General features: G+C 66.1%; 58 protein-coding genes (1 of these 58 cut by a window edge). 43 read left to right on the forward strand and 15 right to left on the reverse strand.

Translation table 11 applies throughout. The features are described from left to right. The 3 genes from FNL14_RS17605 to moaA all read right to left on the reverse strand — a co-directional run. Positions 1 to 951 (reverse strand): DUF222 domain-containing protein (locus FNL14_RS17605; protein WP_255470898.1); only part of this gene is annotated, 951 nt, incomplete at its 3' end. Positions 952 to 1,017: 66 nt separating this feature from the next. Further along, entirely contained in the window at positions 1,018 to 1,284 is a 267-nt protein-coding gene (locus FNL14_RS17610) for a MoaD/ThiS family protein (RefSeq protein WP_142062582.1), read from the reverse strand. 5 nt (positions 1,285 to 1,289) lie between these two features. Beyond that, positions 1,290 to 2,411 (reverse strand): GTP 3',8-cyclase MoaA, encoded by a 1,122-nt coding sequence (moaA, locus tag FNL14_RS17615; RefSeq protein ID WP_181762691.1) that lies wholly within the window; start codon positions 2,409 to 2,411, stop codon positions 1,290 to 1,292. Between the two features lie 181 nt (positions 2,412 to 2,592). On the opposite strand from moaA, the gene FNL14_RS17620 reads away from it, so the two are divergent. The 7 genes from FNL14_RS17620 to FNL14_RS17650 all read left to right on the forward strand — a co-directional run bounded on the left by FNL14_RS17620 (position 2,593) and on the right by FNL14_RS17650 (position 8,327). Continuing rightward, a complete protein-coding gene (locus FNL14_RS17620) occupies positions 2,593 to 4,158 on the forward strand; it encodes a molybdopterin-dependent oxidoreductase (protein ID WP_370455879.1) in 1,566 nt (521 codons plus the stop codon). Positions 4,159 to 4,178: 20 nt separating this feature from the next. After that, positions 4,179 to 5,492: a gephyrin-like molybdotransferase Glp gene (gene glp / locus FNL14_RS17625; RefSeq protein WP_255470899.1), complete on the forward strand. Its 1,314-nt coding sequence runs from the start codon at positions 4,179 to 4,181 to the stop codon at positions 5,490 to 5,492. Beyond that, entirely contained in the window at positions 5,480 to 5,974 is a 495-nt protein-coding gene (moaC, locus tag FNL14_RS17630) for a cyclic pyranopterin monophosphate synthase MoaC (protein WP_142062589.1), read from the forward strand. The genes glp and moaC overlap by 13 nt, the downstream gene beginning before the upstream one ends. Continuing rightward, a complete protein-coding gene (locus tag FNL14_RS17635) occupies positions 5,971 to 6,501 on the forward strand; it encodes a MogA/MoaB family molybdenum cofactor biosynthesis protein (RefSeq protein ID WP_142062592.1) in 531 nt (176 codons plus the stop codon). The genes moaC and FNL14_RS17635 overlap by 4 nt, the downstream gene beginning before the upstream one ends. Further along, positions 6,491 to 6,973 (forward strand): molybdenum cofactor biosynthesis protein MoaE, encoded by a 483-nt coding sequence (locus tag FNL14_RS17640; protein WP_142062595.1) that lies wholly within the window; start codon positions 6,491 to 6,493, stop codon positions 6,971 to 6,973. The genes FNL14_RS17635 and FNL14_RS17640 overlap by 11 nt, the downstream gene beginning before the upstream one ends. A gap of 101 nt (positions 6,974 to 7,074) precedes the next feature. Then, positions 7,075 to 7,845 carry a 4-hydroxy-tetrahydrodipicolinate reductase gene (dapB, locus tag FNL14_RS17645; protein ID WP_142062598.1) on the forward strand — a complete coding sequence of 257 codons (771 nt, stop codon included), beginning with the start codon at positions 7,075 to 7,077 and terminating at the stop codon, positions 7,843 to 7,845. A 14-nt stretch (positions 7,846 to 7,859) separates the two neighbouring features. Next, the gene (locus tag FNL14_RS17650) at positions 7,860 to 8,327 is read left to right on the forward strand and encodes a hypothetical protein (RefSeq protein WP_370455877.1); all 468 of its coding nucleotides are present in this window, start codon (positions 7,860 to 7,862) and stop codon (positions 8,325 to 8,327) included. Here the strand turns inward: FNL14_RS17650 and FNL14_RS17655 are convergent. Further along, a complete protein-coding gene (locus tag FNL14_RS17655) occupies positions 8,324 to 9,559 on the reverse strand; it encodes a heparan-alpha-glucosaminide N-acetyltransferase domain-containing protein (protein WP_142062603.1) in 1,236 nt (411 codons plus the stop codon). The two genes, FNL14_RS17650 and FNL14_RS17655, sit on opposite strands and share 4 nt — an antisense overlap. A gap of 83 nt (positions 9,560 to 9,642) precedes the next feature. On the opposite strand from FNL14_RS17655, the gene FNL14_RS17660 reads away from it, so the two are divergent. The 8 genes from FNL14_RS17660 to FNL14_RS17695 all read left to right on the forward strand — a co-directional run bounded on the left by FNL14_RS17660 (position 9,643) and on the right by FNL14_RS17695 (position 18,341). Then, entirely contained in the window at positions 9,643 to 10,017 is a 375-nt protein-coding gene (locus tag FNL14_RS17660) for a hypothetical protein (RefSeq protein ID WP_255470900.1), read from the forward strand. A 24-nt stretch (positions 10,018 to 10,041) separates the two neighbouring features. Further along, positions 10,042 to 10,791 carry a carbon-nitrogen hydrolase family protein gene (locus FNL14_RS17665; RefSeq protein ID WP_142062607.1) on the forward strand — a complete coding sequence of 250 codons (750 nt, stop codon included), beginning with the start codon at positions 10,042 to 10,044 and terminating at the stop codon, positions 10,789 to 10,791. Positions 10,792 to 10,894: 103 nt separating this feature from the next. Next, a complete protein-coding gene (gene dapA, locus FNL14_RS17670; RefSeq protein ID WP_142062608.1) occupies positions 10,895 to 11,803 on the forward strand; it encodes a 4-hydroxy-tetrahydrodipicolinate synthase in 909 nt (302 codons plus the stop codon). A gap of 43 nt (positions 11,804 to 11,846) precedes the next feature. Further along, complete coding sequence (locus FNL14_RS17675; RefSeq protein ID WP_091418101.1) at positions 11,847 to 13,538, forward strand: ribonuclease J; 1,692 nt, start codon at positions 11,847 to 11,849, stop codon at positions 13,536 to 13,538. Between the two features lie 154 nt (positions 13,539 to 13,692). Beyond that, a complete protein-coding gene (locus FNL14_RS17680) occupies positions 13,693 to 16,578 on the forward strand; it encodes a DNA translocase FtsK (protein ID WP_142062612.1) in 2,886 nt (961 codons plus the stop codon). A 23-nt stretch (positions 16,579 to 16,601) separates the two neighbouring features. Further along, the gene (gene pgsA / locus FNL14_RS17685) at positions 16,602 to 17,246 is read left to right on the forward strand and encodes a CDP-diacylglycerol--glycerol-3-phosphate 3-phosphatidyltransferase (RefSeq protein WP_142062615.1); all 645 of its coding nucleotides are present in this window, start codon (positions 16,602 to 16,604) and stop codon (positions 17,244 to 17,246) included. Continuing rightward, positions 17,243 to 17,737: a CinA family protein gene (locus FNL14_RS17690; protein ID WP_142062618.1), complete on the forward strand. Its 495-nt coding sequence runs from the start codon at positions 17,243 to 17,245 to the stop codon at positions 17,735 to 17,737. Before pgsA ends, FNL14_RS17690 begins: the two co-directional genes overlap by 4 nt. A gap of 151 nt (positions 17,738 to 17,888) precedes the next feature. Next, positions 17,889 to 18,341 carry a helix-turn-helix domain-containing protein gene (locus FNL14_RS17695; RefSeq protein WP_050055661.1) on the forward strand — a complete coding sequence of 151 codons (453 nt, stop codon included), beginning with the start codon at positions 17,889 to 17,891 and terminating at the stop codon, positions 18,339 to 18,341. Between the two features lie 132 nt (positions 18,342 to 18,473). On the opposite strand, the gene FNL14_RS17700 is transcribed toward FNL14_RS17695, so the two are convergent. Beyond that, on the reverse strand, positions 18,474 to 18,980 hold the full coding sequence (locus tag FNL14_RS17700) for a MarR family winged helix-turn-helix transcriptional regulator (protein WP_142062621.1): 507 nt from the start codon (positions 18,978 to 18,980) through the stop codon (positions 18,474 to 18,476). A 41-nt stretch (positions 18,981 to 19,021) separates the two neighbouring features. Between FNL14_RS17700 and FNL14_RS17705 the strand changes: the two genes are divergently transcribed. The 6 genes from FNL14_RS17705 (at position 19,022) to dapF (ending at position 24,625) form a co-directional block, all read left to right on the forward strand. Beyond that, positions 19,022 to 19,246 (forward strand): DUF3046 domain-containing protein, encoded by a 225-nt coding sequence (locus FNL14_RS17705; RefSeq protein WP_142062625.1) that lies wholly within the window; start codon positions 19,022 to 19,024, stop codon positions 19,244 to 19,246. A gap of 192 nt (positions 19,247 to 19,438) precedes the next feature. Beyond that, entirely contained in the window at positions 19,439 to 20,494 is a 1,056-nt protein-coding gene (recA, locus tag FNL14_RS17710) for a recombinase RecA (protein WP_091418086.1), read from the forward strand. A gap of 150 nt (positions 20,495 to 20,644) precedes the next feature. After that, positions 20,645 to 21,109, forward strand: coding sequence for a regulatory protein RecX (locus FNL14_RS17715; RefSeq protein WP_255470905.1), 465 nt, complete (start codon positions 20,645 to 20,647; stop codon positions 21,107 to 21,109). Positions 21,110 to 21,133: 24 nt separating this feature from the next. After that, entirely contained in the window at positions 21,134 to 22,717 is a 1,584-nt protein-coding gene (miaB, locus tag FNL14_RS17720) for a tRNA (N6-isopentenyl adenosine(37)-C2)-methylthiotransferase MiaB (RefSeq protein WP_220126197.1), read from the forward strand. A gap of 2 nt (positions 22,718 to 22,719) precedes the next feature. Further along, complete coding sequence (gene miaA, locus FNL14_RS17725) at positions 22,720 to 23,616, forward strand: tRNA (adenosine(37)-N6)-dimethylallyltransferase MiaA (RefSeq protein WP_142062632.1); 897 nt, start codon at positions 22,720 to 22,722, stop codon at positions 23,614 to 23,616. A gap of 64 nt (positions 23,617 to 23,680) precedes the next feature. After that, the gene (dapF, locus tag FNL14_RS17730; protein ID WP_142062635.1) at positions 23,681 to 24,625 is read left to right on the forward strand and encodes a diaminopimelate epimerase; all 945 of its coding nucleotides are present in this window, start codon (positions 23,681 to 23,683) and stop codon (positions 24,623 to 24,625) included. On the opposite strand, the gene FNL14_RS17735 is transcribed toward dapF, so the two are convergent. Then, positions 24,597 to 25,220 carry a class I SAM-dependent methyltransferase gene (locus FNL14_RS17735; protein WP_142062638.1) on the reverse strand — a complete coding sequence of 208 codons (624 nt, stop codon included), beginning with the start codon at positions 25,218 to 25,220 and terminating at the stop codon, positions 24,597 to 24,599. The genes dapF and FNL14_RS17735 overlap by 29 nt on opposite strands. Before the next feature lie 425 nt (positions 25,221 to 25,645). Here FNL14_RS17735 and hflX point away from each other — a divergent pair, with 425 nt between their 5' ends. Next, on the forward strand, positions 25,646 to 27,226 hold the full coding sequence (hflX, locus tag FNL14_RS17740; protein WP_142062641.1) for a GTPase HflX: 1,581 nt from the start codon (positions 25,646 to 25,648) through the stop codon (positions 27,224 to 27,226). After that, positions 27,219 to 29,276 (forward strand): ATP-dependent DNA helicase, encoded by a 2,058-nt coding sequence (locus FNL14_RS17745; RefSeq protein WP_142062645.1) that lies wholly within the window; start codon positions 27,219 to 27,221, stop codon positions 29,274 to 29,276. The genes hflX and FNL14_RS17745 overlap by 8 nt, the downstream gene beginning before the upstream one ends. Positions 29,277 to 29,356: 80 nt before the next feature. Here the strand turns inward: FNL14_RS17745 and lexA are convergent, their stop codons facing one another. After that, on the reverse strand, positions 29,357 to 30,091 hold the full coding sequence (lexA, locus tag FNL14_RS17750) for a transcriptional repressor LexA (protein WP_091418067.1): 735 nt from the start codon (positions 30,089 to 30,091) through the stop codon (positions 29,357 to 29,359). A 380-nt stretch (positions 30,092 to 30,471) separates the two neighbouring features. Between lexA and FNL14_RS17755 the strand changes: the two genes are divergently transcribed. The 8 genes from FNL14_RS17755 (at position 30,472) to FNL14_RS17785 (ending at position 36,720) form a co-directional block, all read left to right on the forward strand. Next, positions 30,472 to 30,828 carry a LysM peptidoglycan-binding domain-containing protein gene (locus tag FNL14_RS17755; RefSeq protein WP_142062732.1) on the forward strand — a complete coding sequence of 119 codons (357 nt, stop codon included), beginning with the start codon at positions 30,472 to 30,474 and terminating at the stop codon, positions 30,826 to 30,828. Between the two features lie 69 nt (positions 30,829 to 30,897). Further along, complete coding sequence (locus FNL14_RS17760; protein WP_142062648.1) at positions 30,898 to 32,016, forward strand: histidinol-phosphate transaminase; 1,119 nt, start codon at positions 30,898 to 30,900, stop codon at positions 32,014 to 32,016. A 60-nt stretch (positions 32,017 to 32,076) separates the two neighbouring features. Beyond that, the gene (hisB, locus tag FNL14_RS17765) at positions 32,077 to 32,697 is read left to right on the forward strand and encodes an imidazoleglycerol-phosphate dehydratase HisB (protein ID WP_050055651.1); all 621 of its coding nucleotides are present in this window, start codon (positions 32,077 to 32,079) and stop codon (positions 32,695 to 32,697) included. Then, positions 32,694 to 33,506: an imidazole glycerol phosphate synthase subunit HisH gene (hisH, locus tag FNL14_RS17770; RefSeq protein ID WP_255470901.1), complete on the forward strand. Its 813-nt coding sequence runs from the start codon at positions 32,694 to 32,696 to the stop codon at positions 33,504 to 33,506. Before hisB ends, hisH begins: the two co-directional genes overlap by 4 nt. Beyond that, a complete protein-coding gene (locus FNL14_RS23375) occupies positions 33,506 to 33,664 on the forward strand; it encodes a hypothetical protein (RefSeq protein ID WP_181762693.1) in 159 nt (52 codons plus the stop codon). The genes hisH and FNL14_RS23375 overlap by 1 nt, the downstream gene beginning before the upstream one ends. A 40-nt stretch (positions 33,665 to 33,704) precedes the next feature. Then, the gene (gene priA / locus FNL14_RS17775) at positions 33,705 to 34,451 is read left to right on the forward strand and encodes a bifunctional 1-(5-phosphoribosyl)-5-((5-phosphoribosylamino)methylideneamino)imidazole-4-carboxamide isomerase/phosphoribosylanthranilate isomerase PriA (protein ID WP_142062651.1); all 747 of its coding nucleotides are present in this window, start codon (positions 33,705 to 33,707) and stop codon (positions 34,449 to 34,451) included. Between the two features lie 28 nt (positions 34,452 to 34,479). Next, the gene (locus tag FNL14_RS17780) at positions 34,480 to 35,367 is read left to right on the forward strand and encodes an SseB family protein (protein WP_142062654.1); all 888 of its coding nucleotides are present in this window, start codon (positions 34,480 to 34,482) and stop codon (positions 35,365 to 35,367) included. A 54-nt stretch (positions 35,368 to 35,421) separates the two neighbouring features. Continuing rightward, positions 35,422 to 36,720: an MFS transporter gene (locus FNL14_RS17785; RefSeq protein WP_142062657.1), complete on the forward strand. Its 1,299-nt coding sequence runs from the start codon at positions 35,422 to 35,424 to the stop codon at positions 36,718 to 36,720. Positions 36,721 to 36,804: 84 nt separating this feature from the next. On the opposite strand, the gene FNL14_RS17790 is transcribed toward FNL14_RS17785, so the two are convergent. Continuing rightward, positions 36,805 to 37,203, reverse strand: a complete 399-nt coding sequence (locus FNL14_RS17790; protein WP_091418049.1) for a DUF1844 domain-containing protein — start codon at positions 37,201 to 37,203, stop codon at positions 36,805 to 36,807. 385 nt (positions 37,204 to 37,588) lie between these two features. Between FNL14_RS17790 and infC the strand changes: the two genes are divergently transcribed. The 4 genes from infC to FNL14_RS17810 all read left to right on the forward strand — a co-directional run bounded on the left by infC (position 37,589) and on the right by FNL14_RS17810 (position 40,412). Next, positions 37,589 to 38,623 (forward strand): translation initiation factor IF-3, encoded by a 1,035-nt coding sequence (gene infC / locus FNL14_RS17795; protein WP_370455878.1) that lies wholly within the window; start codon positions 37,589 to 37,591, stop codon positions 38,621 to 38,623. A 116-nt stretch (positions 38,624 to 38,739) separates the two neighbouring features. Continuing rightward, a complete protein-coding gene (rpmI, locus tag FNL14_RS17800) occupies positions 38,740 to 38,934 on the forward strand; it encodes a 50S ribosomal protein L35 (protein ID WP_009358635.1) in 195 nt (64 codons plus the stop codon). A gap of 116 nt (positions 38,935 to 39,050) precedes the next feature. Continuing rightward, on the forward strand, positions 39,051 to 39,437 hold the full coding sequence (rplT, locus tag FNL14_RS17805) for a 50S ribosomal protein L20 (protein ID WP_050055645.1): 387 nt from the start codon (positions 39,051 to 39,053) through the stop codon (positions 39,435 to 39,437). 63 nt (positions 39,438 to 39,500) lie between these two features. Continuing rightward, on the forward strand, positions 39,501 to 40,412 hold the full coding sequence (locus tag FNL14_RS17810) for an RNA methyltransferase (RefSeq protein ID WP_142062660.1): 912 nt from the start codon (positions 39,501 to 39,503) through the stop codon (positions 40,410 to 40,412). 82 nt (positions 40,413 to 40,494) lie between these two features. Here FNL14_RS17810 and FNL14_RS17815 read toward each other — a convergent pair whose 3' ends face one another. Next, on the reverse strand, positions 40,495 to 40,770 hold the full coding sequence (locus tag FNL14_RS17815; RefSeq protein ID WP_066274925.1) for a GlsB/YeaQ/YmgE family stress response membrane protein: 276 nt from the start codon (positions 40,768 to 40,770) through the stop codon (positions 40,495 to 40,497). A gap of 199 nt (positions 40,771 to 40,969) precedes the next feature. On the opposite strand from FNL14_RS17815, the gene FNL14_RS17820 reads away from it, so the two are divergent. Next, complete coding sequence (locus FNL14_RS17820) at positions 40,970 to 41,929, forward strand: cation diffusion facilitator family transporter (RefSeq protein WP_142062663.1); 960 nt, start codon at positions 40,970 to 40,972, stop codon at positions 41,927 to 41,929. A 50-nt stretch (positions 41,930 to 41,979) separates the two neighbouring features. On the opposite strand, the gene FNL14_RS17825 is transcribed toward FNL14_RS17820, so the two are convergent. Then, entirely contained in the window at positions 41,980 to 43,191 is a 1,212-nt protein-coding gene (locus FNL14_RS17825; protein WP_142062666.1) for an MFS transporter, read from the reverse strand. 162 nt (positions 43,192 to 43,353) lie between these two features. Here FNL14_RS17825 and FNL14_RS17830 point away from each other — a divergent pair, with 162 nt between their 5' ends. Continuing rightward, positions 43,354 to 43,800, forward strand: coding sequence for a (deoxy)nucleoside triphosphate pyrophosphohydrolase (locus FNL14_RS17830; protein WP_091418037.1), 447 nt, complete (start codon positions 43,354 to 43,356; stop codon positions 43,798 to 43,800). 15 nt (positions 43,801 to 43,815) lie between these two features. On the opposite strand, the gene FNL14_RS17835 is transcribed toward FNL14_RS17830, so the two are convergent. The 3 genes from FNL14_RS17835 to FNL14_RS17845 form a co-directional block, all read right to left on the reverse strand. After that, positions 43,816 to 44,919, reverse strand: a complete 1,104-nt coding sequence (locus FNL14_RS17835; RefSeq protein WP_142062669.1) for an Rv2578c family radical SAM protein — start codon at positions 44,917 to 44,919, stop codon at positions 43,816 to 43,818. A 62-nt stretch (positions 44,920 to 44,981) separates the two neighbouring features. Next, positions 44,982 to 45,713, reverse strand: coding sequence for an SIMPL domain-containing protein (locus FNL14_RS17840; protein WP_255470902.1), 732 nt, complete (start codon positions 45,711 to 45,713; stop codon positions 44,982 to 44,984). A 3-nt stretch (positions 45,714 to 45,716) separates the two neighbouring features. Continuing rightward, the gene (locus tag FNL14_RS17845; protein ID WP_255470903.1) at positions 45,717 to 46,223 is read right to left on the reverse strand and encodes a hypothetical protein; all 507 of its coding nucleotides are present in this window, start codon (positions 46,221 to 46,223) and stop codon (positions 45,717 to 45,719) included. Positions 46,224 to 46,410: 187 nt separating this feature from the next. Between FNL14_RS17845 and pheS the strand changes: the two genes are divergently transcribed. Both pheS and pheT read left to right on the forward strand, forming a co-directional pair. Further along, complete coding sequence (pheS, locus tag FNL14_RS17850) at positions 46,411 to 47,472, forward strand: phenylalanine--tRNA ligase subunit alpha (protein WP_142062672.1); 1,062 nt, start codon at positions 46,411 to 46,413, stop codon at positions 47,470 to 47,472. Between the two features lie 2 nt (positions 47,473 to 47,474). After that, positions 47,475 to 50,018, forward strand: a complete 2,544-nt coding sequence (pheT, locus tag FNL14_RS17855) for a phenylalanine--tRNA ligase subunit beta (protein WP_142062675.1) — start codon at positions 47,475 to 47,477, stop codon at positions 50,016 to 50,018. Between the two features lie 90 nt (positions 50,019 to 50,108). On the opposite strand, the gene FNL14_RS17860 is transcribed toward pheT, so the two are convergent. Then, a complete protein-coding gene (locus tag FNL14_RS17860; RefSeq protein WP_142062678.1) occupies positions 50,109 to 51,074 on the reverse strand; it encodes a quinone oxidoreductase in 966 nt (321 codons plus the stop codon). 76 nt (positions 51,075 to 51,150) lie between these two features. Next, positions 51,151 to 52,242, reverse strand: coding sequence for an acyl-CoA desaturase (locus FNL14_RS17865; protein WP_142062680.1), 1,092 nt, complete (start codon positions 52,240 to 52,242; stop codon positions 51,151 to 51,153). 169 nt (positions 52,243 to 52,411) lie between these two features. On the opposite strand from FNL14_RS17865, the gene argC reads away from it, so the two are divergent. The 4 genes from argC to FNL14_RS17885 all read left to right on the forward strand — a co-directional run. Further along, positions 52,412 to 53,443: an N-acetyl-gamma-glutamyl-phosphate reductase gene (gene argC, locus FNL14_RS17870; protein ID WP_142062683.1), complete on the forward strand. Its 1,032-nt coding sequence runs from the start codon at positions 52,412 to 52,414 to the stop codon at positions 53,441 to 53,443. Continuing rightward, positions 53,440 to 54,606, forward strand: a complete 1,167-nt coding sequence (gene argJ, locus FNL14_RS17875; RefSeq protein WP_142062686.1) for a bifunctional glutamate N-acetyltransferase/amino-acid acetyltransferase ArgJ — start codon at positions 53,440 to 53,442, stop codon at positions 54,604 to 54,606. Before argC ends, argJ begins: the two co-directional genes overlap by 4 nt. 40 nt (positions 54,607 to 54,646) lie before the next feature. Beyond that, positions 54,647 to 55,606, forward strand: coding sequence for an acetylglutamate kinase (argB, locus tag FNL14_RS17880; RefSeq protein ID WP_050055635.1), 960 nt, complete (start codon positions 54,647 to 54,649; stop codon positions 55,604 to 55,606). Positions 55,607 to 55,713: 107 nt separating this feature from the next. After that, positions 55,714 to 56,185, forward strand: partial view of an acetylornithine transaminase gene (locus tag FNL14_RS17885; RefSeq protein ID WP_142062745.1) — the start only. It continues 743 nt past the right edge of the window; 472 of the gene's 1,215 nt are visible here — the first part of the coding sequence; its start codon is at positions 55,714 to 55,716; its stop codon lies beyond the right edge, outside the window.

Here is a 56,185-nt window from a genome sequence, read left to right on the forward strand (position 1 = left end):
GAGGTTGGCGGCGATGTCGGGGCGGAGTTGGGTGATGGTGCGGGGTTCGTTGGGGCCTTGGAGTCCGCGGGCGATGGCGGTGGTGCGGTTCCAGATGGCTGAGCCCTGGTCCGCGGGGACGTAGAGGGAAACCCGGGCCATGCCGTCGCGGTCCGGGGTGTATTCCATCCTCCGGTCCGCGGCGCACTTGGCGTGGCGCTTCTCCAGGGATTCGGGGTGGTGGCGTTCGCGCCAGTTACGGACCCTGGTCCGGAACCGCGACGGGACGAGTTCGCCCGCGGCGGCTCCACGGGCCGGGTGAGGGTTCAAGACATGCTCGACGAGGGCGGCCGCGCCGGTGGGGCTGAGGCTGTCGGTTTCGTCGGCGATGATTTTGGCGTGCTGCCAGGAGATGGCCCCGGCGCAGAGGGCGTCCATCGCCGGCGGCAGGGCGGTGAGTTGCCGGGATTGGGTGATGAGTGCCCCGGCGGCGGGGGAGCTGATGGTCAGGACCCCTGCGATTTCCTCGACCGCGGACATCTCGGCGTAGGTCCGTTCGTGCGCGGGCGTTTCCGGCGGGGTCATCGCATGCTGGATTTCAATGGCTTCGGCGGCGTCCCGGGCCTTCACGCCGGCGATCTGGGCTTCCAGCTGCTTTGTCACTGCCAAGCGCTCGAGTCGGATCTCATAGCGACGCTGCAGTACATCCACGCCAGCTCCGCCACTGGCAGCGGCCCCGGGACCGGCGTCGGCTTCCAGCCGCTGATCTTCCAGGAACAGGGCATCAAGCAGGGCAGTTGAGGCGTGAATGTCTTCCATCGTTGCCGCCGTACCCGCGCCGTTTCCCATAGAAGAATCATCCATCGAGGCACTGACATTCGGGGCGGCGTCAGCGGATGGGTGAACCGGCGCAGTCGGCGCGGCGCGAAGCAGCGCGTCCCTGTTGACCCCCGTGCCCTCGTGGTTTCCCATACCGACAGCATCCATCGTGGCACTGACATTCCCTGCCCGGGAGAAGCCTCCGCGGGGAAAGTACTCCTAGCCGCCGGCGAACGGAGGCAGCACGTCCACGACGTCGTCGGCCTTTAGGACAACACTGTGGTTCCGCACAGCCACTTCATTCAGCAGGAAGCTGCTCCGCGACAGGATGCGGGGCAGCGGCGGGGTTCCGGCAGGAGGCTCAGGCCGCTGGACGGAAAGCACGGCGTCCAGCAGGTCGGCAACAGTGGCACCTGGCGCCAGCTCGAAGCGCTCTTCCTCAACGCCTGCCGCAGCGCGTGCGGCAGCGAAGTATCGTACGTTCAAATGTCTCAGCCCCCGATGGCGCTCATGCTGCGGTCCGGCTGGACGAAGTCCGGAGCGTCAAGTCCCACGTGGTCCATTCCGTGTGCTTTTGGCTTGAGCCACATGGCGTCCTGCCAGCGCTGGGCGAGCGCGTCGTCGCTTGCGCCCGAGCGCAGCAGGCCCAGAAGGTCGAATTCCTCACGCGAGAACAGGCAGCTCATGATCTTGCCTTCGGCCGTGATCCTCGTCCTCCGGCAGTCCGAACAGAACGGTTCAGTCACAGAGGCAATGATGCCCACGGTCCCCAGCAGTGGGCCTGAATCAGACCCAGCCGCCCGGCGTCGTACTTCAAAGCGTTCCGCAGGGGCACCATCGCGGGCGCGCGGATCCGGGCTCAGGACAAAATCGCCGGACAGCAGGGAGCGGATCTCAGCAGCCGTGATCATGTTCCGCCGCGTCCAGCCATGGTCTGCGTCAAGCGGCATCTGCTCGATGAACCGCAACTCGTAGCCGCGGTCCAGGGCCCATGCCAGCAGTGATGGCGCCTCGGCGTCGTTGATGCCGCGCATGAGGACTGCGTTGACCTTGACCGGGCCCAGGCCTGCAGCCCAGGCCGCGTCCACGCCGGCGAGCACCTGGTCCAGGAATGGCCGCCGGGTCAGCTTGGTGAAAGTCTCCTCATGCAGCGAGTCCAGGGACACATTGATCCGGGTCAGGCCGGCCGCCTTCAATGCGGCCGCCTTCTTTGCCAGGCCCACGCCGTTGGTGGTCATGGAGATGGGCAGATCGGGATGATTGCCGCGGAGCGAGGCGATGATGTCCACGAGGTCGTGCCGCACCAGCGGTTCACCACCGGTCAGCCGCAGTTCACGCACGCCCAGCTGCTCAACGCCGATCCGCACAATCCGCACGATCTCCTCCGCAGACATCACTGCCTGCTTCGCGAGCCACTCAAGGCCCTCAGCGGGCATGCAGTAGGTGCAGCGAAGGTTGCATTTGTCCGTCAGGGAAAGCCTCATGTCGGTGGCACGGCGTCCGTAACGGTCGGCCAGCCCGGCCGGAGCATCGGCGGGGCGCGCGCCGGGTACGGAGGGCAGCGCTGCCCCCGCATCTTCCCGTGGCTGGGGCATGCCTAGCTGGACACTCATGAATTCAGGCTACGCCACAATGGGCTCCGCATCACACCGTGACCGGTCCGGCCGGCAGCAGCAGAATCCGCGGCCCACGACCGGCGCCGCGGGCAGCCAGCGAACCTAAGCTGTAGGTGTGAACAGCTCCCAGCCACAGCATGCAGCGAACGACGGCGTGACACGGCTTCCCGAGCGCCCGGTGCCCTCGGTGCCCCCCGGGCCGGTCCCGCGGCACCGCGTGTGGCCCGCCGCCGCCGCGGGCGCCGTTGCGGTGGGCAGCGCGGTGGTGCTTGGAGAACTTCTGGCCGGTATTTTCAGCCCGGCGCTGTCGCCCATGACAGCGGTTGGCGGCGCAGTCATCGATGCCGTTCCACCCGGTATGAAGGACTGGGCTGTAGCGCTGTTCGGGACGGCCGACAAACTTGCACTCCTGGCTGGCATGGCCCTGGTCATTGCCGCGCTGGCCGCGATGGCGGGAATAGTCGAAGACCGGCGCCGCTTTGCCGGCATCGCCATCGTTGGCCTCTTTGGGCTGGTGGGGCTGGCAGCCGTCCTCACCCGGGCCCAAGCCAGCTTCAATGCGATGGCCTTGCCGGTAATCACCGCAGTCATTGCCGGTGCGCTGCTCAGGTTCCTGATTCGGCGGCTGCAGGAGTGGACGGGCAGTGAGCGCACCTCCGATACGGAAGCCGTGCCTGCCCGCCGTCGTTTCCTCCAGGCCCTGGCAGGCGGGGCTGCCTTCACGGTGATCGGCGGGGCGCTGGCATCGCTCTGGCGCGGCGCCGCAGCGGCCGCCAGCGAAGCAAGGAGCCGCGTGGCGCTGCCGGTACCCGCCTCAGCAGCGCCGCCCATCCCGTCCGGAGCCGAGACCGGCCTGGATGGAATGCAGCCCCTGGTCACGCCCAACCCTGACTTCTACCGCATCGACACCGCACTCACCGTTCCTGCCCTCGATCCGGATACCTGGGTCCTCAAAGTCACCGGAATGGTGGACAGGGAAGTTGAGCTGTCCTTCGCCGATCTCGTGGCGAAACCCCTGATCGAGCGCCACGTAACTATCGCGTGCGTGTCCAATGAAGTGGGCGGAGACCTGATCGGCAATGCGCGCTGGCTGGGCTGGCCCGTCCGCGAATTGCTGGCACTCGCCGGGCCACAACCCGGCGCGGACATGGTGCTCTCAAGGAGCACGGACGGCTGGACCGCCGGCACCCCGCTCGAGGTCCTCACCGACAACCGGGATGCGCTGCTTGCCGTCGGCATGAACGGCGAGCCCTTGCCCCTGGAGCACGGATTTCCCGTCCGGCTGGTGGTGCCTGGTCTCTATGGCTACGTGTCCGCCACCAAATGGGTTACCGAGCTGAAGGTCACCAGGTTCGCGGACGACGCCGGCTACTGGACTCCCCGCGGCTGGTCTGAGCGCGGACCCATCAAAACGTCGTCCAGGATCGATGTCCCGCGCGATGGCCGTGGGGTGAAGGCCGGAACTGTGATGTTCGGTGGCGTGGCCTGGGCGCAGCACTCCGGCATTGGGAAGGTGGAGCTCCGCGTGAACCGGGGCGCGTGGCAGCAGGCGGAGCTGGGCGAAGGCATCTCGGTGGACACCTGGTACCAATGGAAGGTGGGCCTGGAGCTGGCAGCAGGCCAGTACGAAGTCCAGGTCCGCGCAACTGATCTCACGGGCCGGGCCCAGGACGAACAACGCAGGCCTCCAGCCCCGGACGGAGCCACGGGGTTCCACACCATTAGAGTGGACGTGCAACCCTGATGGCTACCGAAGGCGGAACCATGACCAGCCCGCAACCGCATGGAACGTCGCTGTCCGGGACGTCCCAACACCCAACCTCCCACCCGGCGCGGCACCAGGAAAAGCACCACCGCCACCAGGCGCGATCCGTGGCTGAGCACGCGGCCGCCGTCACCGAACTCCTGCAGCCGCTGCGGTCACCGGGCCGCACCGAAGTGCTTCCGCTGGGCGAGGCACTGGGCCGGGGCCTGGTCAATGACGTCACCGCCCCCATCAGCCTGCCCCCCTTCGCCAATTCGCAGATGGACGGGTACGCCATCCGTTCCGCTGACCTGCCCGACGACGGCGGCGAGCTGCGCGTGATGCCTCCCGTTCCCGCCGGCGCCAGTCCGGACGCCCTCCAGCGCGGCACAGCCGCCCCGATCATGACCGGAGCCATGCTGCCTGAGGGGGCCGACGCCGTCGTCCCCATTGAGCGGGCCGTTCCGGACCGTTTCCTGCCGCCCACTGGACAGTCCACGGCGCAAGCAACGGTGAAGCTGCCTGCGGCAGGCCCCGGCACCTACGTGCGGGAAGCCGGCAGCGATGTGCAGGCCGGCCAGACCGCCCTGGCGGCGGGCACCTTCCTGGGCCCTGCCCAGCTGGGGCTGCTGGCCGCGTTGGGCATCCCGGAAGTCACCGTCTACCAGGCCGTGACGGTCCTGCTGGTCACCACCGGTGATGAAGTGGTGGAACCCGGCCAGGACCTTCCCGCCGGCAAGATCTATGACTCCAATGGCACGCTCCTGGAAACTGCGATGCGGCAAGCGGGCCTCGAGGTCCGCCGGGCGGGCATCGTCACGGACAACCCGGGAAAGCTGCGCGAGCTGCTTCGCACCGAGGGAGCGGCGGTGGACCTGATCGTCACCACCGGCGGGGTCAGCAAGGGTGCCTACGAGGTGGTCCGGCAGGCCATGGAAGACCAGCCGGTGGAGTTCCTGCACGTGGCCATGCAGCCGGGTGGCCCGCAGGGAATCGGCACCTTCGACGGGCGCCCCTTCCTGGGGTTCCCCGGCAACCCGGTCAGCTGCCTGGTCTCGTTTGAAATGGTCCTGCGCCCTGTGCTGGGCCGCCTGCTCGGCGCCCCCGCACCCCGCCTGCCGCTTCGCGCCCGCCTCGGACAGCCGCTCACGTCTCCCGAAAACAAGCACCAGGTCCGCCGGGGTACGTTGCAGCCTGACGGCACGGTTGAGCTGCAGGGCGGGGAAAGTTCCCATCTGATGCATGCGCTCGCCGGTTCGAATGTGCTGGTTCACGTCCCACAGGGAGTGGCCGAACTCGGGGCAGGAGCGGAGGTGGAAGTATGGATGCTGTGAATGCAGAAGAATCCCCGGCCGCGCTGACGCACCTGCGCCAGGACGGCAGCGCCCAGATGGTGGACGTCTCCGCCAAAGCCGAAACCACCCGCGAGGCCACCGCCACCGCCACGGTCCGCACCACCGCAGAAGTTATGGGCCTGCTCGGTTCCGGTGGACTGCCCAAGGGCGACGCCCTCGCCGTAGCGCGCGTGGCCGGAATCATGGCAGCCAAAAAGACCCCCGAACTGATTCCGCTCTGCCATCCGCTTCCGCTGTCCAAAGTCACGGTGGACTTTGACCTTGCCCCGGAATCCGTGTCGATCCTCGCCACGGTCAAGACCAGGGGAGTCACAGGCGTGGAGATGGAGGCCCTCACCGCAGTGTCCGTCGCTGCGCTGAGCGTCTACGACATGATCAAGGCAGTGGACAAGCATGCGGTCCTGGACGACATCAAGGTCCTGGCCAAGAGCGGCGGCAAAAGCGGGGACTGGACGCTGTGAGCACCTCGAGCACGCTTAGCGCCCCCGAGCCGCACCGCCACGGCGACGTACTGGGCCGGAAGGCTGGCGTCGTGATCGCCTCCACCCGGGCCGCCGCAGGCATTTACGACGACGAAACCGGACCCGTCATCAGTGATTGGCTGACCGAACACGGCTTCGACGTCTTCCCGGCCATGGTGGTGCCCGACGGCGAGCCCGTGGGCGCCGCGATCCGCGCACTCCTCACCCAGCGGCCCGCCGTCGTGATCACCAGCGGCGGAACTGGCCTCAGCCCGGACGACCGCACGCCGGACGTCACCCTGCCGCTCTTGGACCGCGAGATTCCCGGCATCATGGAAGCGATCCGCCGGGCCGGGGCAGCCAAGACTCCACTGGCCGCGCTGAGCCGTGGCTACGCGGGCGCCGCGGGCCATACTTTCATCATCAACCTGCCCGGATCACCCAAGGGGGTCATGGACGGACTGACCGTCCTGGACCCGGTCATCGGGCACCTCTGCGACCAGCTGGAAGGCGGACATGGGCACTGAAACATCATTCGAGGTGGTCAACGCGGTCCTGAGTGCGGAGCCCATCTCCGTTGACCAGGCCATCGCGGCGGTTGAAAGCGACACCGCGGGCGCGGTGGTCAGCTTCAGTGGGGTAGTGCGCAACCACGACGGCGGCAAGCCGGTCGAGCGCCTCAGCTACAGTGCGCACCCCACGGCACACCAGGCGATGGCCGACGTCGTTGCCCGGCTGGTTGCTGAACAATCGGCAGCCGGCAGCTCCGACGGGGAAGGCGGCCGGTCCGCGCAGTCCGTCCGGATCTGGGCGGCGCACCGGATCGGCATGCTGGAAATCGGTGACCCCGCCCTGGTATGTGCCGTGTCCGCCGCCCACCGGGGGCAGGCATTTGCCGTCTGCTCCGAGCTGGTGGACCGCATCAAGGAGCAGGTTCCCATCTGGAAGGAACAGTTCTTTACCGACGGAACCGTCGAATGGGTTGGCGCAGGCAACTGACCCTGTTCCGTCCAGGTCCGTCCAGTCCGGAACGGCTCATGCGAGGTAACGCACACTCCCCGGTTCCCGCGCGGCTGGAGCCCACCGGTAGGCTTAACGGCATGACCGAACAACTCTCCGCGCCCTTGCCCGTTGCCGTGCTGGGCGCGAACGGGCGCATGGGCGCCGAAGCCGTAAAAGCCATCGAAGCCGCGCCGGATATGAAACTGGTCGCAGCCCTGGGCCGCGGAGATTCACTGGACCAGATCACGGCAGCAGGTGCCCGCTTTATGGTTGACCTGACGGTGCCGGAGAGCACCGAGGCCAACGTCCGCTTCGCCGTCGAACAGGGCATCCACGCTGTCGTGGGCACCACCGGCTGGGACGCAGCAAAGCTGTCAGCGCTTGAGGACCTGCTGGCCGGCCACCCGGAGACCGGCGTGCTGATCGCCCCCAACTTTGCCCTTGGCTCAGTCCTCGCCTCGGCTTTCGCTGCGAAGGCATCCAAGTACTTTGAGTCGGTGGAGATCATCGAACTGCACCACCCTGACAAAGTGGATGCGCCCTCCGGTACCGCCGTCCGCACCGCGGAGCTCATCGCCGCAGAACGCGCCGCTGCCAACGTTGCCCCGAGCCCCGATGCCACCACCAGCGAACTCGACGGTGCCCGCGGCTGCGAGGTGGACGGTGTCCGTGTCCACAGTGTGCGGCTCCGCGGCCTCGTGGCCCACCAGGAGGTCCTGCTCGGCAGCGCCGGCGAGCAACTGACCCTGCGTCACGATTCTTTTGACCGCGCTTCCTTTATGCCCGGCGTGCTCCTTGGCCTGCGTAAGGTGGCCTCGCACCCCGGACTTACGGTGGGCCTGGACGGCTACCTGGACCTGGGGCTGTAGCCGTGGCCGGGCTCATGGCTGGCTTCCGGAAGAACCGCACCAAGATCTGGGTGGGTGCCGTCACGCTGCTCCTGGTCTTTTACCTGGTGGTGTCCTTCCAGCGTTCGGTCCTGCTGCTGACGGACAGCAATCCTGCAGCCGTAGCCATCGGCGCAGCCTACCTGGTGCTGCCCGTGATCGGCGCCTGGGCGCTGATCCGCGAGCTGATGTTCGGCGCCCGCACCGAACAGATGGCCAAAGTCCTCGAGGCGGAAGGCGGGCTTCCCGTGGACGAACTGCCCCGGACCCCTGCCGGCCGGATCGTCCGGTCCGCAGCCGACGCCGAATTCGAGAAATACCGGATCGAGGCCGAGGCGGCGCCCGAGGACTGGCGCTCCTGGTTCCGGCTGAGCTGCGCGTACGACGCCGCCGGCGACCGGAAGCGCGCCCGCGCCTCCATGCGTGATGCCGCAAAACTCTTCCGGGGCAACGTTCCGGCTTAGCGGACGGCTTTTACCCCGCCGCGGCCCAACTGGTTCGCCGCGTGCCCCAGCCATTCGAGCGGGCCCCGCCATTTGAGCAGCACAAACACCATGCCAATGATCACCGCGGAGGCGGCGTGGGCGAAATACAGGGCGTCTTCGTTCCAGCCCTCAGGCATCGGCTTGAGGTAGAACGCCGAAACCACCCACACGTGGACGGAATACAGGGTCAGGGTCATGGCGCCCGCGCCCCGGAGGGGCAGCAGCAGGTCCAGGGCCACCCACTCGGCCAGCCTGCCCAACAGCAGGAACGCCCCGATGACTGCTGCGGCCACCGCGGACGTGTGCAGCAGGTCCAGGCTGGTTGCCGAGTGGGGTGCCGCGGATGCCAGCCACCACCACGAACCCTCCTGCGGGATGCCGGTCAGGTTGACCTGCAGAACGCTGCCCAGCGGATAGCCAGGGGAGTTCAATACCTTCTCCAGCGCCGCACGGCCGCCCCAGTCTTCCATCGCCGCAGTGCCTACTGATTTGGCCAGGACAGCAATGAGGGTTCCGCCCACCAGCAGCACCCAGGGCACCAGCGCTTTGTGCAGCATCAGGCGGCCGACGACGAGCCCCACCAGGAGGTAGGAGAGCCACTGGAAGACGGGGTAATATCCTGTCAGGAAGACGTCTGCCAGAAGCCTTCCCGGTGTAGAGAGGTCCTCCCAGGACGGGTTGTGGCCCAGCTTGAGCGGCGGGTTCGCGGCGAGCAGCCACGGACGCAGCAGGTACGCCAGCACGGGGGACACCAGGATCCAGCCGGCCGCCCAGGCGCAAAGCGCCTTCAGCTGCAGGCCCAGGAACGGCAGTATGCACAGGAACAGGACTGCGTAATGGACCAGGATGATGGCCAGGTTTACTTCCAGGCCACCGAGGGAGAGTCCGACGGCGGCAATCACCAGGGCGCGCAGGGCCACGCCGCGCCGGGCGCCGGACAGCTCGGGACCCTGCAGCGGCTTGTGCTTTCCCGTGGATAAGGCAAGGCCCACTCCAGCCAGGACCGCGAACAGGGCGGCCGCCCGGCCCGAAAAGGTCAGGCCGATCCAGGTGGGCGTAAGGTTGGCGTTCGACTCGAAGGTGGGAAGCAGGTGGGTGGCCATCATTCCCAGCAGTGCAAGCCCGCGGGCGGCGTCTATACCGTGCAGCCGTGCCGGGGTGGACCGTCCGGGAGACGTCCTGGTGGACGCGGCGGCATTACGGGAGGTCATGTCCAGATCGTCTCACATCCGCCTGTGGCGGGCCTGTCAAAGAGCTCTTGAATTCGAATATATGTTCGAATACTATGAATCGCATGCAAACGCCATCATCCGGAGCCCCGTCCTCCGGAGTCCCCTTATTCGGTGCTCCAGCACCCGGAGCCCAGGCTTCGGGATCACGCCATGACGGGCCGCTGAAGGCCATGAGCCCCGGCGTGGTCGATTACCTCTTCCGCCAGCTGGTGACCGGAAAGACGTCCGAGGATATCCAGTGGGAGCAGGAGGGCCTCAGCCTTTCCGCACAGCCGGAGGGCGCCGAACTGGCCCGCCGATTGGCCGAGACGGACATCGACGCCCTGACGCCCGTGGAACTGTTCCACTACATGCGGGCCGCCCAACGCCTGGCCACATGGGCGGAAGGGCTCCGCCAAGCAGCCGTGGGCAGGTATTGCCAGCCCGGGCCTGTGTAACCCCGGCATGCCTAGGATGGAGGCGTGACTGACACCCTTCCTGTCTCCGTCATTCAGTACCGTCCGCTGGATGGAGGCATCCCGGTCAACGCTGAGGAGCACGTGCGCCTTATCGAGGACGCTGATGACCATGGCTCCCGGCTGGTGGTTTTCCCGGAGCTTTCCCTGACCGGCTATCGGCTGGATCTCCTCGACAGCCCTGACTCGTGGGTAACACCGGGTGACCACAGGCTCGCGGATGTCCGCGAGATCTGCCGCAGGACGGGGATTACCGCCATCATAGGGGCCGCCCTTCGGGAGGCCGACGGCACCCCGCGGCTGGCATCGCTGGCCGTCCACCCTGATGGGAGTACCGAGACGGCCTTCAAGACCCACCTCCACGGGGATGAGCATGAACTCTTCACGCCCGGAGAGGGGGCCACGCATGTAGAGGTGGACGGGTGGAAGACTGCGCTGGCGATCTGCCTGGATGCCTCGGTGCCCTCGCATTCCGGTGATTCCGCGGCTGCCGGCGCCGACCTCTATTGTGTATCCGCCCTCTACACCAAAAACGAGGAGCACCGTCTTGCCCTCCACCTTGGTGCCCGCGCCATGGACAACCGGATGTTCACGGCGCTGGCGAACCTCGGCGGCACCAGCCCTTTAGGCGATTCATGTGGCCTCAGCGGCTTTTGGGGGCCGGACGGGCTTCCCCTGAAGCAGGCCTCGGGCACCGGTACCGAGATCATTTCATCCGTCCTGCAGCGCAGCCGCCTGAAAAAGTTCCGGCAGTGAACGGCCAAAGCACGGACCCCGGGCACACCGGAAGCCCATATTTGACGTGCATCACGCCCGCCCTATTGTCCTAACCAGCGGTGGACAGGGTAACGTTTTTTCCATGGCTGACACTTCCGCGCACATCCCTGCCCTCGGTACCCTCCTGACCGCAATGGTTACGCCGTTCGCCAAGGACGGTTCAGTTGATTACCAGCAGGCAGCGGAACTGGCCACCAAGCTCGTGGACGACGGCTGCGACGGCCTTGTGGTCACCGGAACCACAGGTGAAACCTCCACCCTCACCGACGAAGAGAACCTCGGCATGTTCCGAGCCGTCAAGGAAGCCGTGGGCGGCCGTGCCGCGATCATCGCCGGTACCGGCACCAACGACACCGCGCACTCGGTGCACCTTTCCCAGCAGGCCGCGGCCCTTGGCGTCGACGGCATCCTGCTGGTGACCCCTTACTACAACAAGCCCAGCCAGTCGGGCCTCCGCGCGCACTTCGAGACCATCGCCTCGGCCGCCGACGTGCCCGTGATGCTCTATGACATTCCCGGCCGGTCCTCCATCGCCATCGAACCCGACACCATGATCCGGCTGGCGCAGCACCCCAACATCGTCGCGGTGAAGGATGCCAAGGCGGACTTTGTCGCGGCCACCCGCGTCATGAGCGAGACGGACCTGCTCTTCTACTCCGGCGATGACGGACTGACCCTGCCCTGGATGGCGCTGGGCGCCGTCGGCCTGGTGGGCGTGACCACCCACGTGGCCACCCGCCGCTTCCGCGAACTCATTGACGCCGTGAATGCGAACGACCTCGGCACCGCCCGGAAGATCAACTTCGAACTCCAGCCGGTAGTGCGCGCAACCATGACCCGTGTCCAGGGTGCCGTGGCGGCCAAACAGATTCTTAAATGGCAGGGAGTCCTGCCCAACTCGATTGTCCGTTTGCCCCTCGTGGAGCCGGACGAAGCCGAGATCGAAACCATCCGCGGGGATTTGGCGGAAGCGGGGCTGGTCTTTTCCTGAAAGCTAAGACCGGCACGCCCTTCCGCCTGGAAAGTAGTGCAATATGACCCAAATCGCCCTGACCGGCCTTGTCACCCCGCCCCGCCTGCCCAACGGCACGTTGCGGATCGTCCCGCTCGGCGGGCTGGGGGAGATCGGCCGGAACATGGCCGTGTTCGAAATCGACGGCAAACTGCTGATCGTTGACTGCGGCGTCCTCTTCCCGGAGGAAACCCAGCCCGGTGTTGACCTGATCCTTCCTGACTTCTCGTACATCGAGAACCGGCTGGATGACATCGTCGCCGTCGTCCTGACCCACGGCCACGAGGACCACATCGGCGCTGTCCCGTACCTGCTGCGGCTCCGCAACGACATCCCGCTGGTGGGCTCGCAGCTGACCCTTGCCCTGATCGAGGCGAAGCTGCAGGAACACCGCATCCGGCCCTACACCCTCACCGTGGAAGAGGGCCAGGTGGAGAAGTTCGGCCCCTTCGAATGCGAGTTCGTAGCCGTCAACCACTCCATCCCTGACGCTTTGGCCGTCTTCATCCGCACCGCAGGCGGTACGGTGCTGCACACGGGCGACTTCAAGATGGACCAGCTTCCGCTCGATGGACGCATCACCGACCTCCGGCACTTTGCCAAGCTCGGCGAAGAGGGCGTTGACCTCTTTATGTCGGACTCCACCAACGCGGACGTCCCGGGTTTCACCACCGCGGAAAAGGAAATCGGCCCCACCCTGGAGCGCCTCTTCGGCCAGGCCACCAAGCGCATCATCGTGGCGTCCTTCTCCTCGCACGTCCACCGGGTCCAGCAGGTCCTGGACGCGGCCGGGAAGCACAACCGCAAGGTCGCGTTTGTTGGCCGTTCCATGGTCCGGAACATGGCGATCGCCGAGAAGCTCGGCTACCTGGATGTTCCGCCGGGCCTGATCGTGGACATCAAGAACATCGACAACCTGCCGGACAACCGCGTGGTGCTCATGTCCACCGGCTCCCAGGGTGAACCGATGGCGGCGCTGTCCCGGATGGCCAACGGCGACCACCGCGTGGTGGTGGGCGACGGCGACACCGTCATCCTGGCCTCCAGCCTCATCCCCGGCAACGAAAACGCCGTCTTCCGCATCATCAACGGCCTGCTGAAACTGGGCGCTGATGTCATCCACAAGGGCAACGCCAAGGTCCACGTCTCCGGCCATGCCGCCGCCGGCGAACTCCTGTACTGCTACAACATCCTTGAGCCGCTGAACGCCATGCCCGTGCACGGCGAAACCCGGCACCTGATTGCCAACGGCAAGATCGCCATCGAGTCCGGTGTTCCGGAAGCCAGCGTGATCCTGGCAGACAACGGCACCGTGATTGACCTGAAGGACCACCGCGCCGATGTGGTGGGACAGGTGGAAGTGGGCTTCGTCTATGTGGACGGATCCAGCGTGGGCGAAATTACCGACGCCGACCTCAAGGACCGCCGCATCCTCGGCGATGAGGGCTTCATCTCGATCATCACCGTCGTCAACCGGACCACCGGCAAGGTAGTCTCCGGACCGGAAATCCACGCCCGCGGCGTGGCCGAGGACGATTCGGTGTTCGATGACATCATCCCCAAGATCAACGCAGCGCTGGAAGAAGCCGTCCTGAACCACGCGGACCACACCAGCCACCAGCTCCAGCAGGTGGTCCGCCGGGTGGTGGGCACGTGGGTCAACCGCAAGCTGCGCCGCCGCCCCATGATCATCCCCGTGGTCCTCGAGGCTTAAGAGCGTCCCGCACCGGCTCCGGCCCGTACTCCGCCACACCGGGAGTGCGGGCCGCAGGTGTTTAACCCATCCTGGGCCACTCCCGTTGAGCAGGGGGGATTCATGGGGCTCCAAATCCCCGGGAAAACGGTGCGGTTCCGGTAGCGTGGCTACCATGGCCACTCGTACTACTTCCGCGCCCAATGGATCCAGCAAGGCCAGTTCCGGCAGCAAATCCGGCGGCCGCGGTTCCGGCTCCACGGCAGCGAAATCTCCGGCCAGGTCCGGACGGGCCGGGAGTTCCGGTACGGCCAGGACACGCCAGCTTCCCGCCGTCGAACAGCACCAGCCCTGGCTGCTCCGCGTCGTGGGCGGAGCATGGCTGGGCATCGGCCATCTCGTGGGCGGGGGAGTGCGGCGCATCGGCCATGACGTCAGCGACCTCCCGGCCGACGAACGCCGCGACGGCGCAGCCCTCTTCAACCTTGCCCTGGGCATCTTCATCGCCACCTTCGCCTGGTGGGGCCTCACCGGCTGGTTCCCGGACGCGGTCTACAGTGTGGTGAACGGGACGTTCGGCTGGATGTCGCTGCTGCTTCCGTTGATGCTCTTTGTCTGCGCATTCCGGCTCTTCCGCCAGCCCTCAGACGGGCGGGGCAACAACCGGGTGGGGATCGGCTTCCTCATCATGACGTTTGCCGGCTGCGGCCTGGCGCACGTCCTAGGCGGACAGCCCACTGTCGCCCAGGGCTTTGACGGTCTGCGCCAGGCCGGCGGGATGCTGGGTTTCCTGGGCGCCTCTCCGCTGGCCGCGATCCATCCCGCCGTGCCGCTGGTGCTCTACGGGCTGCTGGCATTTGTGTCGCTGCTCATCATCACCGCCACCCCGTTCGGTGCCATCCCGCGGCGGCTGCGCGGCGCGTACGAGCACCTGATGGGCATCGACCTCCAGGAGCAGGACGGGAACGGCCACGACCGCAGCTACCTTGAGCGGACGCCGCCTGCGGCGCCCAAAAAGAAGAAGCGCCGCTTCTTCGGCAAGGATGACGAGTCCGACGCCGGCCTGGAGGGTTACGTCGGGGACGAGGCCTTTGAGCATGCCGTCATTGACGACGACGAGCCCGAGCCGCCGCGGCCCGCCCCCGGTGTGCGCCGTCCCACCCAGGCGGAGATCGCCGTCGAAAAGATCAAGGCCGCACAGGGCCTCGGCAGCGCCGCGGCAGCCGGCCAGGACAACGCCACCGAAGCCATCCCCATGGTCACCCCCGGCATGGCAGCCGCCGGCAGCAAGCCGGCCGCCGCACCCACCGTGCCCTCCAACCCGGTGGCTCCCGCGCCGCCGCCCGTCCCCATCCCGCAGCGCACCGAGCAGTTGTCCCTCGCCGGCGACGTAACGTACACGCTCCCGGCGTCGGACTACCTGACGCCCGGTTCCATCCCGAAGGAGCGCACGGAAGCCAATGACGCCGTCGTCGCCGCCCTGACGGACACCCTGCAGCAGTTCAACGTCGATGCCACCGTCACGGGCTTCAGCCGCGGGCCCACGGTCACCCGCTACGAGATCGAACTGGCCCCGGGAACCAAGGTGGAGCGGGTCACCGCGCTGTCCAAGAACATTTCCTACGCCGTGGCGTCCAGCGACGTCCGGATCCTCAGCCCCATACCGGGCAAGTCCGCGATCGGCATCGAGATCCCCAACACGGACCGCGAGACCGTCTCCCTGGGTGACGTGCTCCGCAGCCAGAACGCCCGCCGCACCGACCACCCGATGGTGATGGGCGTGGGCAAGGATGTTGAGGGCGGCTACGTGGTGGCCAACCTGGCCAAGATGCCCCACCTGCTGGTGGCCGGCGCCACCGGTGCCGGTAAGTCCTCCTTCGTCAACTCCATGATCACGTCCATCCTGATGCGCGCCACTCCGGACGAGGTGCGCATGGTGATGGTGGACCCGAAGCGCGTGGAACTCACCGCCTATGAAGGCGTCCCGCACCTCATCACCCCCATCATCACCAACCCCAAGAAAGCCGCCGAAGCCCTCCAGTGGGTGGTCCGCGAGATGGACGCCCGCTACGACGACCTCGCCAACTACGGCTTCAAGCACATCGACGACTTCAACAAGGCTGTCCGCGCCGGCAAGGTTCAGCCGCCGGTGGATTCCAAGCGCGTCATCCGCCCCTACCCCTACCTGCTGGTGATCGTGGACGAACTCGCCGACCTCATGATGGTGGCGCCGCGCGACGTGGAAGACTCGATCGTCCGCATCACCCAGCTGGCACGTGCCGCCGGCATCCACCTCGTCCTGGCCACCCAGCGGCCGTCGGTGGACGTGGTGACCGGCCTGATCAAGGCCAACGTTCCCTCCAGGATGGCGTTCGCCACCTCCTCCGTCACGGACTCCCGCGTGGTCCTTGACCAGCCCGGTGCCGAAAAACTCATCGGCCAGGGCGACGCCCTCTTCCTGCCCATGGGCGCTTCCAAGGCCATGCGTGTCCAAGGCGCGTGGGTCACGGAATCCGAAATCCACAAGGTGGTGGAGCACGTCAAGGGACAGCTCCAGGCCAGCTACCGCGACGACGTCGCGGCGGAGGCGCCCAAGAAGCAGATCGACGACGACATTGGGGACGACCTCGAGGTGCTGCTGCAGGCCACCGAACTGGTGGTCACTACGCAGTTCGGCTCCACATCCATGCTGCAGCGCAAGCTGCGCGTGGGCTTCGCCAAGGCCGGCCGCCTCATGGACCTGCTCGAATCCCGCGGCGTGGTGGGCCCCTCGGAAGGCTCAAAGGCCCGCGACGTGCTGGTGAAACCGGACGATCTCGCCCCCGTCCTGGCCGCCATGAAGGGCCAGGAGGCGCCGGCCGCACCGGATGCGCAGACTGCCGCGCTCAGCGACAACGCCAACGCGAACATCGCCCAGGGCGGGTACGCCGAAGACCTGGTGGCCGCGGACCTGGACCAGCGGAAGCAGAACGTGGAATATTACGACGGCTCCGACTCTCCGCCGGGCGGGTACGACGACGAGGACGGCTCCGAGGACGCATGGTCCCTCACGGGCCGCTAGGCCGGAGACGGTAGCCTAGAAAGGTGACTAGCACAGATGCCACCGCCGCCGGCTCCAGCCGTGCCGGGGTCTGGAACCTTCCCAATATCCTGACCATGCTCCGCATCGCGCTGGTGCCGTTCTTCGTCTGGTTCCTGATCGCCGACGCGCCCGGACTCCACAGCCAGTCCGGGCCCTGGCGCTGGGCGGCGGCTGCCGCGTTCGCCGTCGCGATTTACACTGACAAGCTCGACGGCGACATCGCCAGGAGCCGGAACCTCGTGACCGACTTCGGCAAGATCGCCGACCCCATCGCGGACAAACTGCTCATTGGTTCCGCCCTGGTGATGCTGTCCGTGCTCGGCGAACTGCCCTGGTGGGCCACCCTGGTGATCCTGGTGCGTGAATGGGGCATTACCGCCCTGCGCTTCTTCGTCATCCGCTACGGCGTCATCCCCGCCTCGCGCGGAGGCAAACTCAAAACCGTGGTCCAGACGGCCGCCATCTTCCTGTACCTGCTCCCGCTGGGTGCCATCGCACCGTGGCTCACGTGGGTGGCGTTCGGCGTCATGATGGTGGCCGTGGCCATCACCGTCTGGACGGGCGTCGAATATGTTGTTGAGGCGATGCGCCTGCGCGCCAAGGGGAAAGTGCAACGAACCACGAAGGGCGGGCAGGAACCGGCATGACCAACCAGCAGCATCTTTCGCTTCACCATCTGGCCGAGCAGGCAGTCCGGCAGGCCATGGAGCTCAAACTTACGGTGGCAACAGCGGAATCGCTGACTGCCGGCATGGTGTCCGCGGTCCTGGCCGACACACCCGGCGCCTCCGGAATGCTGCAGGGCGGTGTGGTGGCCTACCAGAACTCCGTCAAGGCGGACGTGCTGAAGGTGTCCGCGGAATTGCTGGCCAACGCCGGATCCGTTGATCATGACGTTGCTGCTGCCATGGCTGAAGGGGCACGCTCGGCCCTTGGCGCGGATATTGGCGTCTCCACCACCGGCGTTGCCGGGCCGGAAGCACATGATGGAAAACCCGTGGGAACGGTGTATATCGGCGTTGCGACGGCAGCGGGAACAAATGCCTTCGAGTATGTGTTTTCAGGGAGCCGGGCAGAGATCCGGGGGCAGGCTTGCGGCGCTGCGCTGGAACTGTTGATTCAGGCTCTGGCGTCCTGAAGTTACCCGGCTGTAAAGTTGGCGGGAACAAAAGCCGGTACCGATTAGTTATTACATTGTGTCGCTTCCGGAGAGCGGAGGCGCCTAGGATGAAAACACCAACGGTTCGCTTCACGGCGGACCGGACTGAACGAGGAGCAAGGCGATACAGATGGTAAAGCAGCCCGTATCCGTAAACGGCGTTGTCCGCTGGAAGGATGTGGGCCTCGCCGATCAGGCTAAGAGCGAACAGAAGGAGCGCAAGATGGTGGTACTTCGTCACGAAATCGGTGATGTCCTGCGCGATGTTCGCCAGCGTCAGGGGCGTACGCTCCGTGAGGTTTCGCACAGCGCCCGAGTCTCCCTGGGTTACCTCAGCGAGGTGGAGCGCGGTCAGAAGGAAGCGTCTTCCGAGCTTCTGTCCTCAATCTGCTCGGCCCTGGATGTCCCGTTGTCCAGCATGCTCCGGGAGGTCAGTGACCGCGTGGCAGTAGCCGAAGGCGTAGCTGTCCCGGACACCGTACCGCAGGAATTCTCCCAGCGTTACGGACGCGACCTTGAGCGCGATCTCAACAACGAACTCAACGATGAACTTTCAACCGGCCTCCTCTCCGGCGCCCGGTAAGGACTGATCCACCACACGGTGGCATCCTGCACGGAAAGCCCCCGGCATCCGCCGGGGGCTTTTTCGTGTTTCCGGGCACTTTTCCAGGTGCCGGCGCCAGCCTTTGCCCGCCCGCGTGTATGTCGTTTGGGCCTAGATGTCGTGCGGGAAACCGTCACGTTCGTAGGTGGCGTTGAGCTTGGCCATAAACCGGGCAAGCTCCTGCAAGTCCTCCACAGGCCATTCACCCAGCCGCTCCCGAAAGACCTCCCGGCGCGCGTCCTGGACCTGGTGCATCTTTTCCTCGCCCTTGGGAGTGAGCCGGATGGCCTGCGCGCGTCCGTCCAGCGGGTCCGCTTCCTTGGAGACCAGCCCGATGCTTTCGAGGAACGCAATCTGCCGGCTGACGCTCGGCTTGCCCACGCCAATGTTCATTGCCAGATCGGTGAGGCGGATGGGGCCTTCCCTGCGGATCACTGTCAGCAAACCATAGGCAGCCGGCTCCATGTCCGGATGGACCTGGCGGGAGAGCTGGTTGGAGATGGCCCGTGCGCGCCGCCAGAAGAGGCTGATCTGGTGTTCGACGTTCTGCAGTGCGGCATCCACCAGGTGATCGTCGTCGCGGCCAGCGGGGGTCGGGGCGGCAGGGGAGTTGCTCATGGCAACAATTCTAGGGTCCGGGATCATGAGAGACTCAACAGGTGCGAATCAGCGATTATTGGCGACTTATGGATGATGAATTTGGCGCCGGCTACTCGCGGGTCCTTAGCAGCACCCTTGTCCTCGCCGGGGTGGGCGACCGCACCGCGGACCAGGCGCTGGCTGCCGGTGTGGAGCCCCGCAAGGTCTGGCTGGCGGTCTGTGATGTCCAGGACGTTCCCGCCGAGCGCCGGCTTGGCCGGGACGTCAAGCCCCGCGTCGAATAGGCCCAATCCTTCGGGACACGCCGGACTATTGTTCGAATACCTGTTCGGGTAAAGCTATGCTTTTCCTAGCGGGTTATCCACATAGCCGCCGTCCTCAGGCCGGAATGTCAGTGGGTCCCATTAGCGTCAGAGATGACCAATAAACGGCCGCTGAGGCCACTCCAAAGCGAGAAAGCATTAGAGGTGTGAACCATGGCGGCAGCCCCGGATCGTGCAAAAGCGCTCGAAGCAGCGCTGGCCCAGATCGACAAGCAGTTCGGTAAAGGCTCAGTCATGCGGCTCGGCGACGAAGTCCGGGCCCCCATCGAGGTCATCCCCACCGGTTCCATTGCCCTGGACGTGGCACTGGGAATTGGCGGGCTTCCCCGCGGCCGCGTGGTGGAGATCTACGGTCCGGAATCCTCCGGTAAAACCACCGTGGCACTGCACGCCGTGGCCAACGCCCAGCGCCTGGGCGGCATCGCCGCCTTCATCGACGCCGAGCACGCCCTGGACCCCGAGTACGCCGCCAAGCTCGGCGTGGACACGGACGCGCTCCTGGTCTCACAGCCGGACACGGGCGAGCAGGCGCTGGAGATCATGGACATGCTGGTCGGTTCAGGCTCCCTGGATGTCATCGTCATCGACTCCGTTGCCGCGCTGGTGCCCCGAGCCGAAATCGAGGGCGACATGGGTGACAGCCACGTGGGCCTCCAGGCCCGGCTGATGAGCCAGGCCCTGCGTAAGATCACCGGCCGCCTGAGCCAGACCAAAACCACGGCGATCTTCATCAACCAGCTCCGCGAAAAGATCGGCGTCTTCTTCGGTTCCCCCGAAACCACCACCGGTGGTAAGGCCCTGAAGTTCTATGCCTCCATCCGTATCGACGTCCGCCGCATCCAGACCCTCAAGGAGGGCGCGGATTCGGTCGGTAACCGTACCAAGGCCAAGATCGTCAAGAACAAGATGGCCCCGCCCTTCAAGGTGGCCGAGTTCGACATCATCTACGGCCAGGGCATCTCCCGCGAGGGCGGCATCATTGACATGGGTGTCGAGCACGGAATCATCAAGAAGTCCGGTTCCTGGTTCACCTACGACGGCGACCAGCTGGGCCAGGGTATGGAGAACTCGCGCCGGTTCCTCCGCGACAACCCGGAACTGGCCGCCGAGCTGGAGCGCCTGATCAAGGAAAAGCTCGGCGTTGGCGTGAAGCCGGCAGAGGCCGAGTCGAAGGATTCCCCGAAGCTGAAAGCCGTAGACGGGTTCTAACCGTTGAGCGGTACTGACAGTGCGCGTCCCCGCCGGTCCCGGACCGGCGGGCGGCGCGCCTCCTTTACTGATGCTTTCCAGGACGGGCCCGACGCCGGCTCTCCCGTCGCGGAGGACGCTGAGCCTGACCCCTTTTCCGTTGCCAGGAATATCGTTTACCGGCAGCTGACAGCCTCGGCGAAAAGCAGGCTTCAACTGGCCCGCAAGCTTGCCGAGCGGAACATCCCGGAGCACGTTGCCGAGGAAGTCCTGGATAAGTTCGAGGAAGCACGCCTCATCAACGACGCCGATTTCGCCGAGATGTGGGTGCGGAACCGGTCGCAGACCCGCAAACTGGCAAAGGGCGCCCTCCGGCGGGAGCTGTCGGAAAAGGGCGTGGACCAGGAAACGGCGGCGGCGGCCCTGGAACAGATCTCGGACGCCGATGAAGAGGCTGCCGCGAGGAGCCTGGTGGAGCGGAAGCTCCGGCCTGGCACCGATTTGGCAGACCCGGCAGAACGTGACAAAACCACGCGCCGGCTGGCGTCCATGCTGGCGCGGAAGGGCTACCAGCCATCGCAGGCCTTCCGGATTGTCTCCGAGGTTCTTGACCAAGCGGCTGCTTCCGACGCCTGAGCTTTCACCCGTTACCCTTAACAGGTGAGTTTGACCATTCCTTCCCCCCTTTCCGGCACCAACGCCCCTTCGGATCCCAGTGCTGCGGCGCGCCCTGACGCGGCCCTGGAAACCGGCGGCCAGAAGCCACGCACCTACGAGGTCCGTACCTTCGGCTGCCAGATGAACGTGCACGATTCCGAGCGTATGGCCGGAATGCTGGAAGCCGCAGGGTACGTGCCCGTGGATGGCGGGCAGGCCGACGTCGTGGTCTTCAACACGTGCGCCGTGCGGGAAAACGCCGACAACAAGCTCTACGGAAACCTCGGCATCCTTGCCCCCGTGAAAGCGGCCAACCCGGGGATGCAGATCGCGGTGGGCGGATGCCTGGCGCAGAAGGACCGCGAAACGATTCTGAAGAAGGCGCCCTGGGTGGACGCAGTGTTTGGCACCCACAACGTCGGTGCCCTGCCTGCCCTGCTGGAGCGGGCCCGGCACAACCACGAAGCCCAGCTGGAAATCCTTGAGTCCTTGGACGTTTTCCCGTCCACGCTTCCCACCAAGCGCGACTCCGTGTACTCGGGCTGGGTCTCGATTTCAGTGGGCTGCAACAACACCTGCACGTTCTGCATCGTTCCAGCCCTGCGCGGCAAGGAGAAGGACCGCCGCCCCGGCGACATCCTCGCGGAGATCCAGGCCCTGGTTGACGACGGCGCCATCGAAGTCACCCTCCTGGGCCAGAACGTGAATTCCTACGGCGTGGAGTTCGGCGACCGGCAGGCCTTCTCCAAACTCCTGCGCGCCTGTGGCGACATTGAGGGACTCGAACGGGTGCGTTTCACCAGCCCGCACCCAGCCGCCTTCACGGATGATGTTATCGACGCCATGGCCGATACACCGAACGTTATGCCGCAGCTGCACATGCCCCTGCAGTCGGGCTCCGACAAAGTCCTGCGCGACATGAAACGCTCCTACCGGTCCACCAAGTTCCTCGGCATCCTGGACAAGGTCCGGGAAAAGATACCCCACGCCGCCATCTCCACCGACATCATCGTTGGCTTCCCCGGTGAAACTGAAGAGGACTTCCAGGCAACCCTGGACGTAGTGGAAAAGTCCCGCTTCGCCACGGCCTTCACGTTCCAGTACTCCAAGCGACCCGGAACCCCTGCCGCCGATTTGCCGGACCAGCTGCCCAAAGCAGTGGTGCAGGAACGGTTCGAACGGCTCACTGCCCTGCAGGACCGCATCGCCGCCGAGGAAAACCGGAAGCAGCTCGGCCGCAGGGTGGAGGTTATGGTCACCGCACAGTCGGGCCGTAAGGCAGGTGAAACCCACCGCCTCTCGGGCCGGTCCCGGGACCAGCGCCTGGTGCACTTCTCCGTACCCGAGGGAGCGGCGGCACCGCGTCCGGGCGATCTCGTCACGGTCACCATCACCGAGGCTGCCGCCTTCCACCTCGTGGCCGATCCCACCCCTGAGGACTACAGCCTCCGCCGCTCCCGCGCCGGCGACGCCTGGGACAGGTCCCAGGCCGACTCCTGCGGCGTTCCCGCCCCGGGCAGCGGCAACGGCAATGGCCGGACCGGCGTTTCCTTGGGCATGCCCTCGCTGCCTGTGCGCACCCGCTGACGGTGGGCGCCCAGCCCGTTATCGCCGTCGTCGGTCCCACCGGCTCAGGCAAGTCAGACCTTGCCGTCAACCTGGCGCTCGGACTCGATGGCGAAGTCATCAACGCCGATGCCATGCAGTTCTACCGGGGCATGGACATCGGGACGGCGAAAATCAGCCTGGCCGAACGCAGGGGAGTACCGCACCACCTCCTGGACATCCTGGACGTGACCCAGGAGGCCAGCGTCTCCCAGTTCCAGGAGCAGGCGCGGGCAGCCATCACGGACATCCACTCACGCGGGAAACGCGCCATTCTGGTTGGCGGTTCCGGGCTTTATGTGCGGGCCGCCCTGGACGTCCTGGAATTCCCAGGAACCGACCCTGCGTTGCGGCAGCGGCTCGAGGACGACCTGGCGGCCCAAGGGGCCGGGGCGCTGCTCGCCCGGCTCCAGGCCGTGGATCCTGTGTCCGCAGGCCGGCTCTCCGACAGCAGGCGCATCATCCGCGCGCTTGAGGTCCATGAGCTCACAGGACGCCCGTTCAGTTCCTTTATGCCCCAGCGGGAGTACTTCCAGCCTGCCGTGCAGATCGGGCTCAGCGTTGACCGCGAACAGTTGCGCGAGCGGCTGGCCCTTCGTGTGCACCGGATGGTGGACAACGGCCTGCTCGCCGAGGTGGAGCGGCTGGAGGCCCAAGGCCTGCGGCGGGGTAAAACAGCGCCCCGGGCCTTGGGCTATGCGCAGTTCCTGCAGGTGCTCGACGGCGCAGCAACAGTCCCCGAGGCCGCCGAAGAAACCATCGTGGCCACCCGGCAGTTCGCCCGGCGCCAGCTCACCTGGTTCCGCGCCGATCCGCGCATCAACTGGCTGGACTGGCAGGATCCCGCGCTGACCTCCCGCGCGGCCTCGTTCTGCGGCTAAGGGACTCTGCTCGCAGCTAGCCCAGGTTTCGGGCCAGCCCCACCCGGCCGGTACCCTTGACAGCATGAACGCAACCCTTGCTGAGACAACAGAGCACGCCTTCCGCACACTGGGCGGGCTGCGCTTCTCCAAGGGCCACGGCACCGGCAATGATTTTGTCCTCGTTGCCGATCCCGAGGGCGGGCACACCATCGCCCCTGAGCAGGTGGCGGCCCTGTGCGACCGCCACCGCGGAATCGGCGGCGACGGCCTGATCCGGGCAGTCCCGTCCCGTTTCCTTCCCGAAGGCAGGGAGTTGCTGGCTGCCGCCCCTGACGCCGAATGGTTTATGGATTACCGCAACGGGGACGGGTCGCTGTCCGAGATGTGCGGCAACGGTGTCCGCGTTTTTGTGCACTTTCTGCGCGCGGAGGGCCTGGTTGATCTGCCCGACGGCGGTGCGCTCACCATCGGCACTCGTGCCGGTATAAAAACCGTCGTGCGCACAGGCGACGATTACGCCGTCGACATGGGTCCATGGGAGTTCATTTTCCCCGGCGAGGCCACAGCCAAGGCGATGGATTCGCTCGTCACCGCCGACGGGCTGGAAGTTCCGCGGCCCGCGCTGTCCGTGAGCATGGGCAACCCGCACACCGTAGTTGCCCTGGCCGAGCTTTCGGAACTGGCAGGGACCCGGCTGTACACCGCCCCCGTGGTGGACCCGGTGCCCGCCAACGGCACCAACGTGGAGTTCGTTGTTCCCTCCGAACCCCTGGTGCACGACGGCATCGGCTCCATCACCATGCGCGTCCACGAACGCGGCGTGGGGGAGACCCAGTCCTGTGGCACGGGAGCCTGCGCGGCTGCCGTGGCCATCCGGCACTGGGCAGGAGCGGAAGCGCCGGACACCTGGCGCGTTCACGTCCCCGGGGGCGTAGTGGGCGTGAAGTTCTTCGCCGGCCCCGGCGGCCAGGAACACGTGGAGCTCAGCGGGCCCGCCGTTATTGTGGCATCAGGGACGCTTTCCTGACTTTCAGGATCCTGAACGACTTGGAGGTGGACTCCCGGCTTACGGCAAAGGAAGCATCCAGTTCTGCCGCCAGCCAGCGCTGCAGCGAGTCCGAGCCCAGGTTCTTTTGCACCACCAGCCACGCCGTTCCACCCGGAGCCAAACGGGGCAGCCACAGCGTCAGCAGGGAGTGCAGTTCATCCTTGCCGATCCGGATGGGCGGATTGGACCAGATGGTGTCGAACCGCACCTCAGGATCCACAGCCTCGGGCGTGCTGGCCACCACATTGGACAGCCCCAGTGCCGCCGCGTTCTCGCTGGTCAGGGCGATACAGCGTTCGTTGACGTCCACCGCGTAAACGGTCGAATGCGGCGCGCGCAGGGCCATGGTCAGCGCGATCGGGCCCCAGCCGCAGCCGATATCCAGCAGGTTGCCGGTAGGCGAAGGGGCAGGAACCTCTGCGAGGAGCACCGCCGTGCCCTTGTCGATGCCGTCCGGACTGAAGATGCCGCTTGAAGTCTGCAGCCTGCGTGTTTCCCCTGCCAGTTCCACCGTGAGCGGCTTGCGGGTAAACGGGCCGGCGGGGGATGGACTGAAATAGTGAGCGGACTCCATAACTGGCCAGAGTAGTTCCCCTTGCAGCGTAATGGGAAACCGCACATGGGACGGCTCTGTTAGGGTAGAAGGCATGTTCCTGATCTTCGAGTAGCCGGCACGGGCCACGCCCGTCCCGAAGAAACTGTCCCACAGCGATGCAGGCGTTTCCGCCTTCCGCACATGTGCACCGGACCACGCCCACGCGTTCGCTCCGGCCGCCGGACAATACTCGAAAGTCAGCCACCTGCTGTCCCTTTCGCCGCTGCTCCGGCGCCTTCCCCTTCGCCGCCTCACGGGAGGCGGCCCACCCGCCGGGCTGCATGCCGCCCGGTGAGACAAACCAGGAGAACTGCATGACCGCAGGCCGTCAGCCCAGCGCGAATACTTCCCCAATCACCAGCAATCGGCACTATTCTGGAAATGCCGAACCTTCAAAGGAGACCATGACCAGCCAGCCCAACACCGGATCCGATCCAGCCGCCCAGGACATGAGCCCTGAGGAAATCCAGGCCGTGATCGACCGGATTCTCTCCAAGGACGTACCGGCCAAGACCCTCAGCACGCCAGGCGCAACGCCGCGCGGCGACGGGAAAGCGGTACTGGGCAAAGCCCAGGCGATTTCCCGCCTGGATGAAGAACATACAAGCTACGACGGCGACCAGCAGGATCTTGAGGAACGCCGGGCACTGCGCCGCACGGCAGGCCTGTCCACCGAACTCGAAGACGTCACCGAAGTCGAATACCGGCAGCTGCGGCTCGAACGCGTGGTCCTGGCAGGGCTGTGGTCCGAAGGCACCCTAGCCGACGCGGAAAACTCGCTGCGCGAGCTCGCTGCCCTGGCCGAAACCGCCGGCTCAGAGGTTCTCGACGGCCTGGTGCAGCGCCGCGACAAGCCGGACCCGGGAACGTTCCTGGGCTCGGGAAAGGCGCTGGAGCTGAAGGACATCGTGTTGTCCACCGGCGCCGATACCGTGGTGGTGGACGCCGAACTGGCCCCGTCCCAGCGGCGTGGCCTTGAGGACATCGTCAAGGTCAAGGTCATCGACCGGACGGCGCTCATCCTGGACATTTTCGCCCAGCACGCCAAGAGCCGGGAAGGCAAGGCCCAGGTGGAGCTGGCGCAGCTCGAGTACCTGCTGCCGCGCCTGCGCGGCTGGGGCGAGTCGATGTCCCGCCAGGCCGGTGGCCAGGTGGGCGGTGCTGCAGCCGGTATGGGTTCGCGCGGTCCCGGTGAAACCAAGATCGAACTGGACCGCCGGAGGATCCGCACGCGGATGGCCAAACTGCGGCGGGAGATCGCCGCGATGAAGCCGGCCCGTGAGACCAAACGCGCCAACCGCCGTCGTAATGAGGTGCCCTCGGTGGCCATTGCCGGGTACACCAACGCCGGCAAGTCCTCCCTGCTGAACCGCCTGACGGACGCCGGGGTGCTGGTGGAGAACGCGTTGTTCGCCACGCTGGATCCCACGGTCCGGAAGGCCGAAACTGCTGACGGCCTCGGCTACACGCTGGCCGACACGGTCGGTTTTGTCCGGTCGCTGCCCACGCAGCTGGTGGAGGCCTTCCGCTCCACACTGGAGGAAGTGGCTGACTCTGACCTGATCCTCCACGTGGTGGACGTTTCGCACCCGGACCCCGAGGGCCAGATCGCGGCAGTCCGCAAGGTCTTCAGCGAAGTGGACGCCCGCAAGGTGCCCGAAATCATCGTGCTGAACAAAGCCGACGCCGCGGATCCATTTGTGGTGGAACGGCTCAAGCAGCGCGAACCCCGGCACGTGGTGGTTTCCGCCCGCACTGGGGAAGGCATTCCCGAGCTGCTGCAGGCCATCAGCGAGGCCATCCCGCGGCCGTCCGTCAAGCTTGACCTGCTGATCCCGTACGACCGGGGAGACCTCGTCAGCAAGCTGCACGAATCGGACGCCGAGATCATCAGCGTCGACCACGATGAAGCCGGTACCCGGGCAGTAGTCAAAGTCCGGGAAGGCCTGGCGGCTGAACTGGAATCCTTCGTCACCCATGACTGAGGCCGTGGCTGACGAAGCCACAACCACGCCCGGCGAGCAGTTCGTGATCGAGCTGCTCGACCGGGCGGTTGCGGGCATGGGCGGGCAAAGCCGCAGCGGCCAGCACGAGATGGCCAGGCAGGTTGCACGGGCCATCGAAACAGGCGACCACCTCCTCGTCCAGGCAGGCACGGGCACGGGAAAGTCGCTGGCATACCTGATACCGCTGATCGCGCATGCCCTGGAAAGCGACAAGCCCGCCCTGGTGTCCACTGCAACGCTTGCCCTGCAGACCCAGATCGTTGGCAGGGACCTGCCCAGGCTCCTGAAAACCATCACCCCCGCCCTGGACCGGCCCGTCAAAGTGGCGCTGGTCAAAGGCAGGTCCAACTACGTGTGCCTGCACAAACTCGAAGGGGGTTTTCCCTCCGAGGAGCCCGCCGAGGGGCAGCTGTTCTCCCTGGGGGAGGACACCAGCGTGCCGCACTTTGCGGCGGCCGTAGGCGGTCCTTCCTCCCAGCTGGGCAAGGAAGTGGTCCGGCTGCGGGAGTGGGCGGAGAAAACCACCACCGGCGACCGGGATGAGCTCCTGCCCGGCGTCACCGACCGCGCCTGGCGGCAGGTCTCCGTCACGTCCATGGAATGCCTGGGAGCGCAGAAATGCCCGATGGCGGCGGAATGCTTCAGCGAACTGGCCCGCCAGAATGCCGCCGAAGCCGACGTTGTGGTCACCAACCATGCCATGCTCGCGGTCAGCGCCTTCGAAGGACTGGCCGTGCTGCCTGAGTACGACGTGGTGGTTGTTGACGAGGCCCATGAACTCCAGGACAGGGTGACGGGTGCTGTCTCCGGGCAGCTTTCGGTGGCCATGGTCCACGCCGCTGCGGCCGGCGCCCGCAAGCACACCGCCATTACCGTGGACGCCCTCAATGCCGCCGCCGCAAACCTGGAGGTGGCTCTGGCTGGCGTCCCCAACGGGCTGCTGCCGAACGGTCTGAACGACGAGCAGCTGGACTGCGTTGACCAGCTGCGTGAGGCCTGCCGGGCCGCCCTGTCTGATTCCAAGGGGGACAGCAGTACAACGGCCGACGGCGGGCGGCAGCTTGCGCGCTCCCGCTTGATGCTCATCCTGGAACTTTGTGAACGCCTCCTGGCAGCCCGGGAGAACAGGGAAGTGGTGTGGTTCTCCCGCGCCAGCTCCTTTGATCCGCAACAGGGATATTCGCAGCCGGATGAAACGGCTCCTGCGCTGATCAACGTTGCTCCGTTGTCCGTAGCCGGGCGGCTGCGTGAGGGCCTGTTCGAAGGGCACACGGTGGTGCTGACGTCTGCAACGCTCGCCATCGGCTCGGCATTTGAGCCCGCAGCGGGCGGCTTGGGCCTCGTGGGTGAGGGCGCACCCAGCTGGACCGGCGTTGATGTGGGATCGCCCTTCGACTACCCCAAACAGGGCATCCTCTACGTCGCGGGCCACCTTCCCAAGCCTGGCCGCGGAGTTTCCCCGGAGGCACTGGCCGAACTCGAAGCACTCATCCGGGCGTCCAACGGCGGTGCGCTCTGCCTGTTTTCGTCCCGGCGCGCGGCGGAGGAAGCGGCCGACGCGCTGCGGCCGAAGCTGGGGATGACCATCCTCTGCCAGGGCGACTCCACCATGACGGCGCTGGTGAAGCAGTTCGCAGACGAACCCGATACCTGCCTGTTCGGCACCATGTCGCTGTGGCAGGGCGTGGATGTTCCTGGCGGGGCCTGCCGGCTGGTGGTCATCGACCGGATTCCGTTCCCCCGCCCCGATGACCCCCTGATGACCGCACGGTCCCGTGCTGTGGCGCAAGCCGGCGGCAACGGCTTTATGTCTGTCTCGGCCACGCACGCTGCGATCCGACTGGCACAGGGAGCCGGACGCCTGATCCGCTCCACCGGGGACAAAGGCGTGGTGGCAGTGCTGGATTCCAGGCTTGCCACTGAACGGTACGCGGGATTCCTTCGCGGGGCCCTGCCGCCCTTCTGGCCAACCACGGACCGGAAGACGGCGATTGCGGCCCTCGAACGGCTGGCAGGGGAGAACGCCTGACGGCAGCACCTTCACTTTGCCGGCAGCGCCTTCGCGCTGCCGGCAACGGGCTGATATCGCTGTTTAGCTGATGCCGCTGCCTAGAGCGAGCGGAGTACTGAGACGACCTTGCCCATGATGGTGGCGTGGTCGCCCAGGATGGGTTCGTACTGGGTGTTCTGCGGCAGCAGCCACGTGTGGCCATCACGCTGGCGGAAGGTCTTGACCGTGGCTTCGTCGTCCAGCAATGCCGCGACGATATCGCCATTCGCGGCGTCCGCCTGGCGGCGCACCACTACCCAGTCGCCGTCGCAGATTGCGGCGTCCACCATCGAATCGCCAGCCACCTTGAGCATAAACAGTTCCCCCTGGCCCACCAGCTGCCGGGGGAGCGCCAGGACATCCTCCACCACCTGGTCGGCAAGTATAGGACCGCCGGCGGCGATCCGGCCCACGAGGGGAACCATGGCAGTGTCCATGGCGGTGGGAAGTTGGGTCACTGTGGCGCTGGTGCCCGGCAAGAGGGCGGACGGCTCCGATGCCGGCTTGGGGGCACCCCCGTCAAGCGTCAGGGGCATCAGCACCTCCATGGCGCGGGGCCTTTTCGGGTCGCGGCGGAGGTAGCCGAGTTTTTCCAGCTGCGACAGCTGGTGGGTGACGCTGGAGAGGCTGGCCAGGCCCACGGTATCGCCGATTTCCCGCATGGACGGCGGATAGCCGTTGTCATTAACCGAGCGCTGGATGGTTTCGAGGATTTTCTTCTGCCGCGGCGTCAGGCCCTTGGCGGTCTTCTTCGGTTGGGAGGTTGCCCTGCCCCCGGCGGCTGCTGCTGCCATATTCGCCAATGCCTTTCAGTTTGCCCCGGCATTTCGGCCCGGACCCGGAGTAGCCGCCGTAATTGTCAGACCCTGCTGATCAACTTCAGAGGTGGTTGTTCTTGTCTTCAAAGCTAGGCCAGCCACATGGCATTTTCAAACATTTGTTCTAGCGAGTCTCGACATTATTCGTTGATAAGTGCTAAAACAGAGAAAGCAAAGTTCGAACATTTGTTCTACTCCGCGTGAAGCCATTCGAAGATCCGGATCAGTTCCGGGCGCATCGGGGGCAGCTGGGAAGGACATCGGGCAGCACGGTCAGGTCCAGGAGGGCTCAGTTCATGTCAGCTACATCCGCTTCACAGGGTTCACGTCCGCAGCTTCTTTCGGTGCATCAACTGATGTCGCAGCCGGTCCGCCGGCAGCCCGATCGTCCCGCGCCCCAGCCGCCGCTGCGGCTCACCCGCCGCGGGAAGGTGGTTCTGATCGGCATCCCCCTGGTGCTGCTGGCGGCTCTGCTGCTCTCCCTGGCAGGCTTCTTCAACTCGCCGGCCAAGGCCTCGGATTCCGCCGCAGACCTTTCCATTACCCCCACGGTCACCGTCACCGTGCAGCCGGGCCAGTCGCTGTGGGCCATTGCCGGAACCGTTGACCCGGAGCGGGATGCGCGGGATGTGGTGGCGGACATCGTGCAGCTCAACAACCTGAGCGCCGGAGCGGTGCACCCCGGGCAGCAGCTCTACGTGCCCACGCGCTAGCTGCACGCTGAGCGCGAACAGGGCGCTGTCACATTTTCCGGTCTCCTGCACGGGCACTAAACTGTTCAGGTGAATGACCAGCTAGAGCGCCTGAACCGGCTTCCCCTCCGCAACAACCTTCGTGGGTTGACCCCTTACGGTGCGCCCCAGCTGGATGTCCCCATCCTCCTCAATGTCAACGAGAACACCCATGGCGTTCCCGCGGACGTCCGCGCGGCCATCAGCGCCGCAGTAACGGAAGCTGCCGCAGGCCTGAACCGCTACCCGGACCGGGAATTTACCGAGCTGCGCAAGGCCCTGGCGGAGTACTTGGGGCACGGGCTGGATGAGTCGAACGTCTGGGCGGCCAACGGCTCCAACGAGGTTCTCCAGCAGATCCTCCAGGCTTTCGGCGGACCCGGCCGCACGGCACTGGGCTTCCCGCCCACGTACTCCATGTACCCGCTGCTGGCCAGTGGCACGGACACCGAATACATCGTGGGTGACCGGGCGGAGGGCTACGGCCTCAGCGCGGAATCGGCCGCCCTGCAGGTCAAGGAACTGCAACCCAATATTGTTTTCCTTTGCTCTCCAAACAACCCCACTGGAACCGGCCTTGGGCTCGACGTGGTGGAGGCGGTGTACGAGGCCGGCGAAGCCAGCCAGACGATTGTCATTGTGGACGAGGCGTACCATGAGTTCGCCCACGACGGAACGCCCAGCGCTCTCACCCTCCTGCCAGGCCGCGAACGGCTGATTGTCTCGCGCACCATGAGCAAGGCCTTCGCCTTGGCGGGGGCGCGCCTCGGCTACATGGCCGCGGCACCGGAAGTCACCGATGCCCTGCGCCTGGTCCGGCTGCCGTACCACCTGTCCGCCATCACCCAGGCCACCGCGCTGGCAGCCCTTCAGCACCGCGAGGCCCTGATGGCGGACGTTGAGGACATCAAAGAACAGCGCGACAGGATCGTGGTGGAGCTGACCAGGATGGGCCTGAAGCCCGCCGCCTCGGACTCCAACTACGTGTTCTTCGGCGGGCTCGAGAACCCGCACCAGGTCTGGCAGGAGCTGCTCGAGGCCGGTGTGTTGATCCGCGACGTCGGGATCCCGGGTCACCTTCGCGTCACCGCGGGCACTGAGGCCGAAACCACAGCGTTCCTCACGTCGCTGGAAAGCATCCTTGCCGGCCAGTCGAAGCTTCCCGCCTAGACTGGAAGTATTGGCGCTGGGCGCCCTGAACCACTCCTTCTTCCCAAAGGACACTTGACCATGAGTTCCACCGGATCCACTGCGGCCAGGACGGCGCGCATGGAGCGTGCCACCAGCGAGTCCTCCGTGCTCGTGGAGATCAACCTCGACGGTACCGGCGTATCGGACATCGACACCTCAGTGCCGTTCTATGACCACATGCTCACCGCGCTGTGCAAGCACTCGCTCATCGACCTCACGGTCAAGGCCACCGGCGACACCCACATCGACGTCCACCACACCGTGGAGGACGTTGCCATCACCTTTGGTGAAGTACTGCGGACCGCCCTGGGCAACAAAGCGGGAATCCGCCGCTTCGGCGAAGCCACCGTGCCCCTGGATGAAGCGCTGGCCCACGCCGTCGTCGACGTCTCCGGCCGCCCGTACCTGGTGCACGGAGGCGAACCCGCAGGCCAGGAATACCACCTGATCGGCGGGCACTTCACCGGCTCGCTGACACGCCACGTCTTTGAAGCCATCACCCTGCACGCCGGGATCTGCCTCCACATGAACGTGATCGCCGGCAGGGATCCGCACCACATCGTCGAAGCCCAGTTCAAGGCCTTCGCCCGCGCCCTCCGCGCTGCCGTTGAATCCGATCCCCGCGTCGAAGGCATTCCCTCCACCAAGGGCGCGCTATGAGCGGCCAGGTCCTGCGCGACGGCGCCATCATCGATCCGGCAGCTTCACAGAAGCTGCCGTCCCCCGAGGGGAAGCCCACCGTCACGGTGCTGGACTACGGTTCGGGAAACGTTCGCTCTGCAGTCCGTGCCCTGGAGCGCGCGGGCGCCGAGGTAATCCTCAGCTCCAAGCCCGAGGATGTCCTGAACGCTGACGGCCTGGTGGTTCCCGGCGTCGGCGCTTTTGAAACAGTGATGCGTGAGCTCAAGGCTGTGGACGGCATCCGCCTCATCGGCCGCCGCGTCGCCGGCGGCCGCCCGGTCCTGGGCATCTGCGTAGGCCTCCAGGTGCTGTTCGAAGCCGGTGTGGAACACGGCACCGAAGCCGAAGGCATCGGCGAATGGCCCGGCAAAGTGGAACTCCTTCCCGCAGATGTTGTTCCCCACATGGGCTGGAACACAGTCAAGGTGCCGGAGGGCTCAAAGCTCTTTGCCGGCGTCGAAAACGAGCGGTTCTACTTCGTGCACTCCTATGGGGTGCAGGAATGGAACTTCGATATCATCCAGCCGCGGATGGCCCCGCCCCTGGTCACCTGGTCCGAGCATGGCGCCCCGTTCATCGCCGCCGTCGAGAACGGCCCGCTCTGCGCCACCCAGTTCCACCCGGAAAAGTCCGGCGACGCCGGTGCGCAGCTCCTGCGCAACTGGGTGGACGCCCTGCGCCGGCCGGCTGAGGCAGGCAACGCAGGAGCAAGCAGCACGGACGCAGCCGCCGCAGACTCAGGCGATCGGGCGCCGGATGCCGAAGAGACCGCCGGCGGCGGCGCCTAGTGTGGTCTGTCCTGCTGATGGGCCTCGCCGGCCTGCTCATTGGCGGCGGCATCTCGTTCCGGCAGCAGCACAAACCGCTCTGGACCCAGGTTTCCTTCTACGTCCTGGCGGGCATGGCACTGCTGGCCGCCTATCTGCTGACGCTGCCGGCCAACTAGCCAGACCCTGACCCGTTCCCCCAACTTTCGAGGATTTTTGATGAACACCGCTACCGACCTGCCGGTCCTTGAACTGCTGCCCGCCGTCGACGTCGTCAACGGCCAGGCCGTCCGGCTGGTCCAGGGCGAAGCCGGCAGTGAAACAAGCTACGGAACCCCGCTGGAAGCGGCACTGAACTGGCAGCAGCAGGGCGCGGAGTGGGTCCATCTGGTGGACCTGGACGCCGCCTTCGGCCGCGGCTCCAACGCGGAGCTGCTGCGCGAAGTAGTGGGCAGGCTGGACATCAAGGTGGAACTCTCCGGCGGCCTCCGCGATGACGCAACACTCGAAGCCGCCCTGGACCTGGGCGTGGCGCGCGTCAACCTTGGTACGGCAGCACTGGAAAACCCCGAATGGACCCAGCGGGCCATCGAACGCTTCGGTGACAAGATCGCCGTCGGCCTCGATGTCCGCGGAACCACCTTGGCAGGCCGCGGCTGGACCAAGGAAGGCGGGGACCTCTGGGACGTGCTCGGCCGGCTCGAAGAGGCGGGGTGCTCTCGCTATGTGGTCACCGACGTGACCAAGGACGGGACCCTGCAGGGACCCAACGTGGAACTGCTCCGCCAAATGGTCGAAAAGACCGGCAAGCCCGTGGTGGCCTCCGGCGGTATTTCCAGCCTGGACGACCTCAAGGTCCTGCGCTCCCTGGTGCCGCTGGGCGTTGAAGGAGCGATTGTGGGCAAGGCCTTGTACGCCGGTGCCTTCACCCTGCCTGAAGCCCTCGACGTCGCCGGCCGCCGCTAGCCTGCCGGAAGCAACGAGCAGCCACGCCATGTCCAGCACCGCACCCGGATCCGGCACCCCTGCACAGCGCCACCTCCCGGGCCACATCGCCGCGGCGCTGGCCGGTGCCGGGGGTGCCACCGACTCTGCCGGCCAGCCCTGGGCGGGGCGGAGCCTGGCCGGGGACGATGCCAAAATCCACAATTTTGAGGACGACGACGGACTGGCCGACACCGGCTACGTCGCCGCACTTGCGGCTCTGCAGGCGGGACAGGCGGACGAGGCAGCTGTCGTTGGCTCCCTCGCAACCGCCCGGGTTTTTATCCCGATCGTTGCCCAGCTGGCCGAAGAAGCCGAAGGCCAGGACGGCCTGCACGCCGACAAACAGGCGGACATGGCCCTGGTGACCCTCAAAGCCGCCGACGGCCGGACCGCCATGCCGGCGTTCACATCCGCCGAGGCACTCAGCGCGTGGCACCCGGAGGCGCGGCCGGTAGCGGTCTACGCCGCCCGCGCGGCCCTTTCGGCCGTGGCGGAAGGTGCTGAACTGCTGGTCCTTGACCCGGGCTCGACCGTCACCTTTGTGGTCCGGCGCCCGGCCCTGTGGGCCTTGGCCCAGCAGCAGGACTGGATCCCTTCCTACACAGATGAGGTCCTTGCACGCCAGATGCGGGAGGCAGCCGCCGGCTTCCCCGCCGTGCGGAGCCTGGAGCTCCTGCCGGGCAGGGGAGTAGCTTCGCGTACCGCTGACGGGTCCGTCCTTTCCGGCGGAGGCGCCGGTCCCGAGCTGCAGGTGGTCCTGTACCTGGAGGACGGCCTGGACGCCGCCGCGGTGCAGGAACTGGTGGCAGGACTCCAGGCCCAGTGGTCCCGGAATGTATTGTTTGGTGAGCGGGTCGACTCCATCGAGGTAAAACTGCGGCGCGCTGAAAACTAGCTGCGGCGAGGAGGGGGATCCCCGGCCGGCTGCGGCAGACCGAAGGATTCTTTCGTGAATTTCGCTCTCTACCGGGAGTTGCTCGCCGTGCGGCCCATCAGGAGGCTGCTCCTCGTGGGCATGATCGCCCGCATTCCGCACTCGGCAGCCGGTGTGCTGCTGACCCTGCACATCGTCCTCACCCTGGGCCAGGGATACGCCGCCGCGGGTACAGCCGCCGCCGTGATGACCATCGGCATCGCCCTGGGTGCCCCCTGGCGGGGCCGCCGGGTGGATACGGTGGGCCTGCGCAAGGCACTCATCCCGTCGGTGGTGTCCGAGACCGTGATCTGGTCCGTTGTACCGCATGTGCCCTACGAGTGGCTCCTGCCGCTGGTCTTTGTGGGCGGACTGCTCACACTGCCCATTTTCAGCGTGGTACGGCAGTCCTTGGGCGTGCTGGCCGACGGCGACCAGCGGCGTACTGCCTTCGCCCTCGACGCCATCACCACCGAAGTGGTGTTCATGATCGGTCCCGCCGCCGGAGCTATCGTCGCCACCAGCGGCTTCAGCATTGCCGGCCTGACAATCGTGGGCGTTTCCACGTCCCTGGCCGGCCTGTTCCTGATGTGGTTCAACCCGCCTACCCGCAGCGCTTCGACCGCGGGCGACTGCGAGGCGGACCAGCAGCGCGCGGCGGAGGCCGCCGTCGTCTCCACCGCTCCCGCCCACCTGCAGGAAGCCGCCGCGGACCTTGCCCCGGCCGCTGCCCACACTGCCCGCAGCGCGGGGCTCAGGGCGAAGGTGGCAGGCAACTTCACGTGGTTCACCGCCACTGTCGCAGCGCTCTTCGCCGTTGCCGCCGGAGCGGGAATGGTCCTTAGCGGCACCGACGTGGGAATCGTTGCAGCGCTCGAAACAGGCGGACACCAGGCCGAAATCGGCATCGTTTTCCTGTTCTGGTGCGCGGCCTCAGTAGTGGGCGGACTTATCTACGGCGCCATGCACCGGCCTGTTCCGCCTATCGTCCTGCTCCTGGGGATGGCAGCCCTGACCATCCCGATGGGCTTCGCCCACGACACCTGGACCCTCGCCCTCGTGTCGATCCTGCCCGGGCTCCTCTGCGCACCGGTGCTCTCCTCCGCCTCCGAGAAGGTGGCGGACCTCGTGGACGAGGAGCGGCGGGGCGAGGCCATGGGCTGGTACGGCTCCGCCCTCACAGCTGGTGTGGCGCTGGGCGCGCCGTTGGCGGGGGTCTTCATCGACCAGGTGGGCCCGTCCGGAGGTTTTGTCTCGGTGGGCGCCGCGGGCGTGGCGCTGTGCCTCGTGGGACTGGCCCTCCAGCGGTTCCGCAGAAGCAAAATCACGGCATGAGGAGGGGCAGGAAGAGTTAAAGCGCGACGGCGGGCCTTCCCCGTGAGGTCGGCCCGCCGTCGTCAGTGCTTGGCTGGTGCGGCGTTAGTTGACTGCGCCGGTGTATTTCTCGCCCGGGCCCTTGCCCGGGGCGTCGGGGATCAGCGACTCTTCGCGGAAGGCCAGCTGGAGGGACCGCAGGCCGTCACGCAACGGTCCGGCGTGCTGGGAACCGATCTCAGGGGCGGCGGCGGTGACCAGGCCGGCCAGCGCGGTGATCAGTTTGCGGGCCTCGTCCAGGTCCTTGAGCTCCTGTGCGTTCTCTTCGGCGGCCAGGCCAAGCTTGACGGCGGCGGCGCTCATCAGGTGGACGGCGGCGGTGGTGATGACCTCAATGGCCGGCACTTCGGAAATATCGCGGATCTGCTGCGAAACGTCGGCGGCGGCACCGGCCCCATCCGCGGCAGGCTCGAAAACGTATGAATTACTGTCTGGGGTGCTCATACTGGTAAGCTTGACACAGACCGACTGGATGTCGTTATTTCAGGGATCGTTCGCGAAACGATCAAAGGTTCCCAGCAGCGCCAGCGTTGCAGGGAATTTTTTTCTGTAGAATGGCATGCAGTTTGCAAGCGGAGTTCTCTCCCACCCGCGTCAGCCGCTGTTCCGCAAGTTTGATGGAATGCAAGGTTGCCGGGTACCTGGTTGGTTTGGTTCCGGCGCACGCCGGCATCGAACAAGGCGTGCCATATGGGACGCGCAACCAGTCCTCGAGGCCTTCGATTGCTCCGGCAATTGGGGGCCTTCTCTATTTGCCGGGATCCCACAACAACACAGGAGCTTTAACATTAGCGAGCCAAGAATCAATGAGCGTATCCGCGTCCCCGAGGTGCGGCTGGTCGGCCCTGCAGGTGAACAGGTAGGAATCGTCCGTATTGAGGATGCCCTGCGTCTGGCCGCCGAGTCCGACCTTGATCTCGTTGAAGTTGCACCTCAGGCGAAGCCTCCGGTGTGCAAGCTGATGGACTTCGGCAAGTACAAGTACGAGGCCGCGGTCAAGGCACGTGAAGCACGGAAGAACCAGACGAACACTGTTCTGAAGGAGATCCGTTTCCGCCTGAAGATCGACACCCACGACTACGAGACCAAGCGCGGGCACGCACTGCGCTTCCTCGGCGCCGGGGACAAGGTCAAGGCCATGATCCAGTTCCGCGGCCGCGAACAGCAGCGTCCGGAAATGGGCATCCGCCTGCTCCAGCGTTTCGCCGATGACGTTGCTGAGGTCGGTGTGGTGGAATCCAGCCCCCGCATCGACGGCCGCAACATGGTTATGGTGGTCGGCCCGCTGAAGAACAAGGCAGAAGCCAAGGCCGAAGCACGCCGTGCAACGCAGCGGGCTGAAGCAAAAGCACAGAACGAAGCCAAGGCCTCCGGCCGTGTCGACGTTTCCGGCGACGACCAGGCCCCCCTGACGCAGTCCCTCGCGGACCTGCTGCCCGAGGGTTTCACCGTTTCGACGGAACCGGAAGCAGCCCCGGAAGCTCCGGCACAGGAAGCGGCTCCCGCCGTCGAGCCTGCTGCTGAAGAAGCTCCGGCCAAGGCAGCCGAAGCTCCCAAGGCTGAGGCCCCCAAGGCCGAAGCTCCCAAGGCGGAGGCTCCCAGGGCCGCTGCTCCGAAGCAGGAGGCTCCCAAGGTCGCAGCGCCGAAGCAGGAAGCTCCGAAGCAGGAGGCTCCCAAGGCAGCTGCACCGGCGCCCCAGCCTGCTGCGGAGAAGCCCGAAGCTGCCAAGCCGGCAGCGGCGGCGCCGAAGCCCGCAGCCGTTCCTGCTCCGCCGAAGCCGGTGGCCAGGCCCGCTGCACCCAAGCCCGCTGCCCGCCCTGCCCCCAAGGCAGTGCCGAAGCCGGCTGGTAAGAAGACCACTTAGTTCACAGCTGCCGGGGGTCGCCCTTCGGTAGTCAGCAACCAGCACGCCGCCCCCTGGGGCAGCTGCGCGATAGAACTGCAGGCCACGCCTGCGGACACGTAAGGAGATCGGTTCCCATGCCGAAGATGAAGACCCACAGTGGTGCTAAGAAGCGCTTCAAGCTGACCGGCAGCGGCAAGCTGCGCCGCCAGCAGGCCAACCGCCGCCACTACCTCGAGCACAAGTCCTCCAGGCTGACCCGCCGCCTCGCCGGCGACAAGATCGTCTTCAAGGGCGACGCCAAGGTCATCCGGAAGATGCTCGGCATCTAATTTCCAAGTTCTTGACTGACCACCACCTGGTGTAAGTCACCTGCCAAAAAGCCTTCTCAGGCCGCCGGACATCCGGCAGTAGATGCTTGGGATCAGAATTTCGAAGGAGTACGCACGTGGCACGTGTGAAGAGGGCGGTCAACGCCCACAAGAAGCGCCGGGTTATCCTTGAACGCGCAAAGGGCTACCGTGGACAGCGTTCACGCCTGTACCGCAAGGCCAAAGAGCAGCTGCTGCACTCGTTTGTGTACAGCTACGGCGACCGCAAGAAGAAGAAGGGCGACTTCCGCCGCCTGTGGATCCAGCGCATTAACGCTGCATCCCGCGCCAACGGACTTACCTACAACCGCCTGATCCAGGGCCTGAAGGCCGCTGAGGTCGAGGTTGACCGCCGCATGCTGGCCGAGCTGGCTGTCTCCGACGCCAACGCGTTCGCCGCACTGGTCCAGGTTGCCAAGGACTCGCTGCCCGCCGACACCTCCGCCAAGAAGGTTGTTGCCTAGCAACGCTGCACCCGCAACGGGACAGTTCAGGACCTGGTGGCCCTAGCCACTAAAGTTTTCTGTATGAACGACACCGGGCGCCCGCAGGATTTACCACTCTCCAACCCCCGAGCAGATCGGGTGCGGGATGTGGCAAAACTTGCAGGGCGCCCGGCCCGTTTAAAGCGCGGACAGTTCCTGGCGGAAGGCCCGCAGGCGGTCCGCGAAGCGTTGAAGCTGCACCAGCAGCGCCTCACCGACGGGGCCCCGGGCGTTGTCACCGAGGTTTTTGCCAGCGCCGCCTGCCTGGACCGGTTTCCCGAATTCGAGGAACTTGCCGAGGGCACCAATGCCCGGTTGGCTACCGACGACGTCCTGGCCGCCATGGCGGACACGGTCAACCCGCAGGGCATCATTGCTGTCTGCCGGTTCGTCGACGTTGCGCTGGAGGAAGTGCTCGACGCCGGGCCGCGCCTCATTGCCGTTCTTTGCCAGGTCCGGGATCCGGGAAACGCCGGAACGGTACTGCGGGCGGCTGACTCAGCGGGAGCAGATGCGGTCATCCTCACGGGCTCCAGCGTGGACATCTACAACCCCAAGGCGGTCCGGTCCACGGCCGGTTCCCTGTTCCACCTGCCCGTGGTGCTGGGTGCCGATGTAGCTGAACTGGCCGAGGCGTGCCGGGCCCGGGGGATCGGCATCCTGGCTGCGGACGGCTATGGTTCCCTCAACCTTGACGCGCTGCAGGACGAAAACGCCCGGCGCCGGCTGACGGGGGACAGCACCCGGTCAGCCTATGACCTGGAAAAACCCACGGCCTGGCTGTTCGGCAACGAGGCGCAAGGGCTGTCCCAGGCCGAACTCGACCTGGCCGACCACCGGGTGGCTGTGCCTGTGTACGGGGCGGCGGAAAGCCTCAACCTCGGCACGGCCGCCACAGTCTGCCTCTATGCCAGTGCCCGCTCCCAGCACCTCCCGGCAGCATTGCCGGGCTAAGTGAAGTGCGGCTTTAACGGCAGCGTGGGCTCCGGATTACCGGAGCCCACGCTTGGGTGGAGAATGAAGATTTACCGGGAACTCAGGGCGCGCGTGTTGCCTTGCCGCGTCCGGTAATGGCACCGTAGATGCCGGCGACCACCAGGCCGCCTACGATGGCGAGAATCCACGTGCCGAGATCGAAGAAGGCCAGATCGCCTTTATTGAAGAGCAGGCTGCCGATCCAGCCGCCTACTATTGCGCCTACCACGCCCAGAACCAGGCTGGTGACCCAACCGCCGCCTACCCTGCCGGGCATTACGGCTTTAACGATGGCCCCCACGATGAGGCCGAGAATAATCCAAGCAAGAAAACCCATGTCTCCTCCTTATTGTGACCGGGATAAACCCTCCCGATGAGCTTCAAGCTAACATAGGGTCCCCTGCTTGTCAGCAGGCTTAGGGCCTGTCGCGGATGCATGCCGGCTGTCGGGGCGGGTACGGTAACTATGGGCGGAGCCGGTGTCCGGGTCCGCAAATTCCGTAGTGTTCCAAAAACCGTAAAAGAGGTGAAGCCCCTTGGCTGCAAGTGGCGGTACAAAGGCGATTATTGCGGCTCTGGCTGCCAACCTGACCATCGCCCTTCTGAAGTTTGTTGCGTACTTCCTGACGCGCTCGTCGTCGATGCTCGCCGAAGCCATCCACTCGGTGGCGGACTCGGGCAACCAGATCCTCCTGCTGGTGGGCGGCAAGAAGGCACAACGGGCTGCCAGCCCTGAACACCCGTTCGGTTACGGCCGGGAGCGCTATATCTACGCCTTCATCGTTTCCATTGTGCTGTTCAGCGTGGGCGGCCTCTTTGCCCTCTACGAGGCGTGGGAGAAGTTTCAGCACCCGCACGCCATCGAGGGCGACTTCTGGTGGGTTCCCCTGGCGGTGCTGGTGGGGGCGATCATTGCCGAATCGTTCTCGTTCCGGACTGCCATCAAGGAATCGAACCATCTACGCGGACAGCAGTCCTGGGCCAAGTTTGTGCGGAGTGCCAAACAGCCTGAGCTGCCAGTCATCCTGCTTGAGGACCTGGGTGCGCTCCTGGGCCTGGTGTTCGCGCTTATCGGCGTCAGCATGACGCTTGTTACCGGCGACGGACTCTGGGACGCCGCAGGCACGGCCATGATTGGCCTGCTGCTCGTTGCGATTGCCGTGATTCTGGCGTTGGAGACGAAGTCCCTGCTCCTGGGCGAATCGGCTTCCCGGGATGACGTGGAGCGGATTGCACAGGCCATCGAGGCCGACGGAAGCCGGATCATCCACCTCAAGACGCTGCACTTGGGACCGGAGGAACTGCTGGTGGCGGCCAAAATCGCCATTAACCGCAACGCCACCGGCGAGGAGATCGCCAAGGAAATCGACAGCGCAGAGTCACGCATCCGGACAGCAGTGCCTATCGCGCGGGTGATCTACCTGGAGCCTGACCTGCACCGTTCAGATGCCCCAGGTGCCGGCCATCAGCCTGCCGCCGCGGCACCAAGGCCCTGACAACTGCCCGTCAGAAACATCACGATGCCAGCCGGCCGCTGGCCGCCTTTTCAGGAGGCGGCCAGCGGTTTTTTGCGTTCCAGCATGCCACTGGCAACGGCAACGCCGAGGCCCAATACGGCCAGGCACGCTCCCACCAGTGCGGGGGCAACATAGCCCCAACCCCAGGCGATGACCAGGCCGCCCAGGAATGCTCCGAGCGCGTTCGCGACGTTCAGGGCTGCGTGGTTCAGGGACGAAGCCAGCGACGGGGCGTCCGGGGAGGCGTCCAGGAGCCGGGTCTGCAGCGCCGGTATCAGCATGGACCCGGCAGCGCCCACCACAAACACCATCACCAGGGCTGACCAAGGCCAGTGCGCGGCGATGGCATACACCACCAGGGCCACGGCGATGGCTGGCAGCACACTGTAGAGGGTTCCCATCACGGATTTGTCCGCAATCCTGCCGCCCACCACGTTGCCTGCCACCATGCCAAGCCCGTACAAGGCAACCACCAGTGGAATCATCGACGAGGGGAGGCCGGCTACGTTGGTCATGGTGTGGGAAATGTATGTGTAAGTGGCGAAGAAGCCGCCAAAGCCCACGATGCCGATCAGGATGGCGAGCCAGACCTGGAGCCGCTTCAGCGCCCCAAGTTCACGGCGGATGCTGGCGTCCGGATGAGCCTTTTGGAAGGGAACAAACCGCCAGATCAGCACCAGGGTGAGCATTCCCAGCGCACCTACCAGGATGAAGAGCAGGCGCCAGCCGTAGGTTTGTCCCACCCAGGTTGCCGCCGGGACGCCGATAACGTTGGAGATGCTCAGCCCCGCCATCACCATGGAAATCGCCCATCCACGCCGGGTGGGCGGCACCAGCGAAGCGGCGATGACGGCAGCAACACCAAAGAATGCACCGTGCGGCAGCCCGGCCGCGAAGCGTGAAACCAGCATGGAGCCGTAATCGGGGGCCAGGAAAGAGGCCAGGTTGGCGACGGTGAAGAACAGCATCAGGCCGAGGGCCAGGTTTTTGCGCGGAAGCTTAGCGCCGACGGCGGCCAGCAGCGGTGCGCCCACCACCACACCCAGCGCATAAGCGGAGATGAGGTGCCCGGCTTCGGGGGTGCTGATGGTGAGGCCCTGTTCCACTTCCTTCAGCAGGCCCATCATGGTGAACTCTGTGACCCCGATCCCCACCCCGCCCATGGCCAGCGCAATGATGGCCATTGCGATATTGGGGGAGGTGGTGCTGGTTGCCGGGGGCGACTGAATGACGCTGCTCATGTGCCTGCTTTTCGAGGTGCTGGGATACAAGTGGGCTGCAGCCACGGCAGTGGGGCTGGATAGGGCCTGGACCACCGGGACAACCCCCGGGAAGGTGCAGGTATTCCCGGGAAAGCGGAGTGAGTGCCCGGGCCTTCCCATTGTCCCTCATAGAATGGGGCGGTGACTGGACTGATACAGGTGGTGGGCGGAGCTGTAGTGGACCGCCTCGCGAAACCTTCCCTGCTGCTCGTGGCCCGCCGCAGTGCTCCTGAGAAGCTGGCCGGCCTGTGGGAGTTCCCCGGAGGCAAAGTTGAGCCGGGTGAAGAGCCTGAGTCGGCGCTCCGCCGGGAGCTGGTCGAAGAGCTGGGGATCGGGGTGCGCCTTGGCCCTGAGCTTGCCGCGGACTCTCCCACCGGCTGGCCGCTGAATGAGCGGGCCAGCATGCGTGTCTGGTTCGCAGAGATCCTGGCAGGCGAGCCACAGCCCCTTCAGGACCACGACGAACTTCGATGGGTGTCCTTGGCCGACCAGGATGAGGTCCTTGGCCTGCCCTGGATTCCGGCCGATTTCCCAATTGTCAGGGAGCTGCTGGCAGCACTCCAAGTGCCGGCAGCCGGCACGCGCTGACAGCAGCCCGGCGCGCTAAAACAGGGTGGCCTGCGTCGTGGGTGTTGGGGTGTCCGGTGCCGTTGTGGGTTTTGTGGCCGGGATGATGCCTGCCGGGTACTCCGCTTCTTCGTTGCGGGGATCGTCCAGGTCCCGGTGGCTGAAGCCGGAAGAATCGGAGAAACCGTGACGGGCTTTGAAATAGCGGATCCTGCCGCCAAGCCAGGCCCGGTATTCCTTGGAAGCGTAGTAGCCTGCGCCGTAGAGCCGGCCGTAGCGGCCTGCCAGTCCGGGATGATGGGCTGCGATCCATTTCATAAACCACTCCCTGGTGCCGCCCGGCTTCAGATAGAGGGCGCCGGCAGTCACACCGGTGGCCCCGGCCGCAGCGAGCGAGGCAAAAAGCGAATCCAGGGCTTCATCATTGTCCGTGAGCCAGGGCAGGATGGGCATGGCCATGACACCGCAGGGAAGGCCCGCCTCGCGCAGCCGGGAGACCAGCTTGAGCCGGGCGCGGGGTCCCGGGGTGCCGGGTTCGATGGCTTCGGACAACGCTTCGTTGGTCATGGCAAGGGAGATTCCCAGGCCCACGGGCACCTGGGTAGCGGCGCTTTTCAGCAGTGGAATGTCCCTGGCCAGGAGGGTCCCTTTGGTGAGGATGGATAGGGGAGTGCCCGACTCCGCCAGTGCTGTGATGATCCCGGGCATCAACCGGTAGCGGCCCTCGGCACGCTGGTAGGGGTCGGTGTTGGTCCCCAGTGCTACCTGGTGCCGGCCCCAGGACGGCCTGGCCAGTTCCTTCCGGAGCACCTCCGCCGCGTTGACCTTGACCACCACCTGGCTGTCGAAGTCCTGCCCGGCGTCGAAATCGAGGTAGGTGTGGGTTTTCCTGGCGAAGCAGTACACGCAGGCGTGGCTGCACCCCCGGTAAGGGTTGATGGTCCATTCGAACGGCATGCGGGAGCCGGCCGGCACCTTGTTGAGCACCGATTTGGCGGTGATCTCGTGGAAGGTGATGCCGGCGAATTCAGGAGTGGTGACGGACCGGACCAGCCCGGCCAAGGGCAGGAGCGCGGGTGAGGCGCCGTTGGCGGCTGCTCCGGCCGGCGGCGGCATCAGTGCTTGGGCGTCCCATCTCATGGACTCTATTCGAATGTATGTTCGAACTTAAGTCAAGGAACCACGCAGGCACCGGTAGCGGATCAAGTCAGCGCCTTGAGCTCCCAAACCACCCTGATGCCCATATCCACTGCCGTTTCCCCGGCTTCCACCGCCAGGGCTTCCACGGAGGATGCGCGCTGCATCCGGGGGAGGGGCACCGGTGCCTGTGGCGTCACGGTGTCCATGATGGAAAGGACCCGCCCCAGCCGGGCGGAGGCGAGGCGGGCAAACTGCTCGGCCGAGCGGAGAGCGTCCTCCCAGGCGGCATCCCGGGCACGTGCCCGGACCTCGGCGTCGTCCGCAAACGTCAGGTCAAGGCCGTTGAGCCGGACGTCGTTCCCGCCGGCCTCCACGGCCTCGGAAATCGCTGCCGAGGCGGACGCGGGAGTGCGCAACCTGACAGTGAGGCTGCTGGCGGCGACATATCCGGTGACAGACTGGCCTTCGCCTTCCCGCCACACGAGGTCTGTCCGGACGTTGAGCCCGGAGGTCCTGATGTCCTCGTCCGCAACACCGTGGCGGCGGAACGTTGAGGCCACGGCGTCGGAACTGGTGCCTGCCCGCGACCACGCCGCGGCCACGGAATCGGCACGGCATTCCACTCCGATGGAAACCACCACTAGGTCAGGGGCAGCTTCGGCCGAGCCCGTCCCGGTGACGCTGACAGTGCCCGCGGCCGCACCGCCGTCGGACTCATCCGTGGCCCGCCCGACGGCGTTGCCCGCCTCATCGGAGCCGGTCATGTCGGCGTTCTGGTTGGCTTCGCCCGGCATGGGTCACGCCTCCATTCCGGCAGGTCCTGGCGTACGGGGCCGGCGAAGACGCCGGGGACGGGGCCGCCGGCCGGTGCGCACCGGGTACCCGCCGGCCACGAGGCCTGCCTGCCGTTCGAAAATGTTGCCCGTCCCGGGATTGCCGGTGCGGAGCAGGGACCACCCGGCGGCGAGAAAGTAGAGCGGGAGAAAGGGGACGCCCAGGCACCAGGCGTACTGGGAACAGTGTTTTTCCTCGTGCTCCAGCAGCCCCGGCCGGGACAGCAGGTCCTCACCGGTGCAGCGGCACAAGACCACATTCCCCAGGGTGAACGCACTGGCAAACGGCAGGCGCCACCGGTACCCGCCGGCGATGATGAGCCCCCGCGGGCCCCGGCCGACATCCGTCCGGGACAACGCGGCCACGGCGAGACCCAGTACGGTGCTGCCGTTGACGGCGTTCGCAACCACCCGCACAACCTGTGGAGCTGTCAGCGGCCGCCGAAGCGCCGAAGGCTTCCGTGGTGTCATGAGGCCATGGTAGCCGGACGGTTCAATTAGACTGGAGGGCAGTGGCAGCCGGATTTTCCGGTGTGCCCTGACCTGGTCATTGAATGAACTGAAATTGAGGGCATTCATCCATGACCTGCCAGCGGAAGCGCTGCCGGGAAACCGGAAATGCCCGCCGGCAGCCACGACTCGTAGCTAAGAACAGTAGATGACTGAAACTTTGCCGGGCGCCGCCATCCCGAACCCAACGGATGAAGCCGCCATTACTGCCGCTGTAGACCAGGCCATCGCCGCCATCGCCGGCGCGGCCACCCTTGATGAGCTGAAGGCGGTGAGGCTCGCGCACACCGGTGAGAAATCGCCGCTGAGCCTTGCCAACCGCGAAATCGGCAAGCTGCCCAAGGACCAGAAGGCCATCGCCGGAAAGCTCATGGGCGCTTCGCGCGGCCGGGTTAACAAGGCGCTCGCGGACCGCACGGCAGAGCTGGAAGCCGAAAACGACGCCCGGATCCTCCTCGAAGAGACCGTTGACGTCACTGCCGCGCCCCGCCGCCGTCGTGCTGGTGCCCGGCACCCCCTGTCCACCCTGCAGGACCGCGTCGCGGACATCTTCGTGGGCATGGGCTGGGAAATCGCTGAAGGACCGGAAGTCGAATCGGAGTGGTTCAACTTCGATGCCCTGAACTTCAAGCCGGACCACCCCGCCCGCGAAATGCAGGACACCTTCTTCGTGGAGCCGCCCGAGGCACACCTGCTGATGCGCACCCACACCTCCCCGGTTCAGGTTCGCTCCATGCTGGAACGCGAGCTGCCCATCTATGTGCTGTGCCCGGGCAAGGTATTCCGTACGGACGAGCTGGATGCCACGCACACGCCGGTGTTCCACCAGTTCGAGGGCCTGGCCATCGACAAGAAGCTCAGCATGGCGGACCTGCGCGGCACCCTCGAGCACTTTGCACGGCAGATGTTCGGCGACGAAGCCCAGATCCGGCTGCGCCCGAACTACTTCCCGTTCACCGAGCCTTCCGCCGAGCTGGACATCTTCCACCCGGGGGCCAAGGGCGGACCGCGCTGGATCGAGTGGGGCGGCTGCGGCATGGTCAACCCCAACGTGCTCCGCGCCGCGGGCATCGACCCGGACGTTTATTCAGGTTTTGCCTTCGGCATGGGCATCGAGCGGACCCTGATGTTCCGCAACGAAGTCGGCGACATGCGCGACATGATCGAAGGCGATGTACGTTTCAGCGAGCACTTCGGGATGGAGATCTAACAGTGCGTATCCCAATTTCCTGGCTGCGTGAATTCGCGGAGGTACCGGCCGGAGCAACGGCCGAAGACGTGATGGCCGAACTGGTCAAGGTGGGCTTTGAGGAAGAAGACGTCCACCGTCCCACGGACACCCTGAAGGGTCCCATTGTGGTGGGCCAGGTCCTGAGCCTGGTCAAAGAACCGCAGACCAACGGCAAAACCATCAACTGGTGCCAGGTCCGCGTTGTCCCCGAGGGGCAGGAGCAGACGCTCACCGGCAAGGGCATCGACCCCTCCGGCGTGCAGGGCATCATCTGCGGCGCCCACAACTTCGTTGAGGGCGACAAAGTGGTGGTCACGCTGCCGGGCGCCGTGCTGCCGGGCGACTTCCACATCTCCGCGCGCAAAACTTACGGCCACCTCTCCGCCGGCATGATCGCCTCCGTCCGCGAACTGGGCATCGGCGAGGACCACGACGGCATCCTGGTGCTGTCCCGCATTGGGCTGGACCCCGAAATCGGCACCGACGCCATGGAACTGCTGGGCCTCTACGACGAAGCCGCCGAAATCAACGTCACCCCGGACCGCGGCTACGCCTTCTCCATCCGTGGCGTGGCACGCGAATACGCGCACGCCACCGGCACGACTTTCACCGATCCCGCGTCCCGCGTAACGGCTCCCGCGGCGCTCGCCGGCGGCTACGGCGTCAAGCTCAACGACGACGCGCCCATCTACGGCAAGCCGGGCTGCGACCGCTTCGTGGCCCGGACCGTCCGCGGCGTGGACGCCACCAGGCCCACCCCGCAGTGGATGGTGTCCCGGCTCCGGCTGGCCGGCATCCGCTCCATCTCCCTGCCGGTGGACATCTCCAACTACGTGATGCTCGAACTTGGCCAGCCCACGCACTGCTACGACCTGGACAAGCTGTCCGGAGACATCGTGGTGCGCCGTGCCGCGGCCGGCGAGAAGATCACTACCCTCGATGACAAGGTGCGCACCCTTGACCCCGAGGACCTGCTGATCACCGACGACTCCGGCGCCATCGGCATCGCCGGCGTCATGGGCGGTGCGGCCACCGAGGTGGGCGACACGACGTCGAACATCCTGGTGGAAGCTGCGCACTTCGACGAGGTGTCCGTCTCCCGTTCCCGCCGCCGCCACAAGCTCCCGTCCGAAGCGTCCAAGCGCTTCGAACGCGGCGTTGACTGGCAGGTGGCCGGCATCGCCGCCCAGCGCGTGGTGGACCTGCTCGTGGAGCTCGCAGGCGGCACGGCAGACGAGGCAGGAACCGACGTCGGAACGGCCCCGGACACCGTGACCATCGATCTCCCCGCAGACTTTGCTGCCGCCCGGATCGGCATCGACTTCACCGAAGAGCAGATTGTCACCTCCCTCGAGGACCTCGGCGCTGCAGTCGTAAAGCACGACGGCGGCTGGAGCGTCACTGCCCCCAGTTGGCGGAACGACCTCGAGACCAAGGAGGACCTCTCCGAGGAGATCGCCCGCCTGGTGGGCTACGACAAGATTCCCGCGACGCTGCCCGTGGCACCTCCCGGGCGCGGCTTGACCCGCGTGCAGCAGCAGCGCCGCCGCCTCATCCAGGCATTGGCCGATGCGGGCCTCACCGAGGTCCTGTCCTACCCGTTTGTGTCTAAGGCCGCGAACGACACCTTCGGCGTGGCGGAACAGGGTGCGGGCCGTACGGCTGTGAAGCTGGCCAACCCGATCAGCGAGGAGCAGGGCTTCCTGCGGACCTCCGTCCTGCCCGGGCTCATCGAGGTGGCCAAGCGGAACCACTCGCGCGGCTTCCGCGACCTGGCGCTTTACGAGTCCGGCCTGGTGTTCCTGCCCGCCGAGAAGATGGGTACCGAATCCATCCCGCCGCTGGGCATGAAGCCTTCCGATGAGGTGCTGGATGCCCTGTACGACGGCGTCCCCGCCCAGCCGTTCCACGTCGCCGTGGTCCTCACCGGGCATGATTCGCCGGCCGCCGCCGCGCACGCTCCGCGTGTGTGGGACTGGGCTGACGCCCTGGACATCGCCCGGCTTGCCGGTGACGTCCTGGGCGTGGAGCTCGTGGTCAGCCAGGGAAGCCACCAGGCATTCCACCCCGGCCGGACGGCCAGGCTCTCCCTGCGCACCGGAGAACTGGTGGGCTACGCCGGCGAGCTGCACCCCAAGCTGCTGGCGGCATCGGACATGCCGGCCCGGTCCGTGGCCCTGGAGCTCAACGCCGACGCACTGTTCGACGCCGCGCCCGATGTGATTGTGGCCCGCCACATCTCTTCGTTCCCGGTGGCCACCCAGGACGTGGCGCTCGTGGTTCCTGCGGACATCCCGGCCGACGACGTGCTTGCCGCACTCCGGGAAGGCGCCGGCGAACTCCTGGAAGACGTTGCACTCTTTGACGTCTACGCCGGCAAGGGGATCGAGGAAGGCAAAAAATCGCTGGCCTTCGGACTCAGGTTCCGTGCCGATGACCGCACCCTGACTGCCGATGAAGCATCGGCTGCACGGGAAAGCGCGGTGGCCCTCGCCGCTGAACGCTTCGGCGCGGTGCAGCGGTAGGCAGCGCAGCCTTAACACGCGGAAGGTCCCCGCTGCCCGGATGAGTTCATCCTGGCCGCGGGGACCTTTCTGTATGTCAGCTGATGCCTGCTAGGGGACCAGGAGGACCTTTCCGGTGGTCTTCCGGCCCTCAAGGTCGCGGTGCGCCTGGCCCGCCTGGGACAGCGGGTAGCGTGCGCCGATCCGGACCTTGAGGGAGCCGGCGGCGGCCGCTGCAAAGATCTCGTCCGACCGCCAGCGGCGTTCTGCTGCGTCCTGCAGATAGTGCCCCATGGTAGGCCTGGTCAGGAACAGCGATCCGCCGGCATTGAGCCGCTGCGGATCCACGGGCGGGACAGGACCCGAAGCAGCGCCGAACAAAGCCAAAGTGCCGCGCACCCGCAATGAGCTGAGCGAACCGTCGAAGGTGTCCTTGCCCACGCCGTCGTAGGCAACGTCCACGCCGCGGCCGTCCGTGAGGTCTCGGACCCGATCAGCGAAGCCGTCGTAGCGCAGGACATGGTCCGCCCCGGCGTCGAGGGCGAGGGCTTCCTTTTCGTCGGTGGATACCGTGGTGATCACTCGGGCGCCCTTTGCCTTCAGGAGCTGGATCAACAGGAGCCCCACTCCGCCGGCGCCGGCGTGCAGCAGGACGTTATGGCCGGCCTCCACCTTGAAGGTGGAGTTGATCAGGTAGTGGGCGGTCAGGCCCTGCAGCGGGAGGGCGGCGGCCGTGAAATCATCAAGGCCGTCAGGCACGGGCAGAGCTTTGTCAGCCTCCACAAGGGCATAACCCGCATAGCAGTCCTGGCCTTCGGCGGTGGCAACGCGGTCGCCGGTAACAAAGGCTGTGACGCCCTCACCGACCTCCTCCACCGTTCCGGCCGCCTCGGAACCGGGGATGAAGGGATACGGCACCTTGTACACGCCGCTGCGCTTGTAGGTGTCAATGAAGTTCACTCCCGCCGCTGCCACCTTGACCAGCAGCTGCCCAGGGCCGGGAACAGGACGCTCAACCGGAACATAGGAGAGGACTTCGGGACCGCCGGCTTGCCCGGCGACAATTGCATGCGTCATGGGTTCCTTCCACGGGCGGGGATTTCCTGGCCCGGTTCACCCATCCTAGGCTCCACCTGCGTCGCGGCGGGCCTGTTCAGTAGCGGCGCGTAACCGTTGCCATGGGGCACTCGAAGTGGCGTCCTGCCGCAAGCCCCACTTCGTTGAGGTAGCGCACGATGATGCCGTAGGACTGCAGCAAAGTGGTCTCTGTATAGGGAACCTGGTGCTTGCTGCAATACTCACGAACAATGGCGGCCGCCCGGTCCAGCTGAGGCCGTGCCATGTCCGGGAAGAGGTGGTGTTCCGCCTGGCGGTTCAGCCCGCCCAGCAGGATGTCCATAAACCGTCCGCCGGAAATGTTCCGTGAGGTCAGGACCTGCCGGCTGAAGAAGTCCACCCTGCTGTCCGCAGGCAGGACAGGCATGCCCTTGTGATTGGGGGCAAACGAGGCGCCCATGTAAAAACCGAACACCGCCAGCTGGACGACGATGAAAGCGGCCGCCATTCCCGGCGGCAGGAAGGTGAAGGCCAGGACCGGGAGCAGGGCCAGCCGGACGGCGAGGATGGGAATCTCCACCCAGCGGTGCGTCACTTTTGCCCTGCGCACAATGAAGCGCACGGAATCTATCTGCAGGCCCAGCCCAACGAGCAGGAGCAGGGGAAAGAAGAACCAGCCCTGTTTCCGGGTCAGGAAGGACAGCGGGCCCTGCCTGGTGGCAGCGCCCTCCGCATGGAAGGCGATCGCGCCGGTGGCGATGTCCGGGTCCTTGGAAACCACGTTGGGGTGGTTGTGGTGCGCGCCGTGCTTTTGTTCCCACCAGGAATAACTGATGCCCGCCACGGATGTGGCCAGCAGGCGCGCAGACCAGTCGTTGGCGCGACGGGAGGCAAAGATCTGCCGATGGCCGGCCTCGTGGGCCAGAAAACTGAGCTGCGTGCAGAGAACGCCGACGGCGGCCGCAATCAGCAGTTGGAACCAGCTGTCCCCGATCAGGGCGAAGCCGAACCATGCGGCTGCCATGAGGAGGACCAGGACCGAGAACAGTGTGGCGTAGAAACCGACGCGCCGTTCCAGTAGGCCTTCGGCTTTGACGGCTTTCAAGAGTTCGGAGTAGCTCAGGACTACGGCGTTCGGCTGCCGGACACGCGGGCCACGGCGGACGGAAGTGGGTAGGGTGGTGGTCAAAGACGCCTCGTGACTGTTGCGGGCAACATTGCAGCCGACATTCGGACTGCACGGTCAGGATCACCCTCTACTCAGGATACGGCAGGCCTTCGGCCGTAAAGTCTGAGGAGGAATGCCGTGCATGCATAAATATCGGGACCAGTGAATACTTTTGCTGTAAGGTGGAACCATGACTATTTCTGTTGCAGTCTCAGGCGCCAGCGGCTACGCCGGGGGAGAGGTCCTTCGCCTCCTCGCGGGCCACCCGGATGTGACCATCGGGGCCATCACAGCGCACAGCAATGCCGGTTCGCGCCTCGGCGAGCTGCAGCCGCACCTGCACGGACTGTCCAGCCGCATCCTGGAGGACACCACGGTGGAGAACCTCTCCGGCCACGACGTGGTCTTCCTCGCACTGCCGCACGGCGCCTCCGCCGAGATTGCTGCCCAGCTTCCGGAAGGCACGGTGGTGATCGACGCCGGCGCCGACCACCGCCTGGAGGACCCTGCAGCCTGGGAGAAGTTCTACGGTTCAGCCCATGCCGGAACCTGGCCCTACGGCCTGCCGGAACTGCCGGGACAGCGTGAAGCGCTCAAAGGCGCCAGCCGCATCGCCGTGCCCGGCTGCTACCCGACGTCGGCCCTACTGGCCCTCACGCCGGGGTTCGCAGCGCACCTCCTCGAGCCCGACGACGTCGTCATCGTTTCCGCCTCCGGCACCTCCGGCGCGGGCAAGGCAGCAAAAGTGAACCTGATCGGCTCCGAGGTCATGGGCTCCATGAGCCCCTACGGTGTGGGCGGTGGACACCGGCACACGCCCGAAATCGAACAGGGCCTGTCCAATGCGGCGGGGCAGCAAGTGACTGTTTCCTTCACTCCCACACTTGCGCCCATGAGCCGCGGGATCCTCACCACCGCCACTGCCAGGGTTAAACCCGGCACTTCCGCCGAACAGCTGCGCCAGGCCTGGACCGACGCGTACGACGACGAACCGTTTGTGCACGTCCTGCCCGAAGGCCAGTGGCCCGCCACTAAGGCCGTCCAGGGGTCCAACCACGCGGCCATGCAGCTTGCCTTTGACGCGCACACCGGCCGCGTGATTGTCACCTGTGTCATCGACAACCTCACCAAAGGGACCGCCGGCGGCGCCGTCCAGTCCATGAACATCGCACTCGGCCTGGCGGAAACTGCCGGCCTTGACCTGCAGGGAGTAGCCCCGTGACCGTTACCGCACCCCTTGGCTTCCGGGCCGCCGGCGTCACCGCCGGATTGAAAGCCTCCGGCAACCCGGACCTTGCCCTGGTGGTCAACGACGGCCCCGCAAAAGCCGCTGCCGCGGTGTTCACCAGCAACCGCGTTGCTGCGGCCCCGGTCCACTGGTCCCGCCAGGTGGTCTCCGACGGCCGGGTGGACGCCGTGATCCTCAACTCCGGCGGAGCCAACGCCTGCACCGGACCCACCGGCTTCCAGAACACCCACAGCACGGCCGAAAAAGTGGCCGAAGTCCTGGGCATCTCGGCCACCGATGTGTTCGTCTGCTCCACCGGTCTGATCGGCGAGCAGCTGCCCATGGACAAAATCCTCCCCGGCGTTGAGGCAGCCGCCAAAGCCCTCAGCACCGACGGCGGACCGGACGCTGCCACCGCCATCATGACTACAGACTCCGTTCCCAAGGCGGCGCTGTTCATCGGCACCGACGCGGACGGCCAGGAATTCAGCATCGGCGGCATCGCCAAGGGTGCCGGCATGCTGGCCCCCGGCCTGGCCACCATGCTGGTGGTCCTCACCACGGATGCGGTAGTGGAGCAGGAAATGCTCGACGTCGTCCTGCGCGACGCCACGCGGGTCACCTTCGACCGCGCGGACTCCGACGGCTGCATGTCCACCAACGACACCGTGGTGCTCCTGGCCTCCGGCGCCTCCGGCGCCGTGCCGTCCGCCGAGGCCTTCGGCGCCGGCCTCACCCAGGTGTGTGCCGAGCTTGCCCGCAAGCTCATTGGTGATGCCGAGGGTGCCAGCCACGACATCGCCATCCGTACCTTCAACGCGGCAAGCGAGGCGGACGCAGAGACCGTCAGCCGGTCCGTGGCCCGGTCGAACCTTTTCAAGGCCGCCATCTTCGGCAAGGATCCGAACTGGGGGCGGGTGCTGTCCGCTGTGGGTACTACGGACGCCGCCTTCGAACCGGACCAGCTCAACGTCTCCATGAACGGAATCCAGATCTGCCGCAACGGCAGCATCGGCGATGACCGCGCCCTGGTGGACCTGGAGCCCCGCGAAGTACTCGTGGAAATCGACCTGCAGGCAGGCGACGCCGAGGCCACCATCTGGACGAACGACCTCACCCACGACTACGTGCACGAGAACAGCGCCTACTCCAGCTAGGAGCCGCGCCCCCGGAATAACCGTTGCGGAAAGTGACAGCATGAACACCCAGACGCGTGAAACCACCAGCATGTCCGACGCCCAGGACAAGGCCGCCACCCTGATCGAAGCGCTGCCCTGGATCCAGCGGTTCGCCGGTTCCATCATGGTGGTCAAGTACGGCGGCAACGCCATGGTCAACGACGAGCTCCGCCGCGCCTTCGCCGAGGACATCGTGTTCCTCCACCACGTGGGCATCCACCCGGTGGTGGTCCACGGCGGCGGCCCGCAGATCAACTCCATGCTGGGCCGGCTGGGCATTGAATCCGAGTTCAAGGGCGGGCTGCGCGTCACCACCCCCGAGGCCATGGACGTGGTCCGGATGGTCCTCACCGGCCAGGTGGGACGCGAACTGGTGGGCCTGATCAACTCGCACGGCCCCTATGCCGTGGGCATGTCCGGGGAAGACGGCGGACTGCTGCGCGCTGTCCGAACCGGGACAGTGGTGGACGGCGAAGAAGTGGACCTCGGGCTGGTGGGCGAGGTGGTCGGCGTCGACCCGGCAGGCATTGTGGACATCCTGGAGGCCGGCCGGATCCCGGTGATCTCCACCGTTGCCCCGGAGATCGTGGACGGCGGTGACGGCGTGGCCGGCACTGCACGCTTCCAGCCCACGGGCCAGGTCCTCAACGTTAACGCCGACACCGCTGCTGCGGCCGTCGCCTCGGCGCTGGGCGCCTCCAAGCTGGTCATCCTGACGGACGTTGAAGGCCTGTATGCCAACTGGCCCGACAAGTCCTCCCTGATTTCCTCGCTGACGGCCTCGGAGCTGCGGGACATGCTTCCCAAACTCGAATCGGGCATGATCCCCAAGATGGCCGCCTGCCTCAAGGCCATCGACGAGGGAGTGGAACGCGCGCACATAGTGGACGGGCGCCTGCCCCACTCCATGCTTCTGGAAACATTTACGACGGCGGGCATTGGCACACAGGTCGTCCCCGACGAGGAGATGAACGCATGAACGAAACTTTTGGGGTGAGTCCGGCCGGCGATGGGGGCCCCGCCCGCTTCGCGGTGCCCGACCACTCCCGGGCCCCCATCGCCGGTCCGGCCTCCAAAGCTTCCGTTATGACTGGAACGAGAAGCGGATCCGAGTGGCTGGCCCGCTATTCCACCTCCTTGATGGGCGTGTTCGGCACCCCGCAGCGCGTGCTGGTCCGCGGTGCCGGCTGTCTCGTGTGGGACGCCGACGGCAAGGAATACCTGGACCTGCTGGGCGGGATCGCGGTCAACGCGTTGGGCCATGCCAACCCGTTCGTCACCTCGGTTATTTCCAGCCAGCTGGCCACGCTGGGGCACGTGTCCAACTTCTTCACCAGCCCCACCCAGATCGCGCTGGCCGAAAAGCTCCTGGCCCTCAGCAACGCGCCGGCCGGATCCAAGGTGTTCTTCACCAACTCCGGAACCGAGGCCAACGAGGCCGCCTTCAAGCTGGCGCGCCGCAACTCGGGCGGCGTTGAGACCAAACGGACCAAAATCATCGCGCTCGAAGGTGCCTTCCACGGCCGGACCATGGGCGCCCTGGCGCTGACGGCAAAAG

This window comes from Pseudarthrobacter sp. B4EP4b (assembly GCF_006680095.1).
Classification (GTDB): Bacteria; Actinomycetota; Actinomycetes; order Actinomycetales; family Micrococcaceae; genus Arthrobacter.

Coding starts and splice junctions, on each gene's coding strand:
- moaA (WP_181762691.1), bottom strand. CDS start 2,411: ATGAGTGTCCAGCTAGGCATGCCCCAGCCACGGGAAGATGCGGGGGCA.
- glp (WP_255470899.1), top strand. CDS start 4,179: ATGACCAGCCCGCAACCGCATGGAACGTCGCTGTCCGGGACGTCCCAA.
- moaC (WP_142062589.1), top strand. CDS start 5,480: ATGGATGCTGTGAATGCAGAAGAATCCCCGGCCGCGCTGACGCACCTG.
- FNL14_RS17640 (WP_142062595.1), top strand. CDS start 6,491: ATGGGCACTGAAACATCATTCGAGGTGGTCAACGCGGTCCTGAGTGCG.
- dapB (WP_142062598.1), top strand. CDS start 7,075: ATGACCGAACAACTCTCCGCGCCCTTGCCCGTTGCCGTGCTGGGCGCG.
- FNL14_RS17650 (WP_370455877.1), top strand. CDS start 7,860: ATGGCTGGCTTCCGGAAGAACCGCACCAAGATCTGGGTGGGTGCCGTC.
- FNL14_RS17655 (WP_142062603.1), bottom strand. CDS start 9,559: ATGACCTCCCGTAATGCCGCCGCGTCCACCAGGACGTCTCCCGGACGG.
- FNL14_RS17660 (WP_255470900.1), top strand. CDS start 9,643: ATGCAAACGCCATCATCCGGAGCCCCGTCCTCCGGAGTCCCCTTATTC.
- dapA (WP_142062608.1), top strand. CDS start 10,895: ATGGCTGACACTTCCGCGCACATCCCTGCCCTCGGTACCCTCCTGACC.
- FNL14_RS17675 (WP_091418101.1), top strand. CDS start 11,847: ATGACCCAAATCGCCCTGACCGGCCTTGTCACCCCGCCCCGCCTGCCC.
- FNL14_RS17680 (WP_142062612.1), top strand. CDS start 13,693: ATGGCCACTCGTACTACTTCCGCGCCCAATGGATCCAGCAAGGCCAGT.
- FNL14_RS17690 (WP_142062618.1), top strand. CDS start 17,243: ATGACCAACCAGCAGCATCTTTCGCTTCACCATCTGGCCGAGCAGGCA.
- FNL14_RS17695 (WP_050055661.1), top strand. CDS start 17,889: ATGGTAAAGCAGCCCGTATCCGTAAACGGCGTTGTCCGCTGGAAGGAT.
- FNL14_RS17700 (WP_142062621.1), bottom strand. CDS start 18,980: ATGAGCAACTCCCCTGCCGCCCCGACCCCCGCTGGCCGCGACGACGAT.
- recA (WP_091418086.1), top strand. CDS start 19,439: ATGGCGGCAGCCCCGGATCGTGCAAAAGCGCTCGAAGCAGCGCTGGCC.
- dapF (WP_142062635.1), top strand. CDS start 23,681: ATGAACGCAACCCTTGCTGAGACAACAGAGCACGCCTTCCGCACACTG.
- FNL14_RS17735 (WP_142062638.1), bottom strand. CDS start 25,220: ATGGAGTCCGCTCACTATTTCAGTCCATCCCCCGCCGGCCCGTTTACC.
- hflX (WP_142062641.1), top strand. CDS start 25,646: ATGACCAGCCAGCCCAACACCGGATCCGATCCAGCCGCCCAGGACATG.
- FNL14_RS17745 (WP_142062645.1), top strand. CDS start 27,219: ATGACTGAGGCCGTGGCTGACGAAGCCACAACCACGCCCGGCGAGCAG.
- lexA (WP_091418067.1), bottom strand. CDS start 30,091: ATGGCAGCAGCAGCCGCCGGGGGCAGGGCAACCTCCCAACCGAAGAAG.
- FNL14_RS17755 (WP_142062732.1), top strand. CDS start 30,472: ATGTCGCAGCCGGTCCGCCGGCAGCCCGATCGTCCCGCGCCCCAGCCG.
- hisB (WP_050055651.1), top strand. CDS start 32,077: ATGAGTTCCACCGGATCCACTGCGGCCAGGACGGCGCGCATGGAGCGT.
- hisH (WP_255470901.1), top strand. CDS start 32,694: ATGAGCGGCCAGGTCCTGCGCGACGGCGCCATCATCGATCCGGCAGCT.
- priA (WP_142062651.1), top strand. CDS start 33,705: ATGAACACCGCTACCGACCTGCCGGTCCTTGAACTGCTGCCCGCCGTC.
- FNL14_RS17780 (WP_142062654.1), top strand. CDS start 34,480: ATGTCCAGCACCGCACCCGGATCCGGCACCCCTGCACAGCGCCACCTC.
- FNL14_RS17790 (WP_091418049.1), bottom strand. CDS start 37,203: ATGAGCACCCCAGACAGTAATTCATACGTTTTCGAGCCTGCCGCGGAT.
- rpmI (WP_009358635.1), top strand. CDS start 38,740: ATGCCGAAGATGAAGACCCACAGTGGTGCTAAGAAGCGCTTCAAGCTG.
- FNL14_RS17810 (WP_142062660.1), top strand. CDS start 39,501: ATGAACGACACCGGGCGCCCGCAGGATTTACCACTCTCCAACCCCCGA.
- FNL14_RS17815 (WP_066274925.1), bottom strand. CDS start 40,770: ATGGGTTTTCTTGCTTGGATTATTCTCGGCCTCATCGTGGGGGCCATC.
- FNL14_RS17825 (WP_142062666.1), bottom strand. CDS start 43,191: ATGAGCAGCGTCATTCAGTCGCCCCCGGCAACCAGCACCACCTCCCCC.
- FNL14_RS17835 (WP_142062669.1), bottom strand. CDS start 44,919: ATGAGATGGGACGCCCAAGCACTGATGCCGCCGCCGGCCGGAGCAGCC.
- FNL14_RS17840 (WP_255470902.1), bottom strand. CDS start 45,713: ATGCCGGGCGAAGCCAACCAGAACGCCGACATGACCGGCTCCGATGAG.
- FNL14_RS17845 (WP_255470903.1), bottom strand. CDS start 46,223: ATGACACCACGGAAGCCTTCGGCGCTTCGGCGGCCGCTGACAGCTCCA.
- pheS (WP_142062672.1), top strand. CDS start 46,411: ATGACTGAAACTTTGCCGGGCGCCGCCATCCCGAACCCAACGGATGAA.
- FNL14_RS17860 (WP_142062678.1), bottom strand. CDS start 51,074: ATGACGCATGCAATTGTCGCCGGGCAAGCCGGCGGTCCCGAAGTCCTC.
- argC (WP_142062683.1), top strand. CDS start 52,412: ATGACTATTTCTGTTGCAGTCTCAGGCGCCAGCGGCTACGCCGGGGGA.
- argB (WP_050055635.1), top strand. CDS start 54,647: ATGAACACCCAGACGCGTGAAACCACCAGCATGTCCGACGCCCAGGAC.